Annotated in this window: 50 protein-coding genes; 19 read left to right on the top strand and 31 right to left on the bottom strand. The window is 71.1% G+C overall.

The genetic code is table 11. The annotated features are described in order from the left end of the window. Window positions 1-150: 150 nt before the first annotated feature. The 4 genes from ACRX5S_RS33750 (at window position 151) to ACRX5S_RS33735 (ending at window position 5,810) form a co-directional block, all read left to right on the top strand. The gene (locus ACRX5S_RS33750) at window positions 151-618 is read left to right on the top strand and encodes a hypothetical protein (RefSeq protein ID WP_436777007.1); all 468 of its coding nucleotides are present in this window, start codon (window positions 151-153) and stop codon (window positions 616-618) included. Between the two features lie 1,019 nt (window positions 619-1,637). Next, the gene (locus ACRX5S_RS33745; protein WP_436777006.1) at window positions 1,638-2,645 is read left to right on the top strand and encodes a hypothetical protein; all 1,008 of its coding nucleotides are present in this window, start codon (window positions 1,638-1,640) and stop codon (window positions 2,643-2,645) included. Between the two features lie 144 nt (window positions 2,646-2,789). Beyond that, complete coding sequence (locus ACRX5S_RS33740) at window positions 2,790-3,701, top strand: hypothetical protein (RefSeq protein WP_436777005.1); 912 nt, start codon at window positions 2,790-2,792, stop codon at window positions 3,699-3,701. A gap of 129 nt (window positions 3,702-3,830) precedes the next feature. Then, window positions 3,831-5,810, top strand: coding sequence for an eCIS core domain-containing protein (locus tag ACRX5S_RS33735; RefSeq protein ID WP_436777004.1), 1,980 nt, complete (start codon window positions 3,831-3,833; stop codon window positions 5,808-5,810). 29 nt (window positions 5,811-5,839) lie between these two features. Here the strand turns inward: ACRX5S_RS33735 and ACRX5S_RS33730 are convergent, their stop codons facing one another. Together ACRX5S_RS33730 and ACRX5S_RS33725 are read right to left on the bottom strand one after the other, a co-directional pair. Further along, a complete protein-coding gene (locus ACRX5S_RS33730; RefSeq protein WP_436777003.1) occupies window positions 5,840-6,241 on the bottom strand; it encodes an ACT domain-containing protein in 402 nt (133 codons plus the stop codon). 54 nt (window positions 6,242-6,295) lie between these two features. Next, the gene (locus ACRX5S_RS33725; protein ID WP_436777002.1) at window positions 6,296-6,742 is read right to left on the bottom strand and encodes an ATP-binding protein; all 447 of its coding nucleotides are present in this window, start codon (window positions 6,740-6,742) and stop codon (window positions 6,296-6,298) included. A gap of 188 nt (window positions 6,743-6,930) precedes the next feature. On the opposite strand from ACRX5S_RS33725, the gene ACRX5S_RS33720 reads away from it, so the two are divergent. After that, complete coding sequence (locus ACRX5S_RS33720; protein WP_436777001.1) at window positions 6,931-7,776, top strand: helix-turn-helix domain-containing protein; 846 nt, start codon at window positions 6,931-6,933, stop codon at window positions 7,774-7,776. Beyond that, on the top strand, window positions 7,773-7,964 hold the full coding sequence (locus ACRX5S_RS33715; protein ID WP_436777000.1) for a DUF397 domain-containing protein: 192 nt from the start codon (window positions 7,773-7,775) through the stop codon (window positions 7,962-7,964). Before ACRX5S_RS33720 ends, ACRX5S_RS33715 begins: the two co-directional genes overlap by 4 nt. 49 nt (window positions 7,965-8,013) lie before the next feature. Here ACRX5S_RS33715 and ACRX5S_RS33710 read toward each other — a convergent pair whose 3' ends face one another. From ACRX5S_RS33710 to ACRX5S_RS33695, 4 genes are all read right to left on the bottom strand, one after another. Beyond that, window positions 8,014-9,261 carry a geranylgeranyl reductase family protein gene (locus tag ACRX5S_RS33710; protein ID WP_436777060.1) on the bottom strand — a complete coding sequence of 416 codons (1,248 nt, stop codon included), beginning with the start codon at window positions 9,259-9,261 and terminating at the stop codon, window positions 8,014-8,016. A gap of 408 nt (window positions 9,262-9,669) precedes the next feature. Next, window positions 9,670-10,371 carry an MOSC domain-containing protein gene (locus ACRX5S_RS33705; protein ID WP_436776999.1) on the bottom strand — a complete coding sequence of 234 codons (702 nt, stop codon included), beginning with the start codon at window positions 10,369-10,371 and terminating at the stop codon, window positions 9,670-9,672. Window positions 10,372-10,575: 204 nt separating this feature from the next. Then, window positions 10,576-12,150 carry a N,N-dimethylformamidase beta subunit family domain-containing protein gene (locus ACRX5S_RS33700; protein WP_436776998.1) on the bottom strand — a complete coding sequence of 525 codons (1,575 nt, stop codon included), beginning with the start codon at window positions 12,148-12,150 and terminating at the stop codon, window positions 10,576-10,578. Between the two features lie 40 nt (window positions 12,151-12,190). Then, window positions 12,191-12,892 (bottom strand): demethylmenaquinone methyltransferase, encoded by a 702-nt coding sequence (locus ACRX5S_RS33695; protein WP_436776997.1) that lies wholly within the window; start codon window positions 12,890-12,892, stop codon window positions 12,191-12,193. Window positions 12,893-13,044: 152 nt separating this feature from the next. Between ACRX5S_RS33695 and ACRX5S_RS33690 the strand changes: the two genes are divergently transcribed. Continuing rightward, on the top strand, window positions 13,045-15,768 hold the full coding sequence (locus tag ACRX5S_RS33690; RefSeq protein ID WP_436776996.1) for a hypothetical protein: 2,724 nt from the start codon (window positions 13,045-13,047) through the stop codon (window positions 15,766-15,768). 112 nt (window positions 15,769-15,880) lie between these two features. Here ACRX5S_RS33690 and ACRX5S_RS33685 read toward each other — a convergent pair whose 3' ends face one another. The 4 genes from ACRX5S_RS33685 to ACRX5S_RS33670 form a co-directional block, all read right to left on the bottom strand. Then, complete coding sequence (locus ACRX5S_RS33685; RefSeq protein WP_436776995.1) at window positions 15,881-17,125, bottom strand: amidohydrolase family protein; 1,245 nt, start codon at window positions 17,123-17,125, stop codon at window positions 15,881-15,883. A 61-nt stretch (window positions 17,126-17,186) separates the two neighbouring features. Further along, complete coding sequence (gene mqnC, locus ACRX5S_RS33680; RefSeq protein WP_436776994.1) at window positions 17,187-18,407, bottom strand: cyclic dehypoxanthinyl futalosine synthase; 1,221 nt, start codon at window positions 18,405-18,407, stop codon at window positions 17,187-17,189. Window positions 18,408-18,443: 36 nt separating this feature from the next. Continuing rightward, on the bottom strand, window positions 18,444-19,025 hold the full coding sequence (locus ACRX5S_RS33675; protein WP_436776993.1) for a pyridoxamine 5'-phosphate oxidase family protein: 582 nt from the start codon (window positions 19,023-19,025) through the stop codon (window positions 18,444-18,446). A gap of 145 nt (window positions 19,026-19,170) precedes the next feature. Then, entirely contained in the window at window positions 19,171-20,091 is a 921-nt protein-coding gene (locus tag ACRX5S_RS33670) for a menaquinone biosynthetic enzyme MqnA/MqnD family protein (protein ID WP_436777059.1), read from the bottom strand. A 398-nt stretch (window positions 20,092-20,489) separates the two neighbouring features. On the opposite strand from ACRX5S_RS33670, the gene ACRX5S_RS33665 reads away from it, so the two are divergent. Continuing rightward, window positions 20,490-21,695 carry a hypothetical protein gene (locus tag ACRX5S_RS33665; protein ID WP_436776992.1) on the top strand — a complete coding sequence of 402 codons (1,206 nt, stop codon included), beginning with the start codon at window positions 20,490-20,492 and terminating at the stop codon, window positions 21,693-21,695. Between the two features lie 150 nt (window positions 21,696-21,845). On the opposite strand, the gene ACRX5S_RS33660 is transcribed toward ACRX5S_RS33665, so the two are convergent. The 3 genes from ACRX5S_RS33660 to ACRX5S_RS33650 all read right to left on the bottom strand — a co-directional run bounded on the left by ACRX5S_RS33660 (window position 21,846) and on the right by ACRX5S_RS33650 (window position 25,126). After that, window positions 21,846-23,267: a lipase family protein gene (locus ACRX5S_RS33660; RefSeq protein ID WP_436776991.1), complete on the bottom strand. Its 1,422-nt coding sequence runs from the start codon at window positions 23,265-23,267 to the stop codon at window positions 21,846-21,848. A 194-nt stretch (window positions 23,268-23,461) separates the two neighbouring features. Next, window positions 23,462-24,385, bottom strand: a complete 924-nt coding sequence (locus tag ACRX5S_RS33655) for a hypothetical protein (RefSeq protein WP_436776990.1) — start codon at window positions 24,383-24,385, stop codon at window positions 23,462-23,464. A 120-nt stretch (window positions 24,386-24,505) separates the two neighbouring features. After that, on the bottom strand, window positions 24,506-25,126 hold the full coding sequence (locus ACRX5S_RS33650; RefSeq protein WP_436776989.1) for a TetR/AcrR family transcriptional regulator: 621 nt from the start codon (window positions 25,124-25,126) through the stop codon (window positions 24,506-24,508). 118 nt (window positions 25,127-25,244) lie between these two features. On the opposite strand from ACRX5S_RS33650, the gene ACRX5S_RS33645 reads away from it, so the two are divergent. Together ACRX5S_RS33645 and ACRX5S_RS33640 are read left to right on the top strand one after the other, a co-directional pair. After that, complete coding sequence (locus ACRX5S_RS33645; RefSeq protein ID WP_436776988.1) at window positions 25,245-26,267, top strand: hypothetical protein; 1,023 nt, start codon at window positions 25,245-25,247, stop codon at window positions 26,265-26,267. Window positions 26,268-26,341: 74 nt separating this feature from the next. Further along, entirely contained in the window at window positions 26,342-26,902 is a 561-nt protein-coding gene (locus ACRX5S_RS33640; protein WP_436776987.1) for a hypothetical protein, read from the top strand. A 32-nt stretch (window positions 26,903-26,934) separates the two neighbouring features. Here the strand turns inward: ACRX5S_RS33640 and ACRX5S_RS33635 are convergent, their stop codons facing one another. The 5 genes from ACRX5S_RS33635 to ACRX5S_RS33615 all read right to left on the bottom strand — a co-directional run bounded on the left by ACRX5S_RS33635 (window position 26,935) and on the right by ACRX5S_RS33615 (window position 31,914). Next, window positions 26,935-27,276 carry a hypothetical protein gene (locus tag ACRX5S_RS33635; protein WP_436776986.1) on the bottom strand — a complete coding sequence of 114 codons (342 nt, stop codon included), beginning with the start codon at window positions 27,274-27,276 and terminating at the stop codon, window positions 26,935-26,937. An 80-nt stretch (window positions 27,277-27,356) separates the two neighbouring features. Continuing rightward, on the bottom strand, window positions 27,357-28,727 hold the full coding sequence (locus ACRX5S_RS33630) for a dicarboxylate/amino acid:cation symporter (protein WP_436776985.1): 1,371 nt from the start codon (window positions 28,725-28,727) through the stop codon (window positions 27,357-27,359). Between the two features lie 730 nt (window positions 28,728-29,457). Next, window positions 29,458-29,883, bottom strand: a complete 426-nt coding sequence (locus tag ACRX5S_RS33625) for a DUF4229 domain-containing protein (RefSeq protein WP_436776984.1) — start codon at window positions 29,881-29,883, stop codon at window positions 29,458-29,460. 364 nt (window positions 29,884-30,247) lie between these two features. Then, window positions 30,248-31,411 carry an aminofutalosine synthase MqnE gene (gene mqnE, locus ACRX5S_RS33620; RefSeq protein ID WP_436776983.1) on the bottom strand — a complete coding sequence of 388 codons (1,164 nt, stop codon included), beginning with the start codon at window positions 31,409-31,411 and terminating at the stop codon, window positions 30,248-30,250. A gap of 41 nt (window positions 31,412-31,452) precedes the next feature. Continuing rightward, window positions 31,453-31,914 carry an Lrp/AsnC family transcriptional regulator gene (locus ACRX5S_RS33615; protein ID WP_281469349.1) on the bottom strand — a complete coding sequence of 154 codons (462 nt, stop codon included), beginning with the start codon at window positions 31,912-31,914 and terminating at the stop codon, window positions 31,453-31,455. A gap of 147 nt (window positions 31,915-32,061) precedes the next feature. Between ACRX5S_RS33615 and ACRX5S_RS33610 the strand changes: the two genes are divergently transcribed. Then, window positions 32,062-32,193 carry a hypothetical protein gene (locus ACRX5S_RS33610; RefSeq protein WP_436776982.1) on the top strand — a complete coding sequence of 44 codons (132 nt, stop codon included), beginning with the start codon at window positions 32,062-32,064 and terminating at the stop codon, window positions 32,191-32,193. A 109-nt stretch (window positions 32,194-32,302) separates the two neighbouring features. On the opposite strand, the gene ACRX5S_RS33605 is transcribed toward ACRX5S_RS33610, so the two are convergent. Next, window positions 32,303-33,049: a UbiX family flavin prenyltransferase gene (locus ACRX5S_RS33605; protein WP_436776981.1), complete on the bottom strand. Its 747-nt coding sequence runs from the start codon at window positions 33,047-33,049 to the stop codon at window positions 32,303-32,305. 285 nt (window positions 33,050-33,334) lie between these two features. On the opposite strand from ACRX5S_RS33605, the gene ACRX5S_RS33600 reads away from it, so the two are divergent. Next, window positions 33,335-34,315, top strand: coding sequence for a hypothetical protein (locus ACRX5S_RS33600; RefSeq protein ID WP_436776980.1), 981 nt, complete (start codon window positions 33,335-33,337; stop codon window positions 34,313-34,315). Between the two features lie 22 nt (window positions 34,316-34,337). On the opposite strand, the gene mqnP is transcribed toward ACRX5S_RS33600, so the two are convergent. Together mqnP and ACRX5S_RS33590 are read right to left on the bottom strand one after the other, a co-directional pair. Next, window positions 34,338-35,240, bottom strand: a complete 903-nt coding sequence (gene mqnP, locus ACRX5S_RS33595) for a menaquinone biosynthesis prenyltransferase MqnP (protein WP_436776979.1) — start codon at window positions 35,238-35,240, stop codon at window positions 34,338-34,340. A gap of 52 nt (window positions 35,241-35,292) precedes the next feature. After that, window positions 35,293-36,744: a menaquinone biosynthesis decarboxylase gene (locus ACRX5S_RS33590; protein ID WP_436776978.1), complete on the bottom strand. Its 1,452-nt coding sequence runs from the start codon at window positions 36,742-36,744 to the stop codon at window positions 35,293-35,295. Between the two features lie 214 nt (window positions 36,745-36,958). Here ACRX5S_RS33590 and ACRX5S_RS33585 point away from each other — a divergent pair, with 214 nt between their 5' ends. From ACRX5S_RS33585 to ACRX5S_RS33575, 3 genes are all read left to right on the top strand, one after another. Then, complete coding sequence (locus tag ACRX5S_RS33585) at window positions 36,959-39,220, top strand: mucoidy inhibitor MuiA family protein (protein ID WP_436776977.1); 2,262 nt, start codon at window positions 36,959-36,961, stop codon at window positions 39,218-39,220. Window positions 39,221-39,223: 3 nt separating this feature from the next. Then, entirely contained in the window at window positions 39,224-40,906 is a 1,683-nt protein-coding gene (locus tag ACRX5S_RS33580) for a mucoidy inhibitor MuiA family protein (RefSeq protein ID WP_436776976.1), read from the top strand. Between the two features lie 72 nt (window positions 40,907-40,978). Continuing rightward, window positions 40,979-41,380, top strand: a complete 402-nt coding sequence (locus ACRX5S_RS33575) for a PLD nuclease N-terminal domain-containing protein (RefSeq protein ID WP_436776975.1) — start codon at window positions 40,979-40,981, stop codon at window positions 41,378-41,380. A gap of 82 nt (window positions 41,381-41,462) precedes the next feature. Here the strand turns inward: ACRX5S_RS33575 and ACRX5S_RS33570 are convergent, their stop codons facing one another. From ACRX5S_RS33570 to ACRX5S_RS33540, 7 genes are all read right to left on the bottom strand, one after another. Beyond that, window positions 41,463-42,854, bottom strand: a complete 1,392-nt coding sequence (locus ACRX5S_RS33570) for an ABC transporter permease (protein ID WP_436776974.1) — start codon at window positions 42,852-42,854, stop codon at window positions 41,463-41,465. After that, window positions 42,851-43,555, bottom strand: a complete 705-nt coding sequence (locus ACRX5S_RS33565) for an ABC transporter ATP-binding protein (RefSeq protein WP_436776973.1) — start codon at window positions 43,553-43,555, stop codon at window positions 42,851-42,853. The genes ACRX5S_RS33570 and ACRX5S_RS33565 overlap by 4 nt, the downstream gene beginning before the upstream one ends. A 62-nt stretch (window positions 43,556-43,617) precedes the next feature. Beyond that, complete coding sequence (locus tag ACRX5S_RS33560) at window positions 43,618-45,138, bottom strand: HlyD family efflux transporter periplasmic adaptor subunit (protein WP_436776972.1); 1,521 nt, start codon at window positions 45,136-45,138, stop codon at window positions 43,618-43,620. Next, a complete protein-coding gene (locus ACRX5S_RS33555; RefSeq protein ID WP_436776971.1) occupies window positions 45,135-46,121 on the bottom strand; it encodes a hypothetical protein in 987 nt (328 codons plus the stop codon). The genes ACRX5S_RS33560 and ACRX5S_RS33555 overlap by 4 nt, the downstream gene beginning before the upstream one ends. A 200-nt stretch (window positions 46,122-46,321) precedes the next feature. Then, window positions 46,322-47,296, bottom strand: a complete 975-nt coding sequence (locus ACRX5S_RS33550; protein WP_436776970.1) for a hypothetical protein — start codon at window positions 47,294-47,296, stop codon at window positions 46,322-46,324. Continuing rightward, window positions 47,293-47,865: a SigE family RNA polymerase sigma factor gene (locus ACRX5S_RS33545; RefSeq protein WP_436776969.1), complete on the bottom strand. Its 573-nt coding sequence runs from the start codon at window positions 47,863-47,865 to the stop codon at window positions 47,293-47,295. The genes ACRX5S_RS33550 and ACRX5S_RS33545 overlap by 4 nt, the downstream gene beginning before the upstream one ends. Window positions 47,866-48,115: 250 nt before the next feature. Further along, window positions 48,116-49,042 (bottom strand): IclR family transcriptional regulator, encoded by a 927-nt coding sequence (locus tag ACRX5S_RS33540; protein ID WP_436776968.1) that lies wholly within the window; start codon window positions 49,040-49,042, stop codon window positions 48,116-48,118. Window positions 49,043-49,176: 134 nt separating this feature from the next. On the opposite strand from ACRX5S_RS33540, the gene ACRX5S_RS33535 reads away from it, so the two are divergent. Then, window positions 49,177-50,970, top strand: a complete 1,794-nt coding sequence (locus tag ACRX5S_RS33535; RefSeq protein ID WP_436776967.1) for an N-acyl-D-amino-acid deacylase family protein — start codon at window positions 49,177-49,179, stop codon at window positions 50,968-50,970. A 124-nt stretch (window positions 50,971-51,094) separates the two neighbouring features. Here ACRX5S_RS33535 and ACRX5S_RS33530 read toward each other — a convergent pair whose 3' ends face one another. Next, window positions 51,095-52,516: a DUF2252 domain-containing protein gene (locus ACRX5S_RS33530; RefSeq protein ID WP_436776966.1), complete on the bottom strand. Its 1,422-nt coding sequence runs from the start codon at window positions 52,514-52,516 to the stop codon at window positions 51,095-51,097. A 711-nt stretch (window positions 52,517-53,227) separates the two neighbouring features. Here ACRX5S_RS33530 and ACRX5S_RS33525 point away from each other — a divergent pair. Then, the gene (locus tag ACRX5S_RS33525) at window positions 53,228-54,040 is read left to right on the top strand and encodes a hypothetical protein (protein ID WP_436776965.1); all 813 of its coding nucleotides are present in this window, start codon (window positions 53,228-53,230) and stop codon (window positions 54,038-54,040) included. Between the two features lie 19 nt (window positions 54,041-54,059). Here the strand turns inward: ACRX5S_RS33525 and ACRX5S_RS33520 are convergent, their stop codons facing one another. Beyond that, on the bottom strand, window positions 54,060-54,788 hold the full coding sequence (locus tag ACRX5S_RS33520) for an SH3 domain-containing protein (RefSeq protein WP_436776964.1): 729 nt from the start codon (window positions 54,786-54,788) through the stop codon (window positions 54,060-54,062). A 227-nt stretch (window positions 54,789-55,015) separates the two neighbouring features. On the opposite strand from ACRX5S_RS33520, the gene ACRX5S_RS33515 reads away from it, so the two are divergent. Further along, the gene (locus ACRX5S_RS33515; RefSeq protein ID WP_436776963.1) at window positions 55,016-55,303 is read left to right on the top strand and encodes a putative quinol monooxygenase; all 288 of its coding nucleotides are present in this window, start codon (window positions 55,016-55,018) and stop codon (window positions 55,301-55,303) included. A gap of 194 nt (window positions 55,304-55,497) precedes the next feature. On the opposite strand, the gene ACRX5S_RS33510 is transcribed toward ACRX5S_RS33515, so the two are convergent. Continuing rightward, window positions 55,498-55,875: a hypothetical protein gene (locus tag ACRX5S_RS33510; protein WP_436776962.1), complete on the bottom strand. Its 378-nt coding sequence runs from the start codon at window positions 55,873-55,875 to the stop codon at window positions 55,498-55,500. Between the two features lie 150 nt (window positions 55,876-56,025). Between ACRX5S_RS33510 and ACRX5S_RS33505 the strand changes: the two genes are divergently transcribed. Continuing rightward, a complete protein-coding gene (locus ACRX5S_RS33505) occupies window positions 56,026-56,355 on the top strand; it encodes a hypothetical protein (RefSeq protein ID WP_436776961.1) in 330 nt (109 codons plus the stop codon). Window positions 56,356-56,535: the final 180 nt, after the last annotated feature.

The following is a 56,535-nucleotide window of genomic DNA, read 5'->3' as shown; positions in this document are numbered from 1 at the left end:
GAGTGCACGCAGGTGCCGGTTGGGCGCCGTCCGGGGCGGCCGGAGGTCCGAACGCGCGGTCCCGACGCGTCGGGGGTTCGCGGCCTGGCTCGCGGCCGTGGCAGGCGGCCGCCCTGTGCTTGGCTGGCGGCATGACGTTCGAGGCACGCCATGTCGTGGCGTGAGAGCCTGCGCTACCAGGCGTGGCGCTGGGTCGGCCTGCCGCTGTCCCCGCTCCGGGTCGGGGACGCCGCCCTTCAGGCCGCGAAGTCCGCGTCGGAGATCGCCCGGACGACGGCGCAGCGCATCGCCGACGCGACCGGGCGTGCGACGCGGCTGACGTACGAAGGCACTTCGCTGAGTAGCAAGTCGCTGCGCGAGTTCTCCGACGGGGTGCTGGCGGGCGTACGTCGGCACGGACGGGTTCCCCTCGATGTGGTCGCCTTGGGAACGCTGCCGAACAGCCATATGGCACATACGTCGGGGACGGCGATGTACCACGTGGCCACCGACCAACTGACGTATCGACGCGGCGAAATCACGCTGAACGAACGCCGGTTCGGGCGCGCGCCCGCTTCGCGCTGCTCCAGCTCGCGCGCACCGGCGACCTCCCGGGCGGCGGCAAGACCCGGAACATGACCACTCCGACTATGGGCGGTGCCCACGCAGTCGCCGGCGCCGTGACTCGATGACGCATCGACCTACCGAGCGCCGCCCGGAGAGCCGGGTCGATTGCCCGATTCGGCGCCGGCGAACTCCGCGGATCTGGCGATCACGATGATCGATGTGAGGCAACCACCCGCCAGTGGGCATGAATTGAAGCACGAGAAGCTGTGCTGAGGGACGGGAGGCGCGCGCGGACGCCACCGGTGGCGAGAGCGCCGTCGGCGATGAGCCTGCTTCCGGCGTCAACGACGGCGGCCGCGGCGGAGCGGATGTCGGAGCGGTCGGTCGGGCGCGTTGTGGTGGTGATGGCGTCGCGGGGTGGATCTGCCGGGGGCGGGGGCTTGATGACGGTGGGTGCCACGGCAGCAGCGGCGCGGGTATTGGGGGTGTCGTCCCCTCCACCGCCGCCGCAGGCGCTGACGAGCAGTCCGGCAAAGGTGAGGGCTGCGGTGGTGCGGAGGAGTGGCGCACGGGACGGCCGTACGCGTGGCGCGGTGGACCTGGGCAAGGCGGAGCCTCGGATTCCCGGACGTCGCGCATGGCTGGGGACGGCGACATCCGTCGGGCGGGGGAAGCGGCGAGATCCACTGTGCGCGCTGATGCGGGCGGGAGCATGGCCCAGATGGCGTATATGCGCGGACGACGCGTACGTGTCGGTCTACATCGGCGCGGTGGGTTGCTTCCCGCGTGTGCAGGGCTCCTGATTCGGCCAGTCATACCACCGCCTCTGGCTGAAAACCGATCCTCCGCACGCGTCATCGACCGTCCGGTGGGCGACGCTCCGCCGGCCGCCAAAAGCGGGGGTCAAACCAGCGCCCAAACCCTTTACGGACAAGGGCGTTCGTACGTCATCATGGAGGGGCGCGGGGACTCCGGTTGCGGGAGTCCTCGCAGGTCACGTTGCCTGTCTATGCCCTCCGTTCGCCTTCTCGGCGATCTTCTGCGTGCGCGGCATCCACGGTTGGCTCACTGTTATCCGGGGCGGTTTCGGCATGGTCAAATTCGCTGTCGTCATCCCATACTTCAACCCCGCGGGCTACGTCTCCCACGAGTGGAAACTGGCCCGCACTCTCGCGGCGTTCAAAGCGGCCGGACTTGCGGCCGACGTCTACCTCACCGGGGCCGGCGGAAGCCATCCGCAAGACGCGCAAGTCGCGTTCTGGGACGCCGAGTGCCCCTACCTCTGGCACAAGGAACGGCTGATCAATCTGGCGGTACGCCGCCTTCCCGCCGACTACACGCACGTGGTGTGGTCGGACAGCGACATCATCGTGGGACACGACTGGGCCGACGCCGTCACCGCCGCCTTCGGTACGGCAAAGGTCGTACAAGGCTTCGGAGTTGCCCGCTACCGAAGCACCGCCGAAGTGTGGTCGATGAGCAGGGTGAGCGCACTGCACCTCGGGGAACGCGGCGCGATGGGCCTCATCTGGGGTGCGCATCGTTCGCTCTTCGGCGCGGACGGGCCGGGGCTGTTCGACCGCGCGGTGGTCGGCGGCGGAGACTCGATCCTGGGGCGCGCGATCCACGTACGGTACGCAACGCCCTCCGTCCCCTGGCTGGCCAACCACCGCAACACGCTTGCCCGCAGGTGGTCACCTGAGCTGCTGGCCGAACAGGACGCCTGGGTCGCCCGTACCGCGGCCTGGCTCGGGGACGGTGGAGCCGTTGCCGTCGCCGCCGATATCGAGGTGCTGGAGCATGGCCCCCGTGTGCAACGCCAGTACAACGACAGGCACGAACTGCTCTCCGGTCTGAGGCCCGACGCCCACTTCGTCGACGAACCGGGGCGGGTCCTGCGGTGGTCGGAAGCGGGGCTGGCGGTCGTGGAGCCGGGCGTACGCGCGTACTTCCACAGTCGACAGGAGGACGATCCTTCGGCTGTGGGGGTTTTGGGAGTCGCGGAGTTGGCCGTAGGACCGGCCGCGGGACCGGCCGCGGGATCAGGGTCGGGCGCCCTGCCGACGGCGGCCGCGGTCACCACCGAGACCGCGGCCTGACGTGATTTGAGGATGGACGGGGGCGGTCCGCGGTCAGCGGCGAGCCGCCCCCGTGATCGCCGTCGTGAAGCCGTCGGCGGATGGAAGGCGCCGCCGTGGGGCACGCTGGAGACTGAAGCTGTGACCAACGGGGAGGAGTCTCCGGTGCTCGATCAGGCATTTGAATCCGTGGTGTCGCGCGTGAACCGCTATCGGGAGTCCGGCGATCGGGACGCGGTCCTGGGAAGGGGAACCCTCGCCGACGCCGGCCATCTCTGGCAGGCGGGAATGGCAACCGGCGGGACTTCTCTGGACGTTCTGAACACCCTTGCCTGGCTTCACTGGTGTCGCTACAAGGCCCTCGAAGGCAACGACGAGATAAACGACTTCGAGGCTGCATTGCTGCTGTTCGCGCGCGTGGGTGCGTACGAACCGGAGGCCGTCCCCGAGGAGTTGCGGCCACCCCTCAGCCAAGGGGTCACGATCGACCACCAGTTCATCGGGCCGGAGCATTGGGGCCGCGTCGGTATCCATCTGCTCCGCCAGGCGGAACCGACGCTCGATGCGGAGCTGTTGGACCGGGCCGTCGAGATCTTCGAGGGGACGCTCGCCGCGTACCCGCCCGGCCACCGGTTCTGGCCCGGCGACATGAACAACCTCCGGTACGCGCTGCGCCTACGGTACGGCGCCCGCCGCGACCCAGCCGACCGCCGCCGTTCGATCGAGGTGAACCGAGCGTTGCGGCGCGGCATTTCGCCGCACCAGCGGCTCGGCCCGGACGTCCCGCCGGTTCCGCCCCTCCCGAAGGTCACCCGCTTCCGACCCGAACAGGCTTTGGAGCGGCGGTACCAGCACGTCACCGAGCTCTACGAGAGCGGGGACCACGAGGTTGCCGAGGACGAGGCACGAGACCTGCTGATGGACACCGCCGACCTGCTGGGGACGGAGCATCCCGTCAGCATCGCGACGTGCTCCGTACTCGCGTCCATCCTCAGCGCATTGGGAGAGCCTGAGGAGGCCGCGCGCGCGGAACGCGCCGCCCGCGAGCGGGCGATGCGGGCCCGGGGTCGCCGTTGAGCTACGTTGAACGACTCGTGAGCCGCCGGCTGTTGGCCGGGCGCCACGACGAAACGGCAGCGACGAAACGGCAGCGACGACGGGCGGCAGCGTATGGGGTGGGGCGGCAGTGCGCGTACGGTGCCGCCGATGGGAGTGCATCCCCTGGACCCCGCTCTGCGAAGGCTTTTCGAGGCGTCCTTCGACGATGACTTGTCCAACGTCGTGATCGTGCGCGGTGGCGCTGCCGACCGCCTGTGTCGCCGACTCGGTGCGGACGGCTGCGCCACGGGCCGGACCGTCTACCTCGCGTCGCCGAGCGCGGACGCGCGCAACGAACGCGGCCTGTGGCTGCTGGCGCACGAGGTCGCCCACGTGGTGCAGCAGCGTCGCGGTCCGGTGCCGTCCGGCGTCGTCGCGGGTCGTTTGGCGGTCGGCCTGTCCGGTGGACGCCACGAACGCGAGGCGGACCGCGCCGCCGACGCCGTGTTGGCCGGGGCACGCCACATCTGGGACCCGACGCTTCTCCATCCGCCGGGCGACACAGGCGAGTTCGGGGTCACGTACGCCCGCAACCCCGTGCTGCAACTCCACTCATCGCACGAACACCGGCTGATCGGTGACGTGACGATCGACGACATGGCCCACTTGGCGGGACTCGACGAGGCAGGGCGGCGGCGGGTGTTGCTGGCGCAGCGCGACCTCATGCGCGAGTGGACTGCCGCCCCGCAGGACCTGTCCGCCGAGTACGTCGAGAGCCGCGTGCCGTGGTTGAAGGTGATCCGCCTCCCCAACGGCACGGTGATGACGTACGGCGAACTCAACTCCCTCGCCGATTACTTGCCGAACCCCGATGCGATCCTTCGGTTCCCGAGGGACCAGATGGTCAGCTTGCTCCAGACGATCCGCGAGGAGTCCTACCGCAGGCTGTCCGAACTCGCGGGCGTCCCGGTCGAGAAGGTGCCGTTTCCGGGCAGCGTCTACAGCCGGATTGCGCCGTCCGGCCTGCTCACGCTCAGGAATCTGAACAGGCTGATCGCCTCGGCGTCGTCGCCCGCCAGCGACCACATGACCCCGATGCTCTGCCGCAATATCGGGCACTTCGCGCCGCACGCGTGGTACCGCTGGGAGCACTACCAGAACGTCGCCCTCAATTTCGCGTACGAGGCTTCCCGAGCCCAGGGGCAGCGCCAGGAGGACGTGACCAGGTTGGCCTGGATCAACGCCGGGTACGCCGAACACTTCCTCCAGGACGCCTTCGCGGCGGGCCACCTGGGCAACAAGGTTCTCGCGCAGCAGTGGAATCTCCCGACGCAACAGAGCCGCGGCGTGCTGTGGGCGAAACTGACCCATCCCACGGCCGCTATGACGGTACGTCGGCAGCCGCACGTGCACGGTCCCCACCTCTACGGGCCCTACCGCCCCGGGCTGCTGTCCAACGATCCGCAGACCGTCGACGAACTCGCGACGTCGGTACGCGAACGCGTCGAACTCCTCGGCCTCGATCCCCGGAAGCACGGCGTGCAGCGGACGTACCGCGACTACCTCACGGGCCTGCTCGGGAACCTCGGAGCACAGCTCAACAGCATGAAGCTGCACGACTTTCTGAACGAGTCGGGGCTGCGGGTGGCCTCGGCAGCGCACCCGACCCCGTACCTGATCGGCGGCGACGAGACGTTGATCCGGGGTGGACCGGGCCTGGAGAACATGAAGGCCGCCTCCGACCGGGCCCGGGCGAGCATCCGGGGGGCGTTGGACGGCAAGGACCAACGGGGGGCCACAGCCGAAATATTCAGCATGCTCCCGAGCATGGTGAAGCACGGCGGCGAGGTGATTCCACTTCAGGACTGGCACACGGTGCACGCAGAACGGCTGTGCCGGGACTACCTGTACAGGCTGCCCTCCGCGCTGGCGACGTCGCGCGTGCCGAATGTCGTTCAGAACGTCATGTCGGACAGCGTTCGGGTGCTCGGGCAAATGTCCGACGGTTACAAGTCTCAGGCGGGCCGCCGGTCACAGTCCACGAGACATGGCCACAACTCGCAGCCGCCTTCGGTGCCGGACATCGCGCGCGGGTCCGGTCGCGGACCGGGGCGGGCACACGGGCTCGAACACGGCCTTGAGAGGTAGCCCGTGCGAGGTGTGCTGCGCATAGCACGCTACGTCCGGTGTTGGGCGGACAGGGCTTTGAGGACGGAGAGCGCCGCGTCGGCTTCGGCGTAGGGGACGAAGACGTGGTCGTGGTAGAAGCCGGCCACGACGTTGCAGCTCAGCCCGTGGTCGGCCAGGTGGGTGGCCACGGCGGCGGTGAGGCCGATGGCGTCCAGGGCGGAGTGCACGCGCAGGGTGATCCAGGCGGCGCGGAAGTCGTACGAGAAGCCCGCGGCGTCGGCCTGTTGCTGCGGGAGGACGAGCGTGGTGCCCTCGGACTCGCTGACCGTGACGGCGATGTCGAGGCTATCGGGGGCGGGGCCTTTGACGGAGGTGAAGACCCACACGCCGTGGTGGAGTTCGGGTTCCATGGTGCCGAGTAGTCGCCGGAGGTCCCGCTCACCTGTCATGAGCTGATTTTGCGGTCGTTTGTCGCCGGAGTTGCTGAACGACGCGCCGGAAGATCATCCGAGCTTGAGGGCGAACCACACCCGCTTGCCGACGGGTAACGCGGATACGCCGGACTCCTCGGCGAGGAGGGTGACGAGCGGCAATCCCCGACCGGACTCCGCCCTGTGGCACTGCGCGGTTCCGGACAGCGCGGGGAGGGCACGGTCGGCGTCCTCGACCGTGACGAGGAGGAGGCGGCACGGCTCGTCGCGGAGGAGTTCGAGCCGGAGCGGTGTCCCGGGCGGCGTGTGGCGGACGGCGTTGGAGACGAGCTCGCTGGTGAGGAGCCGCGCGGTGTCCGCCGTGTCGGCCGAAGCGGCGAGCCCGAGCGTGCAGTCGTACACGAAGTTGCGCAGATGACGCACGAGTTCGGGAGCGACAGGGCAGTTGATGGCGGCGACGGGCATCGCGAGGTGATGGCCGAAGCCGTCCGCCGTGGCGTGGAGTTGCGTGACTGCCATGCCGCGCTCCCAACTGTAGTGAGTCGGACACCTTGGGTGATGACGCGTGTGTAGGCTCTCATGCGTGCAACTTTGCAGGCACCTGAAACAGGAAAACTCATCAATTCGAGTGGTGGGAACCGGGAATCAGCCTGCCGGACACCTAAGTTGCGGAATCATGCCTCCGACATTCCGTCGACGGGAGGGCCATGGCAGGCGCGCCCAACTACGCTCGGCGCAGGCTGGGATCCGAGATGCGCAGACTGCGCCTTGAAGCCGACCTGTCAGGCGAGGATGCCGCGGACGCCTGCGGCTGGGACAAGTCCAAGATCAGCCGCATCGAGAACGCACGGGTTGCGGTCTCGCGCCACGACTTACACGTTCTCTGCCGCCTGTACGGCGCCGACACCGGCGCGTCCACCCGACTGGAGGGGTGGCTGACGGACACGCGCGGTCCTCGCTGGTGGTCGGGCTACACGGACGTCATCAGCAGCTCCTACGAGGAGTTGATCGAACTCGAAGGTCAGGCGTCGGAGATCAGGACCGCGAACGCGAACCTTGTCCCCGGCCTCTTGCAGTGCAAGAGCTACGCGGCCGCCGTCTTCAGCACGGGTCCGATGATCCCGGACCCCGACCGCGCGGATGCCTTGCTGGAAGTGCGCATGAAGCGCCAGCGAGTCCTGGCGCGCGAGGATCCGGTGAAGCTGACGGCTGTCATCGCCGAGAGCGTTCTGCGTTGCGAGATCGGTGGCCGCGCAGGACTCGCCGATCAGTTGCGCCACCTGTTGGAGGTGGGCTCGCAACCGAACGTCCGTATTCGCGTACTGCCCTCGGCTTCGACGGCCAGCGCCTTCATCGGCGGCATCACGCTGTTCGACTTCCCGGACAACGACGACTTGGGGGTGCTCTTCATCGAGTACCACGGGGGCATGCTCGTCAAGGACGACGGCCGCGACATCCGCCGGTCGCGACGCCACTTGGACTACCTGTTCGCCAACGCGCTGTCCGAGGAAGCATCTCGGCAGCACATCGCAGGGAGGTTGAAGGACCTATGACGACTGGCATTCACGGCGGTTGGCGCAAGTCATCCCACTCGGCCCAGGAAGGCGAGTGCGTCGAGGTCGCCGCACCGGCACATGGCATCGGTGTTCGGGACAGCAAGCTCCCCGGCCGGGGGCACATCACCGTTGCCCCTGCCATCTGGGGGTCATTCGTCGCGGCTCTCAAGCACCGCGGCGCGTGACCGCCTTCGGGCGGCCTCGTTTTGCGGGCCGCCCGAAGGGGATGCGGTCTCAGGCGGCCGGGGCGATCTTGGCCATGCCGTTGATGATCCGGTCCATGGCGTCCCCACCGCGCGGGTCCGTCAGGTTCGCGAGCATCTTCAGCACGAAGCGCATCATCATCGGGTGCGGAAGGCCGTGCTTCGTCGCGAAGTTCATGACCTTCGGCTCACCGATCAGCTTCACGAACAGGCGGCCCAGCGTGTAGTAGCCGCCGTACGTCTGCTTCAGGATGCGCGGGTAGTCGTGCAGCGCGCGCTCCCGGCCCTCGGGCGTGGTCCGTGCGAGTGCCTGGGCGATGACCTGCGCCGCGATCTCGCCCGACTCCATCGCGTACGCGATGCCCTCGCCGTTGAACGGGTTCACCATCCCACCCGCGTCGCCGACGAGCAGCAGCCCCTTCGTGTAGTGCGGCTGGCGGTTGAAGCCCATCGGCAGCGCCGCGCCCCGGATCGGGCCCTCCTGGTTCTCCTCCGTGTAGCCCCACTCCTCCGGCATGCCCGCGACCCAGGCCTTCAGCAGCTCGCGGTAGTCGATGTCCTTGAAGGAGTCCGAGGTGTTGAGCAGCCCCAGCCCGACGTTCGACGTACCGTCGCCCATGCCGAAGATCCAGCCGTAGCCCGGCAGCAGGTCGTTCTTGCCGTCGCGCTTGTCCCACAGCTCCAGCCACGACTCCAGGTAATCGTCCTCGTGGCGCGGGGACTTGAAGTACGTGCGGACCGCCACGCCCATCGGGCGGTCCTCGCGGCGGTGCAGGCCCATCGCGAGCGACAGCCGCGTCGAGTTGCCGTCGGCAGCGACGACGACCGGTGCGCGGAAGATCTTCTCCTCCTTCGACGCCCCGACCTTGGCCCGTACGCCGACTACGCGGCCGGTGCGCTCGTCCAGCACCGGGCCGGTCACATTCGTACGCTCATGGACCTTCGCCCCCGCGGACGCGGCCTGGCGGGCGAGGATCTCGTCGAAGTCGGTCCGCTTGCGCACCAGACCGTAGTTCGGGAACGACGCGAGGTCCGGCCAGTCGAGCGTCAGCGTCATGCCGCCGCCGAGGATGCGCAGCCCCTTGTTGGGCAGCCAGCCCGCCTCGGGCGAGATGTCGACGCCCATCGACACCAGCTGCTTGACCGCGCGCGGCGTCAGCCCGTCACCGCACACCTTCTCGCGCGGGAACGCCGTCTTCTCCAGCAGCAGTACGCTGCGTCCGGCCTTGGCCAGGTGGTACGCCGTCGTCGATCCCGCCGGGCCGGCGCCGACCACGATGACATCGGCCTCGTGCGCGGAGTCCGCGACACCCGAACCGGTGCGGGAGGCGGCAAGGGACGCGGTGGACTCGTCAGACTTGGTCTCGGTCAACGCGGCTCTCCTGGGGTGCGCCGATGGTTTTCGGATGCCGAGCGGTTCGGCGTACTGCGACAGCAATTGCGACCACAAACAGCGGCCACGAACAGCGACTACGTCTGCGGCTACCACCGCGTCTATCACCGCGACGGCAGTGGTGACGACGGCCACCGGACAGGCGGTCGACGCTGCGGCCAAGTCTAAGGCGGCCCGCCGGGCGTGCTTGTCCCGGCACCACGCCCGCACCACGCCAACACCGGGTCGGCACCGCGTCGGCACCGGGTCGGCACCAAGCGCCAGTAGTCGGGCGCGCCGACGTGGTGGCCGGCGTCAGTCCGCGTCCCGAAGGCGGTCGGGAACCGCCTCCGGCGCCGCGGAGATGTCTATGCCCACGGCCATACCCGTGCGCTTGCGGGCCTTGTTGCGTGCCTCCTCGGCCAGTTCCGCCAGGTCGACCAGCTTCGGCAGCAGATCGGGCTCGGTGGTGAGCGCGCGGAAGACCGTCCCGATGTCGACGCCGTGCGACGGCCGGTGCACGATCTCGACCGTGTCCCCCGCGCGCACTTCGCCCGGCTCGATGACGCGCAGGTACGCCCCCGGGCGGGCGTCCTCCGTGAAGCGCTTGATCCAGCCCCGCTCCCCCAGGAACCCGGCGAACGTGCGGCACGGAATACGCGGGACGGACACCTCCAGCAACGCGCCGCCCACCTGCCAGCGCTCCCCGATCACCGCCCCGGTCACGTCGACACCCACCGTCGTCAGATTCTCGCCGAACACGCCCGGGCGGATCTCGGCCGCGATGCGGTCGGCCCACGTGCCCAGGTCCTCCCACGCGAACGCGTACACCGCCTGGTCGGGGCCGCCGTGGTGACGCCGGTCGCAGACCGCGTCGCCCGCGACGCCGCTGCCCTCGACCGGGACGTCGAGGCGCACCGGACCGTCGACGGGGCGCTTGTCGATGCCGGTCACCCCGACGTCGGAATGCTCCGTCGCGGTGGCCTTGCCGACGTTGACTGACTTGAGTGCTGACATGCCCACACCGTATCCAGCGACGCCCGATCTCGATCTCCGTCGGCGGTGGGCTGTGGAAGACGTGGATTGTGGTCGTCGGGCTGTGGACGACGGACCCGAGCACTCGACGGACCCCGGCTAGCGTCGATCGAGTCGGCAACCCCACGGCTCACAGCGGAGGTCGCACAGCCCATGTCACACAGCCCACGATTCACCTCCCACGGCTCACGGCTCGCTCACCTCACCGAGGTTCGCCCGAGCAGGGTGCGCCTTCCCGGCCGGCCCGGTGGCGAAGGCGCGCAGGACGTTCTCCGTCACCTGGATCGCGAACCGACGCCCCGCCTCGTCGAGGTACTGGCCGCACGCCGTCCCGAGCGCGCACACCCAGCGCATCGTGCCGGTGGAGAACACCCCGGCGCCGGAAGGCACCGTGTAGTAGGACGCGTTGGCGTAGTCGGCCTTCCCGCCGCACGTGACCGGCGAGTGGCTGAGCACCTGGATCGGCTGCGGCGGCGCGGGGTCGCGCACCACGCGGTCGTACTCGACGCCGACAAGGCCCTTGTACGCGCTGCCGCGCCGAGCGCCCGTACCCGCGAACATCCACGCGTCCGCGTCCCAGACGACAAACGGCGCGTTGCCCGGGAAGCACTGGTAGTAGGTGCCGGTCAGGACGTTCTCCGGCCGCGGGTGCGGCGGAAGGCGCCAGTCCTGCGTCGTCTCGGTCGCGTCGTCCGCGGCCATCGGGTCCTCCGCGGCCGACTTGTAGCAAATCACCAGGCGGCGGTCGCCGAGCGCGGTCCGGCCGAACCGGATGTGCCGGTTGACGGCGTTGGCACCCAGGAAGGCCAGGTTGGTGCCGGAGTCGCGAAACTCCGTGGCGTGTTCGCGCATGGCCGTCGACCAGTACTCGTCGTGCCCGAGAGTGATCACAGCGGTCGCCCCGGCGAACAGCTTGGGGTCGGCGTCGAGGTCCACGTCGGTCGCATACGACACGGGCAGGCCCATGCGCTCGGCAAGGGCGATCAGCGGCAGCTCCATGTTGAGGAACCCGGCCGCGCCGGTGCTGTCGTACGGCCGGTCGAAGCTGACAATGCGCGCCCGGTCGCTGTAGTCCTGCGGACCGTTGTAGAGGTTGTAGCCGCCCCATTCGTTGTACGCCTGCCAGGTCGTGACCGCATTCAGCAACACCATGCGCCCGCGCGTCTGGCCTCCGCGCACGGTGACAGGGACATAGGTGCTGAAGCCCACGTCCGAGGTCAGGAGAAGGAGGTAGGAACCCTCGGGCCAGTCTGTCGTGGGGACGGTAAGGGACGGGTCCCAATCGGCGTGCACCGTGTTGACGCCGGGGTCGACGACGGGGGCGGCCTGTTTGCGGCCGGGTACGTGTGCGGACCTCCACACCTCGCGGCCTTTGTCGCCGCCGTACCAGCCCATGCGGTACGCGGTGACGGTGTAGCCCGGCGCGGTGGTCGACACGAACAGGCGGAAGGTTTCACCCGGGCGGACGGCGATCCGGTCGGCGTACGCCTCGATCGACCGCGCGGGGCCGGTGCGCAGGCCGGTCTTCCAGTCCTCGGTGCCGGGCTTGGAGTTCTCCGCGGCGACGTCGAGGGGCGGCACGGCCGTCGAGGTGGCCGACGGCTTCGCGCCGCCGGGCCGAGGGTCGTCGTCCCGGTCGCCGGACGCGCCACCCTCCCCCGGCGGCCGCTGCGAGGCGCCGACGGGGGTGCCGGTCTCGCCGGCCGAGCAACCCGCGACGGCGACGAGGACAGCGGCGACCACGAGGGCAGCCCAGCGCATCGATCAGCTCCTCGGCGTCGTCGCTCCGCTTGCCCCCTGTCTAACGAGCCGACGGCTTGAAGGCACGGTGCAGCGCGACGATGCCACCCGAGAGGTCGCGCCAGGCGACGCGCTCCCAACCGGACTCGCGTACGAGAGCGGCCAGGTGCGGCTGGTCGGGCCAGGCCCGGATCGACTCGGCGAGGTAGACGTACGCGTCCGGATTGCTGCTGACCTTGGTCGCGACGGGGGGCAGGGCACGCATGAGGTACTCGACGTACGCCGTGCGGAACGGCTTCCAGGTGGGGTGGCTGAACTCGCACACGAGCAGTCGCCCGCCGGGGCGCGTCACACGCAGCATCTCGGCGAGGGCGGCCTTGGGGTCACTGACGTTCCGCAGCCCGAAGGAGATGGTCACGGCGTCGAACGCACCGTCCGCGAAGGGCAGCCGCATGGCGTCGCCCGCGGTGAAGGGCAGGTCGGGGTGGCGGCGCTTGCCCTCGCGCAGCATGCCGATCGAGAAGTCGCACGGTACGACGTCGGCCCCGGCGTCGCGGAACGGCAGCGAACTGGTGCCGGTCCCGGCAGCAAGGTCGAGCACCCGTTCCCCGGGACGCGCGTCGACGGCCTGGGCGACGGCCTTGCGCCACAGTCTGTCCTGGCCGAGGGAAAGGACGGTATTGGTGGTGTCGTACTTCTCCGCCACGTCGTCGAACATCGCGGCGACGTCGCGCGGCTTCTTGTCCAGGGATGCTCGGGTCACAGGTACATCTTCGCCTGTCGGCGCCCCGGCTCCGTACACGCGGGTCGGCAGGGTGTCGCTGCCACGGGCGGCGGGGGTCGGGCGGGGACCGTCGACGGCACGGACGGTTCGTGGCGTCGGTGGCAGCACCTAGGGTCAAGACCGTGCCAGACATGCGACTTGAGAGCACCCTTCGCAAATCTCCGGACACCGTCGCCACGAAGGTCGTCGTCTCGTGGTCCCAGGAGGCTCCCGCGCAGATTGCCGAGGCCCTGCGCGGGCCTTTCGTGACCGGGTTGCGCATCCGTCCGGGTACGAAGGACGAGGAAGCCGACACCGAATACTGGGACGACGTACCGGACTTCGAAGACGACGGAACGCCGATGCCCCCGCCGCCGCACGGCGACGAAAGACTCGCCGACCTCGACCTCGGAGGACTTCGCGAACTGGAGCTGTCCTACTTCCGCATCGGCGACACGGGAGCCCGGCACCTCGCCACCGCGATCTCGCGGGGCCGGACAGAGACACTCGACCTGCGTTACTGCGGAATCGGCGATGAGGGCCTGGACGCGCTCGTCCGGTCCGGGCACCTCGACGACGTCCGGCGGCTGCGTCTCCAGCACAACCGGTTCGGCGCTGTCGGCGTACGCGCGCTGGCGCACCTGCGCCACGTCGAAGAACTCGACCTCAGGTACAACCGGATCGGGGCGGAAGGCGCACAGGCCCTGGCCGAGGCCGCGTTCGCGGATCGTCTTCGGATCCTGCATCTGCACCGCCGCGACGTCTCCGACGCAGGCGTACGAATACTCGCGTCCGCCGCCCGCCTTCCGGCCGCACTGCGCTGTCTCTGGGGGGAGCATGTGAGCGTCGAACTACGGGATCTCTTCCTCGCGTTGGCTTCGTCGGCAGCGTCCGAGGCCGAGGTGGAACGCTGCCGGGCCAAGGTGGACGCAACCGAGGCTGAGCCCACTGCCGTAATCGACGGGCTCGCGGTGTGCTGGCATCCGTCGGCGCGGTTCACGGCCCTCCGGTTCGTGGAAGCCGCACGGCTGGAACAGGAAGTCGACGGGACGACACGTGACCTCTTCGCCAGGCCCAGCGACGACGCACCGCACCTGGCGGCCGTCTTCGCGGACCCGCGTGAACTGTCGTTCCGCACGTTCGAGAACATCGTCCCGCTGGACCGGTTCTTCACGGACATGCCGTCAGACGTGCTGTCGGCCGGGACCGCCACGGAACTGGCGCCCGGTGCGTACGTCACGCGACTGGAGGTCTCGGACGAATGCCGCGCTCGTCTCATGCGCCTCGACGACCTCAACCTCTATGTCCCGCCGCTCAACTCCGTCTCCCGCGGCGGCGAACGCTTCATCTTCCACTCGGCCGTCCTCGCCGACGCGCTCGGACGGGCGGTGAAGGCGGCTCTGCCGGACGACGTGCTCGACGGCTTCTCGCACGTCAACCCGGTGTTCCGGGCCAACCGGTTCCGCCCGGGGGACGGGAAGTTCCGGCACCATCTGGACACGCCGTACTACGACCGTGCGCGCGGTCACGTCTCCCGGTACACGGTTTTGCTCTACCTGACCGGCGGCACCGGCGAACCGGCGCTCCGGCTGACCGACTTGGCGACGCTGACCGACATCGAGGCGTTCACCTGTGTGGTCTTCGACCAGAGCCGCGCACACGAGGGGGCGGCGTATCGCGACGGCGACAAGGTCTTCCTGCGCACGGAGCTGATCTTTCATCAGTCCGAGTCCGATGTCGCCCACGACCCGGACATCGGCGCGTTGTTCGCCAAGGCGTGCTACCTGACCGGCGAGAGCGTCTTCGCACCGGAACTGGCCCCGTATGCCGACACGTACTTCAATCAGGTCGCGGCGGCGCACTGGAACGGTCTGCCGGGCGAGGCCGCCTCGGTCGAACCGTTCGTCCACAAACGGTTCAGAGGTGTGGACTTCGTCGCCAACGGCCACGACTTCTGGTTCGCGAAGTCCGAGGGCCTTTCGCTCGCGGCGTGCGCCGCGATCACGTTGCTCGACTACTTCAACTGCACGCTCGGCGGGACGCCCTTCCGGGACGTGTGCGAGACGTCCGTGATCGAGGCCCGGGGAACGGACTGGGTGACAGCGTTTCTCCGGGAGCGGCGCGGCGAGCGCGGCCGGGCGGCTTCGGAAGCCGTACCGGAGTTCGACAAGGCCGTGCTCTTCCCGGCGGCCGAGGAAACCGACGACTCGTGCTGCCCGTTCCACTCGTGGGCGGACTTCGAGGCCACACGGTTCAGTGAGGTCGTCGAACTCAACGACGCGGCACAGTCGTTCGCGAAGGCTCACATTCTTCCGGCGCCCATCCTGCTGCTCGGCCAAGAGGTGGTGCTCGACCCGGACAAGTTCGTGATCCGAGGCAACCAGATCCACGTACTCGGGAAGGAGCCGCTCGCCCCGGTGAACTTCGCGGCCTGCTGGAACTCCGGTGGCCGACCCGCGAATTACCTGGACATCGCCGCGACCGTCGAAGCCGTGCACCTCCTGGTGCCGCCGATCCTCTTCTCCGAGACGGACGACTGCCACCACCTGAACTTCGACTTCTTCCGCAACACCTGGACGCTGAAGCACCGGCAACTTCCGGTCCCCGTCCCCCGGATCCGCGACCTGGAGGAGCTCGACTTCGACCCCGACGGCTGGGATCCCCGCCCCGAGCCGGCCGTGGCCTTCCCCTGGCTGGAGGCCGTCTACCGCTCCGTCGCGGACGATTTGGCGGGCGAACCCTCGGAGACGCCGTGGTGGACAGACGAGAGCCCCCTCGGCGAGGACCTGCGCGAGCACCTATTGGACATCGAGGACGAGTACCAGGACTTGGCAGACGAGATGGAGTCGGACGAGGAGGAAGACGAAGAGGACTAGCGCGAAGACGGGCCGCCGCAAGACCGAGGGGTTGTCGCCGGCACGGCGAGCGCTACAAGACAACGATGGCCAACGGTCGGAAAACTACTTGGGGGTTGATGAGTGGGTCGGATCAACGGCGGTGGACCAGGCGGCCGTTGAGGGAGGTGCCGATGCAGGAGCCGGTGCCGTGGGCCAGGAGGGCGGCGTACGGGTCCCCGTCGGTCGGTACGTCGAAAACGGCGAAGTCGGCGGGGATGTCGGGGCGGAGGGATCCGGCGTCGGGGAGGGACAGGGCCGCGGCGCCGCCGATGGTGGCGGCTTCCACCAGGCGGCGGTCGAGGTCGGCGGCGGTGTAGCCCTGACGGATCGCCAACTCGCGTACGGCTGCCGCCTCTTCCCACAGATCGAGGGACGGGGAAGAGGCGAGGGAGTCGGTGCCCAGGGCGATCGGTGAGCCCTCGGAAAGGTAGTCGGCCACCGGGGGTTCCCCCGCCTGGAGGATGCGGTTCGAGCGTACGCACAGGGCAACCGGTGTGCCGCGCTCACGGAGGATCGCGCGGTCGGCGACGTCCAGGTGGACGCCGTGGGCGACGTGCACGTCCGGGCCCAGGGCGTCGATCGAGTCGAGGTACGCCGCCGGGGTCAACCCGCTGCCGCCGTCGAGGAGTTCCAGACTGAAGCCGACGGCGTGATTGACGAGGGCGAACGGGCCGGTGCCGTCGCGTACGAACTCGATCTCGTGCGCGGACTCCGCCAGGTGCGGGTGAATGCGCAGGCCGCGTTCGCGCGCGATGGCGACGCTCTCGCGGAAGACCTCGGTGCCGACCGTGTACGGCGTGTGCGGCGAGACGCCGAGGGTCCGGCCGGCGGGCGTGGTCAGGACGTCCAGCAGGCGCGCCCGGCGCTTGGCGTCCCAGCGCGGCGAGTCGGCGATCACCTCGATGTACGAGATGCCGCGGATGCCGGAGCGGGCCACCGGGACCAGGGCCGGGCGGTTCGACACGATGTCCGCGACGGCCGTCGTGCCGGACTTGAGCAGCAGATGGACGCCGCGGCGCGCGCTCTCCTGCCAGCGCGCCTCGGTGTAGTCGGCGCGGTCCCGGTTGAGGGACGCCAGCCACTCCGGGAACGGCAGCCCCGACGCGGCGAGGTGCCCGAAATCGGTGAACTGCAAGTGCGTGTGCGCGTTGACGAGCCCGGGCGTCAGCACACCGCGCCATCGGCGTACGCGCGCCTCCGGGAAGCGCTCGACGGCCTCCGCCGCGGGGACGACCGCCGCGATGCGGTCGCCGTCCACGACGACGGCGCCTTCGTGCAGGGGAGGTTCGCCCGTCATCGTGAGCACGACCGGCGCGGCGTGGATGGTCAGCGGCATCGGGCCATCCTCCCGGAGAGGGTGGCGGGACCGCCATCCCGACCGGGCAAATCGCGTGCCCTCAGCGCGCCTCGACAATCGTCAGCGCCGGGTGCGCCGTCCCGCCCTCGATGGCCGTCGACGACAGGTGCGACACGACGCGGTCGTCCACCGGGTCCGCGGCCGGGTCGTCGTGCACCACGAGGTGGTTGTACGTCGTGTCCCGCTGCGCGGGGACCCGCCCCGCGGCGCGGATCAGATGGATCAGCTCCATGCGGTTCGAGCGGTGCTTGGCGCCCGCGGACGACACGACGTTCTCCTCCAGCATCACCGAGCCGAGGTCGTCCGCCCCGTAGTGCAGCGACAGTTGCCCGGCCTCCTTGCCGACCGTCAGCCAGGACCCCTGGAGGTGGTTGACGTTGTCGAAGAAGAGGCGTCCGATCGCGATGATGCGGAGGTACTCCAGCAGGGTCGCCTGGGTGCGGCCCTTCAGGTGGTTGTTCTCCGGCTGGTAGGTGTACGGGATGAACGCCCGGAACCCGCCCGTGCGGTCCTGCACGTCGCGGATCATGCGCATGTGCTCGATGCGCTCGGCGTTCGTCTCACCCGTGCCCATGAGCATCGTGGACGTCGACTCCAGGCCGAGCCCGTGCGCCGTCTCCATGATCTCCAGCCAGCGTTCGCCCGACTCCTTGAGCGGCGCGATGACCTGGCGCGGGCGGGCCGGCAGCAGCTCGGCCCCGGCACCCGCGAACGAGTCCAGGCCCGCGGCCTTGATGCGGGTGACGGCCTCCTCGACCGACACGCCCGACACCTTCGACATGTGCTCGACCTCGGACGCGCCGAGGGAGTGGATCACCAGCTCCGGGAAGTCCGCCTTGATCGCGGAGAACGCGCGCTCGTAGTACTCCACGCCGTAGTCCGGGTGGTGGCCGCCCTGGAACATGATCTGCGTACCGCCCAGTTCGACCGTCTCCGCGCACCGGCGCAGGATCTCGTCGAGCTCGCGCGACCAGCCCTTCTCGCTCTTGGGCGGGGCGTAGAACGCGCAGAACTTGCACGCCGTGACACACACGTTCGTGTAGTTGATGTTGCGCTCGATGATGTACGTCGCGATGTGCTCGGTCCCGGCGTACCGGCGGCGGCGCGCCTCGTCGGCGGCGCGGCCGAGCGCGTGCAGCGGGGCGTTGACGTACAGCTCCAGCGCTTCCTCGGGGGTGATGCGGCCGCCCGCGGCGGCCCGGTCCAGGACCGGTTGCAGCTCGTACCGAACACCCTCGGACTCGGCGGCAACAGCACTCACGGGATCCTCCACGGCGACTTGGAACCACCACGAAGCCTAACCGGCGGCCGCGGTCCCCTGCGTCGCGGGCAGGGCCGGGAGGCCGTCGATGCTCGTCCGGTTCTTCTTCTCCATGTACGTCTCGACCTCCTCCCCCGACTTGCCGTCCCAGGAGGCGCGCAGTTGCCCGCGCTCGCCGACGTAGTCCATGAACGGTATGGAATAGCCGCAACTGTCCGATACGCGCTTGACGTCCACGACGACGATCGCGCGGACGCCGGGCTCCCCGGCGTCCTTGAAGCGCGCGGCGAGGTCCGGCCAGCGCGCGTCGCCGCGGCGTACCGTCTCGCCGCGGCCGTGCAGCCGCACGATGGTGGGCGGGCCGGTGAAGGCGGTCCACATGAGGGTGATGCGGCCGTTCTCCAGGATGTGGGCGTGCGTCTCGGCGCCGCTGCCGGTCCAGTCGAGGTACGCGACCGTCCAGTCGTCGAGCACCGCGAACGAGCCGGCGTGGCCCTTCGGCGACACGTTGACATGGCCGTCGGGGTCGAGCGGTGCGGTGGCCACGAAGTACACCGGCTGACCGAGTATGAATTCCTTCAGCTCGCCGGTGATGCCTTCTGCATAAACCTTGCCCATGAGAGCCAACCTTTGATCACGGCGATCTTGGCGGCAAGGGCTTGCGGCGTGGAGGTGTTGTGGCGGTGGTCTCACTGGTGGCTTCGCGCACGGGCCGGCAGCGGCAGCGACACGAGCAACAGCACGGGCAGCGGCACCGGCAGCCTCACCCGTCGAGCAGCGACACCCGTACGTCCGCCGGATACCCGGTGTCGTGCGCGGTGCGCCGGGCGAACTCCGCGATGCCCGCGAGCTGCCGCGCGCCCAGCGAGAAGTCCAGTGCCTCCGCGAAGTACCGCTCCAGCGTGGCCGCGTCGAACGCCTCCCAGCGGGCGGCCTGGGCGGCGACCTTGTCCACCCGGGCCATCGACATGTCGCGCGACTCCAGGAAGGCGCGGTGCACGTCGCGCACCCGGTCCGGATGCCGTGCGAGGAAGTCGCGGCGCGCCGCCCAGACCGCGAAGACGAAGGGCAGGCCCGTCCATTCCTTCCACTCCCGGCCCAGGTCGTGGACGTGCAGGCCGAGGCGCGGGGCGTCGTGCAGCGAGGCGCGGAGCGCGGCGTCCCCGATCAGGACCCCGGCGTCCGCCTCCTGCATCATCAGCGCGAGATCGGGCGGGCAGGTGAAGTAGCGCGGCCGGACGCCGTCGCGCTCCTCCAGCAGCAGCCGGGCCAGACGCACCGACGTGCGGGACGTGGAGCCGAGCGCGACCGTCGCGCCGTCGAGCTGGTCCAGCGGCACCTGGCTGACCAACACCACGGACATGACCGGCCCGTCGCTGCCGACCGCGATGTCGGGGAGGACGACCAGGTCGTCCGCGTGCCGCAGGAACTCGACCAGGCTGATCGGCGCGATGTCGAGGTCGCCGCGTACGAGCATGTCGTTGAGGTGGTCGGGTGTGTCCTTGGTCAGCTCCATGTCGAGCAGCGCGCCGCTGTGCGCCATACCCCAGTACAGCGGCAGGCAGTTCAGGAACTGGATGTGGCCGACGCGCGGCCGGGTGGGGTGTGTCCCCTCGGCGGTGCCCGCGCTCGTCGACGGGGCGGGCTGTCCGGCGTCGCCCGGATCGCGGGGCGCCGTGTCCATGATGTCCACCCCCTGAGGCTAAGCCCGAGGGCCCGGACGCCACGCGAGGGGGAGGCCCGGGGAGTGTCACCGCCGTGCCACAACACGGGCCCTGGCGACCCGGACGGACGTACGGGCTGGCATCCTCGTATTCCGGGGGTGGCCGTCGGCTGCGCCTTCTGCGCGGCCCGCGACCGGTGGGCGGCGCGTCGTCGGCACACGGTCGGCAGCGGTCGACACCTGGTCGGCATCCGGTCTGCGAGGCGTCGACGAGGGGTCCGCGAGAGGTCCGTGGACACACGCGATCGCTTGTGGTGGCCGCTCGGCGCAACCACTTGTCGTCGGAACCAGTCTCTATAAGCGGCATTACCGGCCACACCCACTCGGGGACGAGTCCCAGATCACCCACGGAGGCCCTTATGTACCCCGCGTCCCGTCCGGGCGACAGCGGCACGCCCCCGGGCCCTCCGGGCTACGGGCAGGCGGTCACGCCGCCGCGGCCGCCGGCACCACCGGCCGCCGCGCCGAGCCCGTCGGGCGTCGCGGACGCGCCGCCGCAGTACGGCGGGTACGGCGCCCAGGCCGCCCCCTCGTACGCTCCGGCCGACTCGGGGTACCCGCCGCAGCCGCAGTTCGGCGACGCGCCGCGGACCGCGAGCAGCCCTGGTGGTCCGGGAGGTCTCGGGGGTCCGGGCGGACCCGGTGGCCGCGGTGGACGTCCGCCGCGGGGAGGGCGGCCGGGCGGTCCGGCGTACGGCGCTCTGCGCGGCACCGTCGCCTTCCTGTGCCTGCTGCTCGCCGTCCTGCTGACGATCCCCGCGATATCGGCGTCGTGGCTCAAGGGCGAGCTGATCTCGGACTCGGGCTTCGCGGACAACGCGGCCGAGCTGATCGAGAAACCGGCCATCCGCGACGAGATCCAGAGCCGGATCGCCAGCGAGGTCATGAACCAGGCCGGCATCCCGCAGAGCTACCGCACGATGGTCATCTCGTCGGTCGGCGCGGTCATGGCCACCGACGAGTTCAAGCGCGTGTGGAAGGAAGGCGCGGCGACCGCGCACAGCGTCGTGGTCGGGACGCTGCTCGGCAAGGACTCCCAGGTCACCGAGGTGGAGGGCGACAGCCTGACCATCAAGGTGCAGACGCCGCTCGACCCGCTGTTCGCCGAGCTGGCCGAGGCGGGCGTCAACGTCGACCGCGCCCAACTGCCCACCGAGATCCCGGTGTCGCTCGCGGACATCCCGGAGTCGGGTCCGGCGCAGGACGCGCTCAAGGGCGTCGACGACGCGGGCTGGATGCTCCCGGCACTGGCGATCGGCCTGTTCGTCGCCGGAATCGCGGTCGCCGTCCGCCGCCTGCGGGCCCTCGCGCTCGCCGCGATGGGCACGCTGGTGGCGAGCGGTGTGCTGTTGGTGGCCACCAACCTGGCCCGGTCGCCGGTCGTTGACGAGGCGACGAAGAGCTCGACGATGAGCAGCGAGGCGACGGGCGCGGTGTACGACGTCTTCACCGACTCGCTCATCACGTCGTCGTGGATCGTGGTCGTCATCAGCCTGGTCGCACTGGCGGGCGCCGCGGTGGCGGGGGCGGTGCTGCGCAGCCGGCGGGAGTCGGCGGCGGTCTGACCCGGTGCGGTGACCACAAGACTTCACCGGTGCAAACCTTTGTGGCCACCGCGCTGAACGAACGACCTGAGGGCCGCCGCGGGTTCGATCCCGCGGCGGCCCTCGCGCGTCCGGTCCGGGGCCGGCCGCGGTGTGCGGGGCCGGGGCCCTCTACTCGCTCGGGAAGGTGCAGGCCCCTTCGACCGCCGTGCCCGCCTTGCGGGCCTCGACCCACTCGACGATGTCCGGTCCGGCTGTGGAGACCTCGGTCGCGTCGTGCGGCAGGTCCGCGTACGGCTTGTACTGCACCGTCACGCCCGCATCACACATGTCGCGCGCCAGCGGCAGGTTCGCCTCGGCGAGCGGGTCCTGACCGCCCTGCGCCAGGAACACCGGCACCGCGGGCTTCGTCGCCTGCGGAAGCTGCCCGATCAGCACCCCGTTTAGCGCCAGCATTTTGGCGTCCGGGCGGAACAGCTCGGTCCCCGACGGCAGTTGCTCCCCTTGGTCACCCACGCACGTCTCCCATGCCTTCTCGGCCGCGGCAAGCCCCGCGTCGGTCAGGTAGTCCGCCGGGACGACGCTCGGGTCGGCGGCCGCGGCACCGTTGAGGAGCATCAGCGCCATCGCGGTCGCCGGGTCGCCCTGCGAGACGAGGTACGGCAGGAACGCGAAGTCGTTGGCCGGGGCGACCGCGACCGCACCCTTCAGCTCCAGCTCGGGGGCGTACTCGGTCGCGTAGTGCGCACTCCACAGCGCGGCGTGGCCGCCCTGCGAGTGGCCCGCGACGAACAGCGTCTTCCCGACGTCGGCGTCCATCTCGCGGGCGGCGCGCACAAGGTCGAGCGTCGCGTACGCGGCGGACTTGCCGTTCAGGAACGGGTGCTTCACGCCGTTGACGCCCATGCCGACGTAGTCGGGCTGCACGACCGCGTAGCCGCGCTTCACGAACTCGGCGAGCATCTCGGCGGAGCCCTGCCCGCTCGGGCCGGGGCCGCTGCGCGAGGGGGCGCACTTCGCGCCGATGCCCGTGGTGGCGTGGTCCCACGCGAGGACCGGCCAGCCGCCTTCCGGCGCGGGGCCGGCGGGCAGCGTGACGGTGCCGGTGGCGGCGACCGGCTGCCCGTCGGGGCCGGTCGTCCGGTACATCACCAACTGCTCTTTGGCGCCCCCCGCGACGGCCTTGTCCGCGGCGGCGGGACGCTCGCGTACGAGGCCTCCCGGCTTGTCGCCCGGCAGCGGATCGGGCGCGTCGAAGAACGCCTCGCCCTCCGGCACGGTGCCCGGCGACCCGGAGCCGGACTCGGTCGCGGACGGCGAAGGCGACGCCGAGGAGGACTCCGACGGGGACTCCGACGGGGACTCCGAAGGCGCGGCAGACGGGCTGGACGGAGCGTCCGACGGGCTAGGCGCCGACGGCGCCGGAACCTGGTTCACCAGCACCGGCCGGTAGCGGCCGCCCTCGGCGATCCGGTCGTCCCCGCTCCGGCTGCACCCGGCCGCCGCGAGCACGCCGACCACGGCGAACGCGGCGACATGGCGCAGTGTCCGCCTGCCCACAACGTCCGTACGTGCCTTGCCTGTGGAACGCATCGCCCGGCCCCCACCCGCATTTTTTGGATAGAACACGTTCTACGGTGCCGGAGCAGTATTGCCGCGAGAACCGAAGTGAACAAGACACATCCAAGGTCAGAGCCCCGGAAATCTCACCGAATACGCTCTACCCACCGCCCACTATCGGCGAGAACACATGTCAACATTCCCATCCCGCGATCCCCGATCGACCCTCACCGCCCGCGCTCATGCCCGAGCCCCAGGCCACGATCGGACGCCTGCGCCGATCCCGGAGGCGGGGGTTGCACTCCCCGGGTGGACTCGGCAGCGGCCGCAGGAAGCGTCTCCGTAACTCGGGCAGGCTCATCGAATGCCAACGGACGCCCCCTCCACGGCACCCGCGTGTCACGCTGGACAGGCGTCGTCCCGTCATCCGCCCCGCCCGGCGAACCGCCGCCGCCCTCCTTGACGGCCTTCGAGGGCGGCCCGATGCTCTTCGGCGGCAGGAATATACGGAGGTTCGGGTCCCGGTCCACCTGCTCCATGAAGGCTTCATGCTTTACGGGTTTCAGATCGATCGACGGACGTCGTTGCGGACGCAGCACAGGGGGAGGCACATCGCGGGCCGGCGTGTGCACCCACGTCGCCAGCCTCATGCCCTTGGGTGAGATGTCCATGGGGACGAAGTCGGCACCCTCGACCGTGCGAACGTGCCTACCGTGCACGACCATGCGGTAGACGTGGTCCGAAAGCATGACCGCAACGCATGACCGAGTGCCCTTGAGGACGCCTCGCAAATCATCTGAGTCCAGCATCCGGAAGAGCTCGATGAGAGGTGTTGCAAGTTCCCGGCCCCGCGGCACCCGCCCATGATGAATCGCCGCCCGCATGCGCATCGGCGGCCCCCGGAAACTGTCGCGGTTGGCCCTCAACATGTCGTCCAACGCCCGCATCGAATCGACCAGTGGAGCCGTCAGCCGTTCGGGCAGCACGGCCAGGAACCCGTCGCCCCCGTCCTGGACCTGCAAGACATGTTCTTCCCAGCGAATGCCCTCCTCCTCAAACGCCGCCTTCACGACCTCGTACATCGCGTGGGGCAAGTGCCGCCGCGAACCTTCCGGCATTTTCGAGGCGCCCGCCACGTCGACAGCGAACAAGGCGCGACTCACCCACTCGTCCCCGCCCAAGGACTCATGACCCTGCGATGCACCGCTCATCGAATTCTCCGGAAGCTGTCAGAGCACGCCCGAGTCGATCCCCGAACGGGCGCCTGCGTGTCAGGACGGCGGCGTGCTTCGTCCGCGCACGAGCGGGAGGTAGACCTCGTCGACGATTTCGACGAGGACCTCGTCGGGGGCGGCGGGGGCGCCGCGTACGACGAATTCGTTGCGCAGCAGAACCATCGCGACGGTGGCAACGCGGGGATGGAGTGCTTCGGGGGACGCTTCACCGCGTGCGACCGCGCGCCCCAGGATGGTCAACCAGGGCGCGGCGGCGGTGTCTCCGGACTGGTCCTGGAGTTGCGCCAGGAGTTCCGTGGCACCGCCGGCGGCCGCGAGCAGTTCGCGCAGGATCGCCCCCTGGGGGGAACCCCAGTAGCGGTTGGCTTGGCGGAGCCATTCCAGGACGTCGCCGCGCAGGGTGCCGGTGTCGGGCGGCTGGACGGCGGTGGCCATCCGCCGGTAGGCGGCGACGGCGAGGGCGAGGCGGTCCGGCCAACGGCGGTACAGGGCGTTCTTGTTGGTTCCGGCGCGCGCGGCGACCTTGTCCATCGTGAAGCCGGAGAGTCCCGATTCTGCGAGTTCATCCGCCGCGGCACGCAGGATGGCCTCCTCCAGGGCGGCCCCGCGGCGCCGCGTCTGCCCCGCACCGGACGGGCCCGGCGATGGCTCCGGCATGCTCTCTCACTCACGCTCGGTACTCGTCGTACCTGTCCATCCTGACGACGGCCCTTGATCCGCGGCAAATAAGGTACGGTCAGTACCGTAAAACTTCCGAGGGAAGGGACGGCGACCCGTGCGCGCCAAAGGCATCAGCTACGACACCGGTTTCGCCTGCAACGGCCTGCTCGGCCGGGAGCGGTTCGACGCGGAGCTGGTACGGCGTGAGCTGACGATCATCCGCGACGACCTGAACTGCACCGCGGTGCGCGTCATGGGCGGCGATCCGGACCGGATCGAACTCGCCGCGGGGTACGCCGCGGACCTCGGCCTTGAGGTCTGGTTCTCCCCCTACCCGCTGGAGCTGACCACCGACGAGATGCTGTCGTTGTTCGCCGACTGCGCCGAGCGCGCGGAACGGCTACGGCAGCGGGGAGCCGAGGTCGTGTTCGTCGCCGGTGCCGAACTGAGCCTTATGAACAAGGGGTTCCTGCCGGGCGACAGCACCGACGAGCGCGTCGCCCTGCTCGGCGACCCGGAGCAGCTCCGTACCCACATTGCCGAAGTCGGCTCCCGTGTCAACGAGTTCCTGGCCAAAGCCGTGGAGGTGGTCCGCACCCGCTTCGGCGGCAAGATCACCTACGCCGCCGTGCCGCTGGAGAGCGTCGACTGGACCCCGTTCGACATCATGTCCATGGACCTCTACCGCTCGGCCGAAATCGCCGACCAGTTCGCCGACGGCATCCGCCGCCTCGTCGCCCAGGGCAAGCCGGTGGCCGTCACGGAGTTCGGAGCCGCCGGCTACCGAAACGCCGGCGACATCGGCGCCCGCGGCCTGGAGATCGTCCAGTACGACGGCGACAGCCGCGTACCCGTGCGGCTGGACGGCGAATACACCCGCGACGAAGCCGGCCAGGCAACCTACGTACGCGAACTGCTGGAGGCCTTCGACGCCGGCGGCATCGACAGCACCTTCGTCTTCACGTTCGCCCTCTACGACTTCCCCCACCGCCCCGACGGCGACCCCCGCGACGACCTCGACCTCGCCAGCTACGGCATCGTCAAAGTCCTGGAACAGGGCTCCGGCACCACCTACCCCGACATGCCCTGGGAGCCCAAGGCAGCGTTCACCACCATCGCCGCCCACTACGCCAACTGAACGCCGCACCACGGCTCGCCCCAACACCCACCAATCCGCAAGTCTTGGCCCCCGAGGTCGTACGGGGAGGGTACGTGGACAGCTGGGTTGCCACATTGGCTGTTGCTGCGCTGGGAGTTGCCGGGACGTTGGCTTCGGGACTGCTGACGCAGCGGGCGGCTACGCGGGCGCGGATCGCCGAGCTTGAGCACGATCGGCGGCTCCGGCTGGCCGAAGAGGAACGGGCCCGCGAACGGGCCCTTCAGGACCAGCGCCACGCGTGCTATGTCGCACTGAACATGGCCGATCGACAGTTCCACTCGACCTTGCTCCTGCACGCGGATGCATTGCGCACCGGCGTCGACGCGGAACAGACCAAGGCCGCGATGGAGGCGGCCCGGGACGTCATGCGGGAGCAGTGGGCGGAAGCCCAACTGGTGCTACCCGACACGTTGTTGACGCAGGCCGCCGAGGTGAACGGCGTCCTGTGGAAGATCTATGAGACCATCCATCGCGTCGAGCGGGGCCACGGAGAACCCGGCGAATCGCCGGAGACAGCCACGGCCCGCCTGATGGAAGCAAAACGATGCCTCGCCGACTTGCGTACAGCACTGCGCGAGGAACTGGGAGTGAGTCGCCAACCCCGCGAACCGTGAGCACGGGCCTTGGCGTTCGGGAGCAAACGGAGTCAGCAGCCGCAGGTGCGGCCCATTGGGCGGGACGGGGCGCCGCCCGTGTCGCTGTCGAAGTCTCGGTGCCAGGCGAGTTTGGTCCGGCCCCCGTCGCCGCCCCCGTGATGCTGAATCCTCCCATCGCGCCTATCGACGGTGAGGTTTCCGGCACCGCACAGGGCACCCGTCCGCGGCCAGTGTCGAGGGGACTCGATCCAAGCGAGCGGCTGGAAGCGGAATTCCCAGCCACAACGGTGCTGGATGATCTGGTGAATCACCAGCGGGTTCTCCGCCCTCGGTCCGAACTGCTCCAAGAGATGCGCGTCCGCGATTTCCCGCGCCTGGTTGTAGTCGATCATGCGCTCCCCCGCGTGCGGATGTGAAGCGGCCCCGGTCCCCCACGACACGGAGGGGAGCGGGGCCGCTTGCGGTGTGCCTGTCAGACGGAGACCGGCTCCCGGCGGTCCGGCTGAGTGGGCACGTTCTTGGTGGTGTCGACGGGGTCGGACGGGGTGTCGTCCTCGGCGTCGATGTCCTTCGGGTTGTTGTACTTGTCGAGGTCGAGGGACTTCTCGCGGGCCGAGACCAGGACCGGGACGACGGCTTGACCCGCCACGTTGGTGGCGGTGCGCATCATGTCGAGGATCGGGTCGATGGCGAGGAGGAGGCCGACGCCCGCGAGGGGGAGGCCGACGGTGTCGAGGGTGAGGGTGAGCATCACGATCGCGCCGGTGAGTCCCGCGGTGGCGGCGGAGCCGATGACGGAGACCAGGACGATCAGGAAGTAGTCCTGAAGGTCCAGGCTGATGCCGAAGTACTGGGCGACGAAGATCGCGGCGAGCGAGGGGTAGATCGCGGCGCAGCCGTCCATCTTGGTGGTGGCGCCGAACGGGACGGCGAAGGACGCGTAGTCCTTGGGGACGCCGAGGCGTTCGACCGAGCGCTGGGTGACCGGCATGGTGCCGACCGAGGAGCGCGAGACGAAGGCGAGCTGGATCGCGGGCCAAGCACCCTGGAAGAAGCGCAGCGGGTTGACCCGGCCGACGGTGGCCAGGAGCAGGGGGTAGACGCCGAACAGCACGATGGCGCAGCCGATGTAGACGTCGGCGGTGAAGGTGCCGAGCGGCTTGAGGGAGTCCCAGCCGTACGTCGCGACGGCCGTGCCGATGAGGCCCGCGGTGCCGATCGGCGAGAGGCGGATGACCCACCACAGGGCCTTCTGCACGATCTCCAGGACGATTTCGGCGGCGTTGATGACCGGTTCGGCCTTCTTGCCGACCGACAGGATCGCCGCACCGAGCACGACGGCGAGGAAGACGATCTGGAGGACCTGCGGCTTAGGGCCGAACGCGCTGACGACGTTGGTCGGCACGATGCCGGTGAGGAAGTCCAGCCAGTCGCCGTTGGAGATGCCCTCGGGGGCGCTCTCCGGCCTGGCCAGGTCGACGCCCTTGCCGGGGTCGGTGAGCAGGCCCAGTGTGATGCCGATGGTCACCGCGATGAGCGAGGTGGCCAGGAACCAGAAGAGCGTGCGCAGCGCGAGGCTCGCGGCGTTGTTGACGTTGCGCAGGTTGACGACCGACACCAGGACCGCGGTGAACACCAGCGGCGGGACGGCGAGCTTGAGCAGCCGGACGAAGATGTCGCCGACCTGCTCAAGGGTCGTGGTCAGCCACTCGACGCTGCCGTTCTTGGCGATGAAGCCGAGACCGATGCCGAGGGCGAGGCCGATGAACGTCTGGGCCCAGAAGGGGATCTTGGGCAGGGATCGCTTGCGCACGCCGTCGGGCGCGGCGGTGGTCTGAGACAAGGCGGAGCTCCTGAAGCGGCCGGCGTGGCGCCGGGCACCGTGATGTACGGGACGGGGGTGACGACCGCTTCGGACCTGACGTGGCATGTGGGGAACGGGAGTGCGTTCGTCCACCGGTCAGGCGCGGGGGGTGAGGACCCGGGGGTCCGGCCGGGCCGCGAAGCGGTCGGGCGGCGTGCGTGTGCGGTACGCGGGTTAGTGCGTGTCTCGCGTACCGGTCAGCAGGCGCCGGCGCCGCTACACAGTGCGGTGGCGCATCGGCCGAGGTCGACGTGCAGACGCGCCACGAGCGGGAAACCCACCGCCGTGCGCGTCGCATACGTGTCGCCTGCACCGAACATGAGGAGGAGTGTAAGCAGTGCATCAGTAAAACGACAAAACCATTACCGGACGAACTTGTCCGCTCACGTGGCGTCGGTGGTCCGCGGAGCGGTACGGGGGGCACGCACGAGCGGCGGGCCTGGGCACGGGGTGGCAGGCGGGGCCGGAGCGATGCCGGGGGTGGGGTGGGGCTGCTCACGTGGCGTCGGTGGTCCGCGGAGCGGAACGGGGGGCACGCACGAGCGGCGGGCCTGAGGACGGGGTGGCAGGCGGGGCCTGAGCGATGCCGGGGGTAGGGGGGCTGCTCAGGTGGCGTCGGTGGCCCGCGGAGCGGTACGGGGCGCCGTGCGCAGGCGGCGGGGCCTGAGCGATGCCGGGGTGGGGTGGGACGGCTCAGGTGGCGGGGCGCTCAGGTGGCGTCGGTGGTCCTCGGGGTGGTGCGCGGGGTCGGTCGCGGGGCGTTGTCCGCGACGAGGTGGTCCTCGGCCGACGCGCCTTCCTCGATCCGGGCCTTGGCCCGCTCGACGCGTTCGACCAGGGCGGCCGACATCGCGTCCCGCTGACTGTTCAGCAGGAAGTAGCTGACCAGCCCGGACACCGCGACCGCCAGGCCGGCCACCAGGATCGGCGCGCCCTTGCCACCGATGTCGAGGGCGTAGAAGACCGCCCAGATCACCGCGAACGCCGCCGCGAACACCCCGAGGCGGTACAGCGTGTAGCGCAGCGCCGGGTGGCCGTTCGTCCACGTGCCGGAGCGCCGCGCGGGCTCCGCGGCGCCCGGGGCGTCGGACTGGGGCTCTGGCGTGTTCTGCGGCGTGCTGTGCGCTGTGGACACGTTCGGTTCCTTCGGCCGGCGCGGCCCGGGGGTCGCGCAGCGGACACTGCTCGGCGGGTGCGGCGGAGGCCGAACCTTCCGGACATCCAGTACAGCATCCGCGGAAGACGGACCGGCAAGGGGTCGGCCCGGCAGACGGCGGACGCCTTCTGCCGGGCCGGTGCCGGGCCGTGCGGACGAGGTGCGCACGGGTGCGGACGAGGTGCGCAAGGGTTGCGGGCAAAGAGCCGAAACGGAAACCGGGCGTCAGAAGCGCATGGGCNCCCCCCCCCCCCCCGGTGCCGGGCCGTGCGGACGAGGTGCGCACGGGTGCGGACGAGGTGCGCAAGGGTTGCGGGCAAAGAGCCGAAACGGAAACCGGGCGTCAGAAGCGCATGGGCTGCGGTACGTCGCGGCGCCCCGCCTCCGGCCCGTCGTACTCGCGCACGATCTCGTACCGCGTGTTGCGCTCGACCGGGCGGAACCCCGCGTCCCGGATGAGTTCGAGCAGGTCGTCGCGCGTCATCTTGTTCGGCGTGCCGAAGCCGTCCGCGTCGTGGGTGATCTTGTACTCCACCACCGAGCCGTCCAGGTCGTCGGCGCCGTGGTTGAGCGCGAGCTGCGCGGTCGAGAGGCCGTGCATGACCCAGAAGCACTTCACGTGCGGCACGTTGTCGAAGAGGAGCCGCGAGACCGCGAACACCTTCAGCGCCTCCGCGCCGGTGGCCATCGTGGTGCGCGCCTGGAGGCGGTTGCGGACGATGCCGTCCCGGCTGTCGTGGAAGTCGTGCTGGTAGCGCAGCGGGATGAAGACCTGGAACCCGCCCGTCTCGTCCTGGAGTTCGCGCAGCCGCAGCACGTGGTCGACGCGGTGCCGCGGCTCCTCGATGTGGCCGTAGAGCATCGTCGACGGGGTCTTCAGGCCCTTCTCGTGGGCGAGCCGGTGGATGCGCGACCAGTCCTCCCAGTGGGTGGCGTGGTCGACGATGTGCTGCCGGACCTCCCAGTCGAAGATCTCCGCACCGCCACCGGTGAGCGATTCGAGGCCCGCGTCGATGAGTTCGTCCAGGATCTCGGAGGCGGACATGCCGGAGATGGTCTCGAAGTGCTGGATCTCGGTGGCGGTGAACGCCTTGAGCGAGACGTCCGGCAGCACCTTCTTCAGCTCGCGCAACGACCGGGGGTAGTAGCGCCACGGCAGCGTCGGATGCAGGCCGTTGACGATGTGCAGCTCGGTGATGCCGTCCGGCTCCATCTCCTTGGCGAGCCGCACGGCGTCCTCGATGCGCATCGTGTACGCGTCCTTCTCGCCCGGCTTGCGCTGGAACGAGCAGTACGCGCACGACGCCTGGCACACGTTCGTCATGTTCAGGTGCCGGTTGACGTTGAAGTGGACGACGTCGCCGTTCTTCTTCGTCCGGACGTGGTGCGCCAGGCCGCCGAGCCACGCGAGGTCGTCGCTCGCGTAGAGCGCGATGCCGTCCTCGCGGCTGAGGCGTTCACCGGAGAGGACCTTGTCCTCGATCTCCTTGCGCAGACCGGAGTCCATCGCTCACCGCTCCTTGTCCTGGACAAACCGTGCCGACGAGCCTACGCCTCCGGCTCGCCGGGCAGATCGGCGGCGCGGTACTCCCACTTCGTGGACAACACGACGGTGGTACGGGTGCGTGCGACCCCACGCGTACCGGACAGCCGGCGGATCACCTGCTCCAGCCCGGCGACGTCCGGCACCCGGACCTTGAGCATGAACGAGTCGTCGCCGGAGATGAACCAGCAGTCCTCGATCTCCTCGACGTCGCGCAGCCGGCGGCTGACGTCCTCGTGGTCCGCGGCGTCGGAGAGTTGGAGGCCGATCAGCGCGGTGACCCCGAGCCCGAGCGTGACGGGATCGACGGTGGCCCGATAGCCGGTGATGACCCCGGCCTGTTCGAGGCGGTTGATGCGGTCGGTCACGCTCGGACCGGACAGGCCGACCAGGCGGCCCAGCTCCGCGTAGGAGGCACGGCCGTTGACTCGCAGCGCCTGGATGAGCTTGCGGTCCACCGCATCCATGTCATTCTCCTCGCTCGTCCTGCATTTCATTGGACAGATTTCCATCTGCCCCTTAGAATCTAAGGCATCAGAGCGTGCATGACCTGCCGAACCTCTGATGCGGAAACCACACTCGGCCCGACCGGCCGACTTAGGGGAGTGAAACCGATGTACACCCTTGAGATGGCGCGAGCGCACATCCAGGAGCTGCACGAAATGGCCGAGCGGTCCCGCCCGGTCGGCCCCCGGCCGACGCTGACCCGCGTCAAGAAGTTCGTCGCCCGCGCCGCGGGCCGCTGATCCGGCCGCCCCGGTCCCCTGGGGCACGCGGCACCGGGCACACCGACACAGGCTCCCGCTTTCGCGGGGGCCTTTGCCGGTTGCGGACGCGTCCGGTGCGGCGGCGTGCTCACGGCGGTACGGGCCCTTCCGGCCCCACCGGACCCGCCCCTCCCCGGGTCGCCGGACGCGCCTCCGCCGCACGCCGCGCCGCCCCCAACTCGCCCTCCCAGCGCCGGAAGAGCGTGTGCGGCACGCCCAGCACGTCCAGCACCTTCCCGGCCACGAAGTCCACCAACTGCCGGACGTCCGACGCCCCCGCGTAGAAGGCCGGGCTGGCCGGCAGCACCACCGCGCCCGCGTCGTCGAGGCGCACCAGGTGCCGCAGCGTCGTCCCGGTGAACGGCGTCTCGCGCGGCACCACCACGAGCGGCCTGCGCTCCTTCAGCGTGACGTCGGCCGTCCGCTGCAACAGGTCCTTCGACAGGCCCAGCGCGATGCCCGCCACCGCCGCCGTGCTCGCCGGCACCACGGCCATGCCCTTGGCCGGGTACGACCCGCTCGACGGCCCCGCCGCGAGATCCCCCGCCGCCCAGTACTCCACCCGGTCCAGCCGGGCCTCGTCGGCCGGGTCTTCGCCCGCCGCACCGGGCACCTCGCCCGCGCCCAGCCGGAGCCACGCGGCCAGGTCCGCGCGCCAGTGCGCGTCCCGGAACGTGATGCCCGTCTCGTCCAGAATCGTCAGCCGCGCGGCCCGGCTCACCACCAGGTCGACGTCCTCGCCCGCGTCGAGCAGCCCGCGGATCACGGCCGCCGCGTACGGGGTGCCCGAGGCGCCGGAAACCCCGACGATCCACGGTCGGCGCTGTGCATGCATGGCGTCATTCTCCCAACCCGCCCATCGGCGCGCCCGCCGCCCCTGGGCCGGGCACCCGCGCACGCCGCCGGAAACACCGCGCGCGGCGGCACGCACAGCCGGAAGACGCCGAACGACTGCCGTACGACTGTTGACCGGAAACCACCCGGCCCGCTGGACTGGTCCCGGACGGGGCCGTCGGGGGAGGCCGCGTACCTCCCGCGAACCGGCCGCCCGCCCCCGGCACCTCGGAGGACCCACTTGCCCGCGCGCCGCCGTTCCGCCGCAGCACTGATACCGCTCGCCATGTTCGCCACCGCGTGCGGCGGACTCGACCAGGAATGGGCCAATCGGGCCAAACAGGCCGCGGACTCCCCCGTCGGCAACACCGGCGAGCCGAACACCGGCATCACCGCCGAGCAGTTGATGCAGCGCGTCTCCGACGCCGACCACGACGCGCGGTCGGTGCGCACCGACTTCCGCGGGCACTTCTACGGGGTGCCGGTGCGCGGCGACACGTCGGTCACCGAGAACGGCGACATCGAGTCGCACCTGACCCTCGGGGGCCGCGAGATCCACACGCTGGTCGTCGGCGAAACCGAATACACGCGCCTGGACGAGGGGACGTACCAGGTCCTCTTCGACATGATCGCCAAGGCCCCCGGCTACGACGCAGAGCTGGAGCAGCCCGGCGAATCCTTCCTGGAGTTCGGCAAGCTCATGGAGGGCAAGTACCTGAAGGACGAGGCCGTCACGCGCGGCACCGGCCTCCAGTCCCTCGACGGCGTGCTGGGCGGCGGCCCGTTCACCAACGGCGACGACTCCGCGGGCGAGTCTCCGTACGACGAGGGCTTCGCCCCGCCGGGAGAGGACGTCGACTACCGGCTCGGCGACGTCCTGCGCATCGACGGGATCGAGGTGATCCCGCTCGTCTGCACCAGCCGAACCGACGGCCTCACGTCCGTCCTGACGCTGTACGTGCCGACGCACGGCACGCCGCTGCCCGTCCGCATGACCTCGGACGACGACAACGACGGCAAGGTGGACGCCTCCGTCGACACGGACTACAAGACGATCGGCCAGGACAGGACCGTCCGCGCGCCGGACGCCGCGAAGACCGTCGACATGGAAAAGATCATGGAGGACTTCTTCGGGGGCATGGGCGACCTCGAAGACCCCGACGACTTCGGCGATCCGGACGACTTCGGTGGCCCCGACGACTTCGGCGACCCGGACGACTTCGGCGCCGACGAGGACGACGACCGCGGCGGCGGCGTCATCGCCTGACGCCGCCGCGGACGGTACGGCGTCAGGGCCGCAGCCCGCGCACCACCAGGTCCAGCAGCGCGCACACGAACAGCGCGATACCGATGAACCCGTTCGTCGTGAAGAAAGCCCGGTTGAGCTTGGAGAGGTCGTCCGGCTTGACCAGGGAGTGCTCGTAGACGAACGCCGCCGCCACGATCAGCAGGCCGAGCCACCAGAAGAACCCGGCACCGGTCATCGCGCCGAACCAGACGAACAGGATCGTCGTGACCACGTGCGTGACGCGCGACGCGTACAGCGCGTTGGCGATGCCCCAGCGCGCCGGGACGCTCTTCACGCCGTGCGCGCGGTCGGCGGCGACGTCCTGGCAGCCGAAGATCAGGTCGAAGCCGCCGATCCAGGTGCCGACCGCGAGGCCGAGCACGACCGCGTCCCACGACCACTCGCCGGTCACCGCGATCCACGCCCCGATCGGCCCGATGGCCTGGGCGAAGCCGAGGATGGCGTGCGGCACGTTCGTGAAGCGCTTGCCGTACGGGTAGACCACCATCGGCACGACCGCGAGCGGCGCGAGCGCGAAGCACAGCGGGTTCAGCAGCGCCGCCGCGACCAGATAGAAGAACAGCGCCACCAGGGCGCCGGTCCACGCCGTGCGCACCGAGACCTTGCCGGTCACCAGCTCGCGCGTCGCGGTGCGCGGGTTCCGCGCGTCGATCTCGCGGTCGATGATGCGGTTGCACGCCATGGCGAACGTCCGCAGGCCGACCATCGCGATCGTCACCAGCAGCAGTTCCCAGTAATGCAGGTGCCCGTTCACCTCGTACATCGCGGTGAGCGCCGCGATGTACGCGAACGGCAGGGCGAAGACCGAGTGCTCGATCATCACCAGGCGCAGGAACGCCCTTATCGCCGAATCCCCGCCGACCGGGACGGCGGCCGAACTCATCGCACCGTCCCTGTGCGTGCCGGCTTGCCTGTCGAAACCATGGACACTCCGATCACAGCCCGTACTGCTTCCAACGCTGCGTCACCCGGGCGGCCGTCGCCGGGTCGGACGCCACCATCTCCGGCCAACCGCCGTTGCGCGTGTAGCCCTCCTCGGGCAGCTTGCGCGTCGCGTCGATGCCGGCCTTGCCGCCCCAGAACTGCTGGTACGACGAGTGGTCAAGGTGGTCCACCGGCCCCTCGACCACCGACAGGTCGCGGGAGTAATCGACGTTGCCGAAGGCGCGCCACGCGACCTCCTGGTAGTCGTGGACGTCGCAATCCGCGTCGACGACCACGATCAGCTTCGTCAGCGACATCATGTGCGCGCCCCAGATGGCGTGCATCACCTTCTGCGCGTGCTTGGGGTACTTCTTGTCGATCGAGACGATCGCGCAGTTGTGGAAGCCGCCGGCCTCGGGCAGGTCGTAGTCCACGATGTCCGGCACGATGATCTTGAGCAGCGGCAGGAAGAACCGCTCGGTGGCCTTGCCCAGCGGCCCGTCCTCGGTGGGCGGGCGGCCGACCACGATCGACTGGAGCACCGGCTTCGCGCGCATGGTGACGCAGTCGATGGTCAGCGCGGGGAACGGCTCCATCGGCGTGTAGAAACCGGTGTGGTCGCCGAACGGGCCCTCGTCGCGCATGACGCCGGGTTCCAGCCAGCCTTCCAGCACCACTTCGGCCTCGGCCGGGACGTGCAGCGGGACGGTCTGGCAGTCGACCATCTCCACCCGCTTGCCCTGCACGAACCCGGCGAACAGGTACTCGTCGATGTCGCCGGGCAGCGGCGCGGTCGATGCGTACGTCACGGCGGGCGGGCACCCGAAGGCGATCGCCACCGGCAGGCGCTCACCGCGCCGCGCGGCGACCTGGTAGTGGTTGCGCGAGTCCTTGTGGATCTGCCAGTGCATGCCGATCGTGCGCTTGTCGTGCCGTTGGAGCCGGTACAGGCCCAGATTGCGTACGCCGGTCTCCGGGTCCTTGGTGTGTGTCAGCCCGAGGTTGAAGAACGCCCCGCCGTCCTGCGGCCAGGTGTGCAGCGCCGGGATGGTGTCGAGGTCGACCTTGTCGCCCTTGAGCACGATCTCCTGGCACGGCGCGTCCGACACCTTCTTGGGCGGGATGTGCGCCACTGAGCCGAGCTTGCCGAACGCCTCGCGCAGGCCGGAGAAACCTTGCGGCAGCTCGGGCTTGAGCAGTCCGCCGATCTTGTCGCCGATCTCCTGGTACGAGGAGAGGCCGAGCGCCTTGAGCATCCGGCGGTCGGTGCCGAAGACGTTCATCGCCAACGGCATCGAGCTGCCGCGCACGTTCTCGAACAGCAGCGCCGGACCGCCGGACTTGTTCACCCGGTCGGTGATCTCGCCGATCTCCAGGTACGGGTCCACCTCGACCCGGATGCGCCGGAGATCACCCTCCTTTTCGAGGGCTTTGAGAAAAGCACGCAAGGTCCCGTATGCCATGCGCACCAGTATCTGCCACGCCCGCCACACCGACCGCACGGGCATGGGGCCGGATGGTTGTCGGGAGGGTGGGGCAGAGGGCCGGAACGCGACACGAGCTCAGGCCGGGCGGGCCGACGACACGGGTTGTCCGGGGCACTTGCGGCGGAACCGTATGGGGGCGGGGGGACTCCTCTACGTTGGATGCCACCGCCAGACCTCGGGGAGGACGTACATGGCTGTCGCGGTCGAGTCCCAAGCACCCGCACAGGCCGCACTCGGTTCCGCGCTCGCGTCGGTCGTCGTGTACGCGCAGGGCGCGATCTGCACGCGGCGCGCCCGGTTCACGCTCCCGGAAGGGCACCGCGGGGAGTTCCGGATCCACGTCGGCGACGTGCCGCTGAGCGCGTACCCGCAGTCGCTGCGCGGGTCCGTCGCCGCGGGCCCCGACGGGCTGCGGGTCGCGGACGTCCGGCCGCGCATCGAGGCGGTCGTGGTGGCGCCGCGCGACGTCCCCGAGCTGCGCCGCGCCCTCGACGCCGCCGAGGAGCACGTACGACGCCTCACTGCCCGGCGCACCCGGCTGGCCGCCGAGATCGACGCCACCGCGGGACTGCGCGCCACGCAGGCCCGGCAGCGCAAGGAGGAACCGTACCCCCGCCCGGCGGCGGTCGAATCGGTGCTCGCGCTGGCCGACTTCGTGACCGAGCGGCTCGACACGCTCCAGACCCGCATGCGCACGCTGGACGAGGAGTGCCGCCAGGCCGAGCACGACGCCCACGTCGCGCGGCACCGGCTGGACGAGGCGTCCGGTTCGCTGCGCGTCGAGGAGGCCCGTACCACCGGATCGGCCGTCCTCACCCTCGACCTCGCGGGTGACGCGACCGACGGTCCTGCCGAGGTCGTCGTCGACCTGGAGTACCAGGTGCCGGGCGCCCGCTGGGTGCCGCAGTACCAACTGCGCCTGGACACCGCGATGACCGGCGGCACCCTCGTGATGCGCGCGGCGGTCGCGCAGCGCACGGGCGAGGACTGGACGGGGGTGCGCCTCGCCCTGTCCACCGCCGACCTCGACCGCCGCACCGACCTCCCCGAGCTGCGCTCGCTCCGCATCGGCCGCCGCCAGGCCGCCCCCGCGCCCTCGGGCTGGCGCGAACCCCCTTCCGGGCTCGACGAGTTGTTCGCCGGGTACGACGCGGGGGTGGTGAAACGGCGCGAGCGGGAGGCGGCGCACACGCGCTACGCCCCGGTGCCCGTGAGCGCGGGCGCGACCCTGACCGGCGGCATGGCGTCCGCCGCGGCCGGCGGTTACGACACGGCCGAGCTGCGGGCCGACCAGATGGCGTGGATGGACCAGGAACAGGCCCGCGGCGGCTACGGGCAGGCGGCCCCGATGCCCCCGCCGATGGTGATGCCCCCATCCCCGATCGCCCCTGGTTCGGCGCCCGCCGCGCCCGCGCCGCCACCGCCGTCCGCGCCGCGCATGCGCAGGTCGCGCGGTGCCGCGCCCGGCGGACCTCCGCACGCGGAGGCGCTCGCGGCGCCACCGCCCGCCCAGCCGTCCTTCGCGGGCGCGCCTTACGGGGGCGGCGGCGCGCACTTCGACGAGGACGACGGCTACGCGCGCCTGGCCGCCGACGCACCGGACGCCGCCGGGCCCGGCCTGCCCGGTGCCGACCTCCTCGACTACGCGGGGCTCGAACTCACCGGCGCCGACGACGAGGCATCGCGCGGGCGGCTGCGGCCGGGCGGCTCGTACGACCCCGTCGCCGAGGAGTACCGGCGGCGTGCCGAGACGGTCGCCTCCCTGGCGCTGCCCACCCACGCGGCGCGGGTGCGCGAGTCGGCCGGGTCGTACGACTACCGCTTCGACGTCGCCGCGGCGGCCGACGTGGAGTCGGACGGCGGTTGGCACACCGTGCCGGTCTGCACCGTGGCGGTGGGCCTGGAACCGGAGTTCGTCACCGTGCCGTCCGTCGACGAGGCGGTGTACGGCACCGTCCACGTCACCAACGCCTCCGCGCACGCGCTGCTCGCCGGACCCGCCGACGTCAGCGTGGGCGGCGAGTTCCTGATGACCGTCCCGCTGCCGACCCTCGCCCCCGGCGAACGGCAGCGCGTCGGCGTGGGGGTCGTGGAGAGCGTGCAGGTCGCCCGGCGCACGCACATGCGCGAGTCGACGGCCGGGCTGCGCAACCAGACGAGCGTGCTGGACCACCGCATCGAGATCGACGTCGCGAACCACCTGGCCCGCGAGATCACCGTCGAGGTGCTGGAGCGCGTCCCGGTCAGCGACGACAAGGACGTCAAGATCGAGGAGCACGCCGCCGATCCGCAGTGGGAGCGCGACACCGAGTTGCGCGACGGGCGCCTGGTGCGCGGCGCCCGCGTGTGGCGCCTGCGGTTGCTCGCGAACTCCACGCGCACGCTGGTGGGCCGCTACGAAATCCGCATCCCCGGCGGCAAGTCCGTCGTCGGCGGGAACCGGAGGGCATGAGCCGTGAGTGAGTTGACAGCCCGTCAGGACGGTCCGGCGGAAGGCGATCGCACCGAGGCGCCCGGCGCCCCGGACACCTCCCCGGGCACGGCACCGGACACCGCACCGCACCCGCTGCCCATCACCGCCGTGACCTGCCTGGAGGACCGCGCCCAGGTCGAGCGTTCCGGCGTGGTCGAGGTCGCGGCCGGGGTGCAGCGTCTGCGCATCGGCCCGGTCACCGCGCTGGCCGTGGACCGCTCGCTGCGCGCCGAGGCGATCGACGTGTCCGGTATCGGCGATCTCGGCGTGACCGTTGTCGACGCCCGCGTCGTGCGGGCCGCGGTGGTGCCGCCCCCGCGACCGGCCGAGGACGCGTCCAAGATGCGCGCGCTCGTCTTCGACCTGGAGGAGGAGACCCGCGACCTGGCCCGGCAGAGCCGCCGACTGGAGTCGTCGGTCGCCGTCGTACGCCAGGCCCGCGAGGAACTGCACCGCGCGCTGGCCGAGTTCGCGGGCGTGGAGCCGGACTCCTCGGGGGTGCGGTTCGACACCGTCGACTGGGCAGGGCGCCTGGAGGCCGTGGACGCGGCCGAGGAGCAGCGCCACGAGGAGATCTTCGACGTCGCCCGCGCCCACGAGCGCGCCGCGCAGCGCCTCGCCGAGGCCCGCGCGGCGTTGTCCGCGAGCGAGGAGGACCCGGCCGAACTGTCGGCCGTCGTGGAGGTGGTCATCGAGGCCGAGCGCGCGGGCCCGGTCGAGTTGCGCATCGTGCACCTGGTGCCGTGCGCGTTGTGGCGTCCCGCCTATCGGGCGACGCTGGCCGACGACGGGGCGTCGCTGACGCTCGACTCGGACGCGGTGGTCTGGCAGCGCACCGGCGAGGACTGGTCCGGCGTACGGCTGTCCCTGTCGACCGCCCGTCCGACGCTCGCCGCCCGGCCGCCGTCGCTGGTCGACGACGAACTGCGGCTGCGCGACAAGAGCGCCGAGGAGAAGCGCACCGTCGAGGTCGACCTGCGCGAGGAGGACATCGCCACCGTGGGCGCGGTGGCGGCGACGGCGGCCGAGTTGCCGGGGGTGGACGACGGGGGCGAGGTACGCGTCCTCGCGGCGCCGACCCCGGCCACCGTGCCGTCCGACGGACGCCCGCACCGGGTGCACCTGACGTCGTTCACCGCCCCCGCGCGCACCGAGCAGGCCGCGGCGCCGGAGCTGTCCCCGCTGGTGACGCGGGTCGCGTACGTCGCCAACGAGGCCGGCCACGTGCTCCTCGCCGGTCCCGTCGACCTGGTGCGGGCCGGCGGCTTCATGGGACGCGGGCGGCTCAAGTTCTCCGGACAGGGTGAGGAGGTACGCCTGCCGTTCGGCAGCGAGGACACCTTCCGCGTCGTGCGGCACGTGTCGGAGCAGAAGTCGACCAAGGCGGTGACGGGCCGTAGCACGACCACACGCACCGTACGCGTGTTCGTCTCGCACCTGGCCGGCACGGGCGACCCGGTCGAGGTCGTGCTGCGCGAGCGCATCCCGGTCTCGGAGGTCTCCGCGGTCGAGGTGGCGCTGAAGCCGGAGGCGTGCGATCCCGCGCCCGCGGGCGTCGACGCGGAGGGGATCGTGCGCTACGACGTGACGCTTGCGCCGGGTGAGCGGCGTGAGATCACGTTGGTGTACGAGCTGTCGGCGTCCGGGAAGGTCCTGGGCATTTGAGCTCCGTCCGGCCTCGCGGGGGACGCATTACGCTGGGGGTGCTCATCACATAACCCCAGGGAGTCGTTTTCCATGTTGCGGGTTGCACCCTTCCTGTTGTCCTTCGCGGTGCTCGTGTACGCGTTCATCGACTGCCTGACCACCGATGAGTCGAAGGTGCGCAACCTGCCGAAGCTCGCGTGGGTCTTCATCGTGCTGCTGGTGCCGCTCGCCGGGGCGATCGGCTGGTTCGTCGCCGGCCGTCCGCGCCGTGAGCGCGCGGCCGAGCGCCGCGCCCGGTTCGTGGCCCCCGACGACGACCCCGAGTTCCTGGCCTCGCTCGGCAAGAGCAACAAGGAACACGAGGACATGCTGAAGCGCTGGGAGGAGGACCTGAAGCAGCACGAGACGGAGCTGCACGACGAGGGTCCCGATCCCGAAGGCGACGGGGGCAAGGGGGACGGACGGAAGGGCGACGGGCGCGCGAAGGACTGAACGCCCTCCCGCAGGACCCGTCACCCGCACCGCCCGACCGGCTTCCCGACCGGTTCGTACCGAATCTGCGCAACCCGCCCCGTCACGTCGCGCGCAACGCCTCCAAGGGCTCCAGCCGGGCCGCGCGCCACGCCGGGTAGGCCCCGGCCAGCAGTCCGACCAGCACGCCGGCGCCCGGTGCCGCGAAGACCAGGGTCAGGTCGAGGACGGGCGTCCAGTCCCTGGCCACGCAGACCCCCACGACGGTCACCACGCCGACGGCGGCACCGATCGCCCCGCCGATGAGGCCCAGCACGGCCGACTCCACCAGGAACTGCTGCGCGATGTGCCGCCGCGAGGCGCCCAGCGCGCGGCGCAGCCCGATCTCGCCGATGCGCTGCATCACGCCCACGAGCGTCACGTTGGCGATGCCGACCGCCCCCACCACCAGGCACAGCAGGCCCAGCACCAGGAACATGCCGTTGACGTCGTCCTCGACCGCCCCCCGCGCGCGCTGGAGGTCGGGCGGCGCGATGACGCGCATCTCGGCGGTACGGCCCGGATTGAGTGCGGTCGGCGCCTGCGCGGCGATCAGCCCCGCGGCCCCCAGCTCGGTGTCCACGACGACGCGGCCCGCGGCGGTCAGCCCGAGCCGGTCGGCGGCCGTGGTCGGCGGCACGATGACGGCCGCGGCGAGCGCCTGCTCGCGGCGGAAGTCGCCGACGATGCCGATCACCGTGAACGCCTCGTCACCGAGGAACACCGCCGGGGCGTCCTCCAGCCGCACGATGCCGAGCATGCGCGCCGCCTCCTCGCCGAGCACCGCGACGCGGTCTCGCCGGGCGACGTTGCCCGCGTCGAAGAACCGTCCGGTGACGACGCGGCCGTGCGCGGCGGCCGGGAGGTCGACGGTGGCCGCCACGACGCCGAGGGTCCGGGCCGAGACGGTCGAGGGGTCCTTGATGTCGTTGGCGCGCACCGGGGGCGCGGTGCCGGGCGTGGCCTCGGCGAGGGCCGCGGCGGCGACCGTGCCGTTGAGGCGGGCGAGGCGTTCGGGGGCGTCCCAGCCGATCAGCGGGCCCTCGCCCGGGGCCTGCGGCGCCCCGGTGGAGGCCGCGACGACCGTCACGGCCGTCGCGGTGAGCTGGTCGAAGCGTCCGACGATGCGGTTCCCGGCGGTCGCCGCTATGCCGATGGTGACGACGAGGGTCGCGATGCCGAGCACGGTTCCGAGCGTGGTGAGGGCGGCCCGCCAGGGGCGGGCGAGGACGGCGGCGAGCGATTCGTCGAGCAGGTCGGCGCGGCCGATCCGGGTGCCGCCGCGGCGCGGGCGGCGTCCCGGGTGCCGCCGCGGTCGCTCGGTAGACGTGCCGTGCTTCTCGCAGGACGAGTCGGCGCCGGACACGCGGGTCGTGTGCCGGCCCAGGCGCGACAGCTCGCCGCTGTCGGCGGGCTCTCGGCCGCCGTCACGAGCGGCGCCGGACGCGCGGGTCATACGCACGCCCCGGCGCGTCCGCTCGCGGCCGTCGGCGGGGTCCCGGCGGTCACGACCCGCCCGTCCGCGATGCGGACGCGGCGGGCTGCCCGGGCGGCCACCGCCTCGTCGTGCGTGATGACGAGCAACGTCAGTCCCTGGCCGTGCAGTTCGTCCAGCAGATCGAGGACGACCGCGGTGTTCTCGCCGTCCAGGTTGCCGGTCGGCTCGTCGCAGAGCAGCAGCGCCGGGTCGCCGAGCAGCGCCCGGGCGATCGCGACGCGCTGGCGTTCGCCGCCGGAGAGCCGGTCGGGCCGGAATCCCGCGCGGTGGCCGAGGCCGACGCGTTCCAACGCCGCCTCGGCTCGCGCCCGCCGGGTCCCCCGAGGCGGGGCCGGGCCGCCCTTGGGCCGGTACACCTCGGCGAGCATCACGTTCTCCTCGATCGTGCGGTACGGCAGCAGGTGGAACGCCTGGAACACGAAGCCGAACGAACCGGCCCGCAGCGCCGCCCGGTCGCGCTCCGCGAGCCGCGTCGTCTCGACGCCGTCGAAGCGGTACCCGCCGGACGTCGGTCGGTCGAGCAGCCCGAGCAGGCCCAGCAGCGTCGACTTGCCGGAGCCGGACGGGCCGGTGACGGCGACGTGTTCGCCGCGATGGATGCGCAAGTCGACGTCCGCGAGCGCGTGGACGGGCGGGTCGGCGTCGAATGTCCTTGCCACGCTGGTGAATTCGACGAGAGGGTCGGGGCCGGCCCGATTCGGCGGCTCGGGGATCGGCGGCGTCATCGCTCCCCCACCACGACCCGGTCGCCCTCTGCCAGCGGCAGGCCGTCCGACGCCGTCACCGCGACGAAGCCGGTGGCGGCGAGGCCGAGGGTCACGGAGACCGGGGTCACGGCCCCGTCCGCGCGTTCGACCTTGACGCGGGCCTGGCCGTCCGCGCCGGTGAACACCGCGGCCACGGGCACCGCGAGCACGGGTGTGCCGGTCGAGCCGACCTCGACGGTGACCTTGACCGACTGTCCGGCGCGGGCCATGAGCGCGGCGGTGTCGTCGGGGACGATGCGGACGGCGGAGGGCATGCCGGAAGGAACCGAAGTACCAGCAGTTCCACCGGAGTTCGCAGAACCGCCCTCCCCCTTGCCGTCGTCGTCCGGGGCGCCGGTCCCGCCGGGTGCCCCGGCGCCCTGCTCACCCTCCGGGGCGGGTTCGGCGTCCTTGCCCACCGCGTCCACCTTGCCCGGAAGTGATTCGCCGGAGTCGAGTTCGAGGCGCACCGGCATTCCGGGGCGCAGGAGTTGGGCGTCGACTCCGGGCACGGTCGTCTGGACGCGTACGCCCGTCCCGGTCACCTTGGCCACCTGCCCCGACGGGGTGTCGCCGGGCCGGACCGCGACCTGGTCGACGCGGACCGGCAACGCGGAAAGGAAGACGAGTTCGCCCGCCGGGAGCGAAACCCCGTACGTGGCCTGGAAGTCGGCGAGGTTCTGCCGGGCGTAGCCGAGCGCCTTGTCGGCGTTGGTCACCCGGCCCTGCAACGACTTGACGTCCGGCGGCGGCGCGGGCGCGGCGCCGCCGGGCTTTCCGGACGCCGACGGCTCAGGTGCGCCCGGGGTGCCCGAAGACGGTCCGCCGCCAGGGGACTTGGCGGCCTGGAGTTCCGCCTTCGCGGTGGCCAGCGCCTCGTTCGCGGTCTGCACGGCCATTTCCAGGGCCGCGAGTTGCTGCCGCTCGGCGGTGCCCGGCTCCTTAGCCTCGTAGCCGCGGGCGCGGTACCAGCGCTTGAGGGCGGCGGCGGTTCCGGAGGTGAAGGCGTCCGCGGTGGTCCCGGGGTCGAAGCCGATGCGCTTCAGGGCCTCGTTGAGCTGCCTGACGTCGGCGCCCTTCGTGCCGGGGCCCAGCGTGCGGTACATCGGGACGACGCCGCGCAGCACGAACACCGGCCGCCCGGACACCTCCATGAACACCGAGCCTTCCTCGACGGACGCGCCGACCGCCGGGGCGCGCGTCACCTTCTGCACGCCGCCGCCCGACTCCGCGGACCCCGCGCCGCTCGGCGCTGCGACCGCCCCCGACAACCCGACCGGCACCGGCGACTCGAACTCGACCGTCCCGTGCGCCACAACGCCGTTCGTCAGGATCCGGGACTCGACCGGCACGGTGATGAGCGAGGCCGGCGGCGGCTTGCGCGCCGCGGCCGCCTCAGCCGGGGACTGCACCTGCTGCCCCGCGTACCAGCCCCCGGCGCCCGCCAGCGCGACGACGCCGAGCACGGCCGCAAGTGCGCGCCTCGCGCGGTTCATCCAAGCCCCTCGGCACCGGGCGCCTTGTCCAGCTTGGGGAAGTACGCCGCGCGGAAGTCCTTGCCGCAGTCGATGTCGGCGGTCGCCGCCTTGATCTCCTGGGTGAGCTGCGTGCGTGCGACCGCCGGGTCCATCAGGGGCCGGCTGGGGCCTGGGCGGCCTTCGGGCGGCTGCGGCGTCATGGCCGCGGCCTTGCCGAACCACTCCATGCGCAGCGCGTTGCGCACCTCGGTGACCGAGGTCGAGGTGACCGGGTAGCCCTTGCTGCGCAGGCAGGTCGCGTACGCCTGGGCCAGGCGCACGAGTTCGGCGTCGCCGTTGAGGTTCTGCCGGGCGATGCGGGCCTGTTCGGACGCGGCCTCGTCCCTCGCCTTGATCTCGTCCTGTGTGCCGTAGACCTTCTTCTGCGCCTCGCCCGAGCATCCGCCGAGCTGCCCGCCGGCCATCTTCGCGCGCTCGGCGTTGCCGAACAGGGCGATGTTGTACGCCGGTTTGCGGTCGGCGGGCAGGGCCTCGAACGCGGCGGTGTTGGGATCGTCGGACGTGGTGGGCACGTTCACGGCGGGGTCGCCCGGATAGGCGGCGGGGGCGAAGGCGCCGAAGCCGTACTTCACGCGGAACGCGCGTGCGGCGTCGTAGTTGCGCTCGAAGCCGTCCTGGAACTGCGGGGCACCGGCCGGGGCGATGTAGGCGACGTACGTGAACCCGGCCTTTTTCATGCACGCGGCCACGGCGTTGGCGAACTCGTACTGCTGCTTCTCCGACTCCGAGGCCCCCGCGGGCGGGGCGAGCGGGGCGTCGCCGCCCTGCGGCCGGTCGGACGTACCGCCGCCGGCGCCCCCGGGGTTCTGCTGCGAACCCCCTTGGGACGCACCGGAGTCGGACGACTTGCCGGAGTCCGACGCGCAGCCGGTGGCCAGGGCGGCTCCGGCGAGTACCGCGAGGGCGAGTCGAGTGAGGGGACGAACACGACGAATCATCATCAACCTTGCTGTCGATGGCATGGGGGTATCGCGCCCGGTGGCTGCGGGGGCGGCCGGGCTGCGCGTGCGGGCGGGCGGTGCGGGCGGGCGGTGCGTGCTGGTTCTGCGTGCGGGCTGTGGCTACGGGTTGTCCGGGCGGCTCCGCTTGCGCGGCCCGGCTGTGTGTTCCGGGCGCGCGGGCCGTACGGTCGGCGTTCGGATCAGGTCGAACTCGGCCCGGTGGTCCCGGCGGTCGGCGGCTCGGACGTCGCCACGTCGTCCACGGACCATGCCGGCGGCGGGGTGACCGGAGCCCCCTGCGACGGCATCGGCACGCGTTCCATGGCCCGCGCGACGGCCGGGTCCGCGACGACGGCTGCCATCACGGCCTCGTCCAGGACGAGGGTCTCGGACTCGGACGCTCCGGTCGGCGGCTCCCACATCATCGCGCGGAACACCTCGTCGTCCGGGCCCAGCCGCACCGCGCCGGCGCGCCCGGACTTGCCGGCCTCCTCGATGGGCCGCAGGTAGTAGGACCAGATCTGCGAACCGTCCTCGGCGAGGGGCCGCTTCTTGCACGCGGGCTTGTCCTTGTCGTCGAATCCGGCGTCCGTGTCGCCCTGGAGTAGGGCGGCGCAGGAGTTGTCGACCTCGGTGGCGTTCGGCATCGCGCCGCTCATCAGGCCGCCGGACATGACGAGCGCGCCCGCGCGTCCGTCCCGGTCGCGCAGGGTGATGCTGACGATTTTCGTCAACGGGCCGGCTGACTCGGGACGCACGGTCCAGGGCTTCGGGTCGATTACCACGCCGTGCGGCCTCAGGTGGCGCTCCAGCGCCGCGGCGAGTGCCTCGACCGGGGTGAGCGAACCCCCGGACGCGGTGCCGACGGTGCGGCCCGGCGCGCTCGCCGGACCCGCGTCGGTGTCCCCGCCGAGGTACGCGACGCCGCCGACCACCCCGCCGAGGACCAGCGCGGCGGACGCCGACAGGGCGACGAGGATGTTCGTGCGCCGCCTGCGCCGCAGACGCGTGCCCTCGGCCATCGCCGGACCGAGCAGGTCCGGCATGCCGGGCTCGGCGAACCGCAGGTCGGCCACGGCCCGGGCCAGCACCGGCCGGAGGTCCTCGTCGGCGTACGGGTGCTCGGGTCGCTCCGGATCGAATCGCTCCGGGTCGGGGCGCTGGGGGCGGTTCACCGGCTTCCCTCCGTTCGTGTGCGGGCGGCGCCGCCCACGCCCAGAAGGGCGGCGAACCCGGTGCCGTCGTCCAGGGTCAGGCGCCGCCGCAGCGAGGCCAGGCCGCGCGAGGTCTGGCTCTTGACGGTGCCGGTCGTGCAGCCGAGCGCCGCCGCGGTCTCCTCGACGCTCAGGTCCTCCCAGAAGCGCAGCACGATGACCGCCCGGCTGCGCGGCGGCAGCAGGGCCACCGCGTCCAGGAGCGTCATGCGCAGCTCGCTGTCGACGCCCGGCGCGGGGGTCTCGGGGATGTCGTCGCCGGGGTATTCGCGGCGGTAGCCGCGGCGGGTCTCGTCGACGAACGTGCGGTACAGCACGCGCCGGGCGTACGCGTCGCGCGTGTCGCCGTCGTGCACGCGGTGCCAGGCGGCGTACATCTTGGCGAGGGTGGTCTGTGTCAGGTCCTCGGCGAGGTGCCAGTCACGGCACAGCAGGTAGGCCGACCGGCGCAGATGCGCCTGCCGGGCCAGCGCCCAGTCGCGGAAGTCCGCGTCGAGCTCGGCCTGCCGTGTTCGTCTCCAGTGCCGCACGTTGAGTAGTACGGCCCGGGTCCGGTGTCCGGTTGTCAGCGAGGATGGTGTGAACCACGTCACATGGTGGACTCGCGTGTCAGCCGCCAGTGCTGTGGCCGGGAAGGTTTGCCGGTTCCCGGTGTCCGGTGCCGTGCAACGCAAGGCGCGGGCCCGAAGCTCGTACTCGGTCGTACTCGGTCGTACTCGCAAGGGACCGCAACGCCGCGAGGCGGGGTGCCGGGCGCAGAGAGCCGGTGAACCTTTCCGGTCACGGCACCAGTTGTGCGGACACCTCGCGCGCGACCGCGGCGAGCCTGCGGCCGATGTCGGCGACGCGGCGGCCGTCCGTGCGCGCGCCGAACCCGTGCAGCGCGATCACGAGCGCCACTTCGCCGGACGGCTCCAGGACGCCCGCGCCGATGCGGCCCACTCGGTAATCGCGGTCGGGGTCGATCTCGTGGATCGGGTCCTGGTCGGGGTCGCCCAACTCGGCGGCGATCTCCTCCAGCAGGGTGCGCAACCGGGCGGCCGACGGATCGCGCGCCTCGGCGGGCCCGCCGCCGGCCGCGAAGCGGTCGCCCAGGTGTTCGTCGAGGCGGGCGAGGGCCTGACCGAGTTCCGTCTCGACGCGGGTGACCAGCTCGACCGCGTAGCCGCGCTCACGGGCCGCCTTGACCGCCAGTTCGTGGCGGTCGCGCTTGTCCGGGTCGGTGGTGACGCCGTCCAGCCAGCGGCGCAGCGTCTGCTCGTCGGCCCAGCTCACGTACCCGACGCCGAGGGGTGGGGCGATCGGGATCTGGTCGCCGACGCGGACGTGCGGGCCGTGCTCCGAAGGGCCGCGCTCGACCTCGGCGACGGTGACGTGGAACTCGCCCGGGGTCAGCGCGATGCAGGTGAGGCCCAGCTCGTCGCGCAGGCTGCGCATGCCGGGGCGGGCCAGGTCGACCACGCCGAGACCGCGGGCGGCGGCCCTGCCGACGGCGATGAGGGCCGGGCCGAGGCGGTACGTGCGGCGTACCGGGTGGCGGACCAGCCAGCCCAGCTCGGCCAGGCTGACCAGCATCGGGTGGCAGGTCGCGGGGGCCACCGCGAGGTGCCGGGCGATCTCGGACAGCGTCAGGCCCTCGTCGGGGCGGGCCGCGATGGCGTCGACCAGGGAGACGAGGCGTTCGGTCTGCGGGGAGGGGCGTGCCACGGTGCGACCGTACTCCTCCGTGATCTTTTTGCATAGTGCGAATATTGACTCGCAATGTGCGCAGACGTACGGTCCCCGCAGCGAGCACGGTTCTGACGCGTGCTCAGATCCCGGGCGCGGGAAGGGGCTTCCGCATGGCTGACAGGCACGACACCTACGACCTCAAGATCGTCGACGCCGTCATCGTCGACGGCACCGGCGCGGACCGGTTCCGCGGCGACATCGGCGTCAAGGACGGCCTGATCGTGGCCGTGCACCGCCGCGACGGCGGCGAACCGGCGCTCGGCGGCGACGCGGCCGAGGTGATCGACGCGGCCGGGCAGATCGTCACCCCGGGCTTCGTGGACATCCACACCCACTTCGACGGCCAGGCCACCTGGGACGAAGTCCTCGACCCGTCCACCTCGCACGGCGTCACCACCGTGGTCTCCGGCAACTGCGGCGTGGGCTTCGCGCCGGTGCGGCCGGGCAGCGAGGACTGGCTGATCGGCCTCATGGAAGGCGTCGAGGACATCCCCGGCACCGCGCTCATCGAGGGCATGACGTGGGGCTGGGAGACCTTCCCCGAGTACCTCGACGTCCTCGAACAGCGCCGCTTCGCCGCTGACATCGGCGTGCAGGTCGCGCACGGCGCGGTCCGGGCGTACGCGATGGGCGACCGCGGCGCGCGCAACGAGCCCGCCACCGCCGAGGACATCGCCGCGATGGCCGCGATCGTCACGGAGGCCGTGCGGGCGGGCGCACTCGGGTTCTCGACGTCGCGCACCGTCGCGCACCGCGCGATGGGCGGCGAGCCGGTGCCCGGCACGTTCGCCTCGGAGGAGGAGCTGTTCGGCCTGGGCCGCGCGATGGCCGAGGGCGGCCGGGCCGTCTTCGAGCTGGCCCCGACCGGGTCGTCCGGCGAGGACATCGTGGCGCCGCACGCCGAGGTCGCGTGGATGAAGCGGCTTGCCGAGGAGATCGGCATGCCGGTGTCCTTCGCGCTGCTCCAGGTGATGGCCGCGCCGGAGCTTTGGCGGGACCTGATGAGCGAGTCGATGAAGGCCATCGAGGCCGGCATCCCCCTCTACCCGCAGGTCGCCGGCCGCCCGTTCGGCATGCTCACCGGGTTCACCACGCGCAACGCGTTCAGCAAGCGCCCGACCTTCCAGGCCCTGGACGCGCGCCGCGCCGCCGGCGAACTGACCCTTGCGGAGTTCGCCGCGGCCCTCGCCGAGCCGGCCACCCGGGCGGCGATCCTGGCCGAGGACGACCTGCCGTCCGACCCGACCATCCCGGGCGACCAGGTCAACCTGGCCCTGCAACGCCTCGTCGGCATGATGTACCCGATGGCGGCGGTGCCCGACTACGAGCCCACCCCCGACCGCACGGTCACCGCGATCGCTGAGGCGCGCGGCGAGGACGTCCTGGCCGTCATGTACGACCTGATGCTCGAAGACGAGGGGCGGGCCATGCTGACCGTCCCGCTGTTCAACTACGCGGGCGGCGACCACGAGGCGATCCGCGAGATGCTCACCCACCCGGCCAGCGTCTTCGGTCTCGCGGACGGCGGCGCGCACTGCGCGATGATCTGCGACGCGTCACAGCCGACGTACCTCCTCACCCACTGGGCGCGGGACCGCGACCGGGGCGAGAAGCTGCCGCTCGAATTCGTCATCAAGAAGCAGACCGCCGACACCGCGGCGCTGTACGGGCTCGGCGACCGGGGCGTCATCGAGCCGGGCAAGCGCGCCGACCTCAACGTCATCGACCTGGACAACCTGACGCTGCACCGGCCGCGCATGGTCCACGACCTCCCGGCCGGCGGCGGGCGCATGCTCCAGGCCGCCACCGGCTACACCGCGACAATCGTCGCCGGACAGGTCACCCGGCGGAACGGCGAGGACACGGGGGCGCGCCCGGGGCGGCTGATCCGCGGAGCGCGCTGAGCGGGGCTCCGGTCGGGATGTGAGTGACGGCGGGGGCCGCCGCCTGCGGGGTGGGGCGGCGGCCTTCGTCGGTACGACGGGGTCCGCGGGGCGGGATCATCCGGACGCGGATATTCGGTCGCCGTTACTCGGACGCGGCCGTCAGCCGCCCGTCGCGTACCGCGTCCAGCAGTGCCCGGTGGTCGCGCTCGTTCTGGTCCGCGTAACTCTCCGCGAACCGGACGAGCGCGCGGTCGAACACGTCACCCTTGCCCAGGTAGGCGGCGATGGCGATGCGGTCGCCCGAGCGGGCGTGGGCGCGCGCGAGGGTCGCGCCGCACAGCTCGCCGAACAGCGCCATGCCGCGCGGCACCATCTCCGTCGGGTCGACGATGCCCTTCCAGTCGCGCAACTGGCGTACGTAGAAGTCGCGTTCCACACCGTCGGGAGCGTGGACCCGGTCCCAGCCGAGGAAGATGTCGCTGGCCGCCTGCATGAGCCGCTGCCCGGCGACCACGCGCTGCCCCTCGCTCGCGTAGCGGTTGGCCCCGGCGTGCGGGGCGAGCACCGATTCGCCGGCCTCCTTGGCCTGGAGGAACAGCGGGTCCTCGCCGTCCCGGCCGAGCATGAGGACGATCCAGCAGCGAGTGCCGACGCTGCCGACGCCCACCACTTTGCGGGCCATGTCCGCGACGGCGAACTGCCTGAGCAGGTACTGCCGGTCGGTCTGCAAGCTCTCGGCGTAGCTGGAGATGAGCTCGCGGATCGTCCGCACGAGGCGGTCGCGCTCGACGCCCGGGAGCAGGTCGTCCACCCGGATGACCAGGGGCGGGGACGCGGCGATGCGCCGCTCGCCGTCGACCACCTCGGTCATCGTCTCGAACGCCTGGAGGTTGGTGCGGGTGCGGGCCTTGGAGAGCGTGCGGTCGACGAGCTTGCGGCCGCGCCCGGGCAGGCGGCCCGCCATCATGGCGTTGAGCTGGTCGGCGTCGGCCTTGGCGTACCAGACGTCGAGATTGCCCATGCCGGCGAAGGCGCGCATCCGCTCGCGGTACGAACGCACCGTCGCGCCGACGATCCTCGCGCGCTCGGCTTCGGTGAAGCCGTTCTCGCGGGCTGCGGTCACCATGCTCGCGGCCAGGCGCTTGACGTCCCACTCCCAGGGGCCGGGCAGCGTCTCGTCGAAGTCGTTGATGTCGAAGAGGAGATGGCGTTCGGGCGAGGCGAGGAGGCGGAAGTTGAGCATGTGCGCGTCGCCGCAGAGCTGGGCGTACAGGCCTGTGACCGGGGTCTTCGCCAGGTCCTCGGCCATGACGGCGGCGGCACCGCGGTAGAAGCGGAACGGCGACTCCGACATCCGGCTGTAGCGGATCGGCACCAGGTCCGCGACCCGGTCGGCGGACTGCCGCTCGATGATCGCGATGGGGTCGGTGCGGTCGGTCGGCGGGTCGAAGTCCCCGTGCGACGAACGCGGCGCGCGGGCCCGTGCGGCCCGTCCGCGATCGGCCCGCTCCCGGGGCGACAGTCTCGTGTGGTCGTGCCCGGCACCACCCGCGACGGCATCCATGCGCGGCGCCTCCCGTCCATCTCCCCGAGTCGCGATCTTGCCTCCACTCTCCCCCGAGGGGGCGGAGACCGCCCGACGAGACGCGCGGGCCGGGGGACGTCGGGACTCCGCCGGGAGCGCGTCGCGGGGTGAGCACCTCACGCTCAGCACAACCCACCCCCACCACCGCGCACACCGCAGCGCGCCCCCCACCCCCGACAAGCTCAGCCCGGCTCGCCCCTTACGGGCCGCGGCGCGAACACCTCACAGTCAGCACAACCCACCCCCGCCGCCCCACCACCTCGCACACCGCAGCGCGAAACAGCACTCGCCCCCGGCAACCTCAGCTCCGCTCGCCCCTTACGGGCCGCGGGGTGAGCACCTCACACTCAGCACAATCCGCCCCCGCCCCACCACCTCGCACACCGCGGTGCGAACAGCACTTCGCCCCGACAACACTCAGATCCGCTCGACCGCCTCGCGCGCGTCGCGGGGGGGGGTGGTGGGGACACGGCGGCGGGATGGTTGCGGATGCCCGGACGAAATGCTTGCCTGAAGTACGACGCGACGGCCGCTGGACGCGGCCCGACTGTGTGGGGCACGCTTCGGGGCTCCGTACGACCTCGCACAGCCTTCCCGGGTGAACCAAGTCCATTCTGGCCCGCCCGCGGTCCCGGTATCTACGTCCAAGACCATCGGCTTTGACCTGCGGCGATCCGCACCATTGAGGCCATGCGCCTTCTCCCGGACAACCTGTTTCCCGTCGGTTCCCCGCTTGCCCTCCCGGACACCCTGGTTGATCGGATCCCGCAAGGCCGGGCGTGGCTGCGCGGCCTCGCCCTCAATCCCACCGCCCCCGGCGCGGTGCGGCGTCGGCTGGCCGCCTGCGACCCGGCGGTGGCCGCTTCGTTCCCCGAACAGGCGGTCTCGATAAGGGACTTGCTTGACCTCGCCGCAACGAGGTCAGACCGCGACACCCGCGGCGCGGCGCTGCTGACCTCCGTACCGCCGGAGGACCTCGACGACGCGCTCGACCGTACCGGCGCCGTGGAGGTGCGCTTCCGGTACGCGATGGACGAGGAGACCCGCACGGACACCGAGAAGTGGCTGCGCGGCGAGAAGATCCTCAAGTGGCGCAAGGGGCGGCTCGTGTCGGAGGAGCCGACGCGCTGGTCGGCCACTGCCCGCCGTACGGCCGTCTTGCAGGAGATGTACGCGACCTCGGGCATCCGCGACTGGCGACGCATCGCCGAACACCCGTGGTTCGTCTCGCACATCGGTCTCGCCCGCTTCGCCGACCACAAGTACGCCTTCACCCGTTTGGCCGCCGCCGAGGACCCCGCCGTCCCCGGCCCGGTCCTCGCGGGACTGCTCACCGACCCGAGCCCGACACTGCGCTGGTGGGCGCGGCGCGACCCGCGCCTTCCCTGGCCGTACCTGCGTCCGCTGCTCGACCACCACCCCGAAGACGCCGCCGCAAACCCCGGCCTGCCGGTCGAGGTGATGCACCGGCTGCTGGACATCGTCGGCGTGCGGGAGGCTTGACCCGGGGCCCCGTACCGCCTCAGCAGGCCGGCACGATCCGGGTGACATCGGCGGTAGTGAGCACCCAGCCGTCCGACACGTAGCCGGTGCGGCCGTCCGGGATCACGACCTTGTTCCACGTCTGCGTGGTGCGTCCGGTGAACGACACGACGCTCGGACCGGTGGTGTGGCAGACCAGCGTGACGGGCGTGTTGTTGGGCAGCGAGGCCACCAGATCAGCGCGCTGGGTCGGCGCGCTGCGGACCATGAGGGTGTATTGCTTCGCGTACGCGATACGGGCGTTCGCCACCACCGGCTCCGCGGGCGGCGGCGCGGGTGGCGGGGGCGGCGCGGCGGTGCTCGGCTGCGTCTCTGGTTGCGTCTCCGGCTCCGGATTCGCCGTTGAACTCGCCGGCGGATCCGTCGAGTTGGGAGGATCCGTCGGCTGCGGGGCCGGAGTCGGCGTCGTCTGGATCTCCGCCGAGGGACCCGCTGCCGCAACAAGAGCCGGTTCGTTCGGGGGCGGTAGTGGCGCGGACGCCCCGTTCGCGGAAGGAGGTTCGGAACGGGCGGGCGACTTGGACCCCTCACCCACCATCACGTCGGCGGCGATCCAGCCGACGATCGCGAGGACGACGAACGTCAGCGCCGCCCCCGTCCGCGACCCGGTCGCGCGGAGTATTCGCGTCGCCGTACGCCGCCGCCAGGCACGCAGTCGATCGGGATCACCACCACGCCCCCGGTGGCGCCCCCGCCCGAGGATGTCCACGGCCACCTCCCCCAGACCCAGTCCCTTCCATAGTCCCCCACGCCCACCCCTGTTCCAACGGCGCAAACGGGGCGCATACCGGCATCATCACCTCGGACGCGAAACGCCCGGTTGCCCCGCCGCCCACCAGCCCCAACCGCCACCCCCCGAACCGGCCCGACACCGATGAGTTCGGCCGCCCACGCCGGTCCTACCTTGCAACGCCAGCTCCCACAAAGGACGGACCAATGATCATCGTCGCCGGCTCTCTCACCGTCGACCCGCAAGACCGGGACGCCTACCTGACCGAGTGCGCGGAGGTAGTGACCCTGGCCCGCACAGCCCCCGGCTGCCTCGACTTCTCCCTCAGCCCGGACCCGACCGCCCCCGAACGCATCATCATCTTCGAACGCTGGGAGACCCCGTCAGCCGCCGAGTCCTTCCGCGACACCGGCCCCACCCCCACCCAACGCACCAAAATCCGAGCCGCGTCGGTCACCGAGTACGAAGTGACAACCACCCGCCAACTAACCTGACAGAACCGGCATTCGACACCTCACGATCATGTAGTCCTCCGGCCCGAAGCCACGCGGATGCGGTGCACGTCCTCGGCACAGCCCCACGAGAGCGTCGTCGACGTGGACGGGGACGTCCCAGCCGACGCCGAGGCCGGCGAGCAACGAGGCTTATGGCGCGATCGCGCAGCCCGGTTTCCAGCGCTGGGGCGCATCTACCAGATGACGACTCCACCCCCGACGCTCTGCGCCCGCTCAGCAGCCTCCTCGATGTTCCGAAGCCGCTCCGCGATCTGCCACACGTACTCCCGATGCGACCTCCCCAAGTCGGCATCAGGAGCGAAAAGTTCGAGATTGCTCCGGACCAGGAAGCACTCGTCCAGAAAGTCCGCCACCTGGTCCGGCGCCACCGTGAGGTCACCACTGGCAAGGATCGGGAAGAACCTCGCGCCCAGAGAGCGCACAACCTCGGACCCCCATACGGAGGTACGCCAGCGCTCAAAGCCCGCGAGGTCGGAGCTGCCTGCCGGAACGCCCAGCAGGACCACCTTGTGGTCCTCGCCGACGAGGAAGACATCCACCGACAAGCTCATGGACCCAGCCGATCACGGCTGCGATTCACGGTCCACCAGGTTCGTGCCCGTCCCGCGAACTGGCCCTCGGAGGAAGGAACGTCCCGCGCGGTGGACAGGACGTCCATCGCGCCCATCCAAGGTGCGACCTGTGGGGGTCGATGCTTGCCCGTGGCGGGCTTCGTGCCGATATGCATGAGGTCGACTCGGCTGACCGCGACGCGATCGCCGCGATCTGGCTGCCCAGCTTCAACCGGCATCGATCTTGCAAGCGCCACCCCTGCGGGTGAACTTCCCGCACACATCGACGTCCACCCGATCCCGCACAACCCCGCCAAGGGCGAACCCGGCGACTGGCACATCGACTTCAGGTTCGTCTTCCGCACCACCGGTGACGTCGGCGGGCTCCAGACCGAGGAAGTGGACGAAGCGTTCTGGCGCAGTCCAGGCAACCTCCTTGACCACGAGCTCGTCCGCCACATCACCGCGGCGCTGCACTGACGTACCTCCGGGGCGGCCGGCCCATGCGGTGTGCGCACGGACCAGTCCAGTGCGGCAGTCTTGTCAGCCCGACACTTCACAACCCGCGTGCCGCCGTTGAACAACTCTTGATTCAAAGGCAGTTCAGCAGGTCGATCACGGGCAAGTCGGGGTCATCTTCAGCCGCCGGTCGTAGGCGCG

The organism is Yinghuangia sp. YIM S09857 (assembly GCF_051388915.1).
Lineage (GTDB): Bacteria > Actinomycetota > Actinomycetes > Streptomycetales > Streptomycetaceae > Yinghuangia.
Note: the sequence above shows the minus strand (reverse complement) of the source record. Positions and strands in the feature narration are given on the sequence as shown.

What these genes read in the sequence shown, in the direction of transcription:
- ACRX5S_RS33750 (WP_436777007.1), top strand. Translation starts at nt 151, where the DNA reads ATGTCGTGGCGTGAGAGCCTGCGCTACCAGGCGTGGCGCTGGGTCGGC.
- ACRX5S_RS33745 (WP_436777006.1), top strand. Translation starts at nt 1,638, where the DNA reads ATGGTCAAATTCGCTGTCGTCATCCCATACTTCAACCCCGCGGGCTAC.
- ACRX5S_RS33735 (WP_436777004.1), top strand. Translation starts at nt 3,831, where the DNA reads ATGGGAGTGCATCCCCTGGACCCCGCTCTGCGAAGGCTTTTCGAGGCG.
- ACRX5S_RS33730 (WP_436777003.1), bottom strand. Translation starts at nt 6,241, where the DNA reads ATGACAGGTGAGCGGGACCTCCGGCGACTACTCGGCACCATGGAACCC.
- ACRX5S_RS33725 (WP_436777002.1), bottom strand. Translation starts at nt 6,742, where the DNA reads ATGGCAGTCACGCAACTCCACGCCACGGCGGACGGCTTCGGCCATCAC.
- ACRX5S_RS33720 (WP_436777001.1), top strand. Translation starts at nt 6,931, where the DNA reads ATGGCAGGCGCGCCCAACTACGCTCGGCGCAGGCTGGGATCCGAGATG.
- ACRX5S_RS33715 (WP_436777000.1), top strand. Translation starts at nt 7,773, where the DNA reads ATGACGACTGGCATTCACGGCGGTTGGCGCAAGTCATCCCACTCGGCC.
- ACRX5S_RS33705 (WP_436776999.1), bottom strand. Translation starts at nt 10,371, where the DNA reads ATGTCAGCACTCAAGTCAGTCAACGTCGGCAAGGCCACCGCGACGGAG.
- ACRX5S_RS33700 (WP_436776998.1), bottom strand. Translation starts at nt 12,150, where the DNA reads ATGCGCTGGGCTGCCCTCGTGGTCGCCGCTGTCCTCGTCGCCGTCGCG.
- ACRX5S_RS33690 (WP_436776996.1), top strand. Translation starts at nt 13,045, where the DNA reads ATGCGACTTGAGAGCACCCTTCGCAAATCTCCGGACACCGTCGCCACG.
- ACRX5S_RS33685 (WP_436776995.1), bottom strand. Translation starts at nt 17,125, where the DNA reads ATGCCGCTGACCATCCACGCCGCGCCGGTCGTGCTCACGATGACGGGC.
- ACRX5S_RS33675 (WP_436776993.1), bottom strand. Translation starts at nt 19,025, where the DNA reads ATGGGCAAGGTTTATGCAGAAGGCATCACCGGCGAGCTGAAGGAATTC.
- ACRX5S_RS33670 (WP_436777059.1), bottom strand. Translation starts at nt 20,091, where the DNA reads ATGGACACGGCGCCCCGCGATCCGGGCGACGCCGGACAGCCCGCCCCG.
- ACRX5S_RS33665 (WP_436776992.1), top strand. Translation starts at nt 20,490, where the DNA reads ATGTACCCCGCGTCCCGTCCGGGCGACAGCGGCACGCCCCCGGGCCCT.
- ACRX5S_RS33660 (WP_436776991.1), bottom strand. Translation starts at nt 23,267, where the DNA reads ATGCGTTCCACAGGCAAGGCACGTACGGACGTTGTGGGCAGGCGGACA.
- ACRX5S_RS33650 (WP_436776989.1), bottom strand. Translation starts at nt 25,126, where the DNA reads ATGCCGGAGCCATCGCCGGGCCCGTCCGGTGCGGGGCAGACGCGGCGC.
- ACRX5S_RS33635 (WP_436776986.1), bottom strand. Translation starts at nt 27,276, where the DNA reads ATGATCGACTACAACCAGGCGCGGGAAATCGCGGACGCGCATCTCTTG.
- mqnE (WP_436776983.1), bottom strand. Translation starts at nt 31,411, where the DNA reads ATGGACTCCGGTCTGCGCAAGGAGATCGAGGACAAGGTCCTCTCCGGT.
- ACRX5S_RS33615 (WP_281469349.1), bottom strand. Translation starts at nt 31,914, where the DNA reads ATGGATGCGGTGGACCGCAAGCTCATCCAGGCGCTGCGAGTCAACGGC.
- ACRX5S_RS33610 (WP_436776982.1), top strand. Translation starts at nt 32,062, where the DNA reads ATGTACACCCTTGAGATGGCGCGAGCGCACATCCAGGAGCTGCACGAA.
- ACRX5S_RS33605 (WP_436776981.1), bottom strand. Translation starts at nt 33,049, where the DNA reads ATGCATGCACAGCGCCGACCGTGGATCGTCGGGGTTTCCGGCGCCTCG.
- ACRX5S_RS33600 (WP_436776980.1), top strand. Translation starts at nt 33,335, where the DNA reads ATGTTCGCCACCGCGTGCGGCGGACTCGACCAGGAATGGGCCAATCGG.
- mqnP (WP_436776979.1), bottom strand. Translation starts at nt 35,240, where the DNA reads ATGAGTTCGGCCGCCGTCCCGGTCGGCGGGGATTCGGCGATAAGGGCG.
- ACRX5S_RS33590 (WP_436776978.1), bottom strand. Translation starts at nt 36,744, where the DNA reads ATGGCATACGGGACCTTGCGTGCTTTTCTCAAAGCCCTCGAAAAGGAG.
- ACRX5S_RS33585 (WP_436776977.1), top strand. Translation starts at nt 36,959, where the DNA reads ATGGCTGTCGCGGTCGAGTCCCAAGCACCCGCACAGGCCGCACTCGGT.
- ACRX5S_RS33575 (WP_436776975.1), top strand. Translation starts at nt 40,979, where the DNA reads ATGTTGCGGGTTGCACCCTTCCTGTTGTCCTTCGCGGTGCTCGTGTAC.
- ACRX5S_RS33570 (WP_436776974.1), bottom strand. Translation starts at nt 42,854, where the DNA reads ATGACCCGCGCGTCCGGCGCCGCTCGTGACGGCGGCCGAGAGCCCGCC.
- ACRX5S_RS33560 (WP_436776972.1), bottom strand. Translation starts at nt 45,138, where the DNA reads ATGAACCGCGCGAGGCGCGCACTTGCGGCCGTGCTCGGCGTCGTCGCG.
- ACRX5S_RS33555 (WP_436776971.1), bottom strand. Translation starts at nt 46,121, where the DNA reads ATGATGATTCGTCGTGTTCGTCCCCTCACTCGACTCGCCCTCGCGGTA.
- ACRX5S_RS33535 (WP_436776967.1), top strand. Translation starts at nt 49,177, where the DNA reads ATGGCTGACAGGCACGACACCTACGACCTCAAGATCGTCGACGCCGTC.
- ACRX5S_RS33530 (WP_436776966.1), bottom strand. Translation starts at nt 52,516, where the DNA reads ATGGATGCCGTCGCGGGTGGTGCCGGGCACGACCACACGAGACTGTCG.
- ACRX5S_RS33525 (WP_436776965.1), top strand. Translation starts at nt 53,228, where the DNA reads ATGCGCCTTCTCCCGGACAACCTGTTTCCCGTCGGTTCCCCGCTTGCC.
- ACRX5S_RS33515 (WP_436776963.1), top strand. Translation starts at nt 55,016, where the DNA reads ATGATCATCGTCGCCGGCTCTCTCACCGTCGACCCGCAAGACCGGGAC.
- ACRX5S_RS33510 (WP_436776962.1), bottom strand. Translation starts at nt 55,875, where the DNA reads ATGAGCTTGTCGGTGGATGTCTTCCTCGTCGGCGAGGACCACAAGGTG.